The organism is Mycolicibacterium llatzerense, from assembly GCF_025331195.1.
GTDB classification, from domain to species: domain Bacteria; phylum Actinomycetota; class Actinomycetes; order Mycobacteriales; family Mycobacteriaceae; genus Mycobacterium; species Mycobacterium llatzerense.
Genome location: NZ_LXOV01000014.1, coordinates 383964 through 431651, shown reverse-complemented (window position 1 = coordinate 431651; position 47688 = coordinate 383964). Strand labels below are relative to the sequence as shown.

Annotated in this window: 53 protein-coding genes, 2 tRNA genes and 1 pseudogene (1 of these 56 cut by a window edge); 22 read left to right on the top strand and 34 right to left on the bottom strand. The window is 66.5% G+C overall.

Features of this window, described 5'->3' with window-relative positions:
• The 6 genes from A7G45_RS23075 to A7G45_RS23050 form a co-directional block, all read right to left on the bottom strand.
• The coding region (locus tag A7G45_RS23075; protein ID WP_260940480.1) for a hypothetical protein at nt 1–249 on the bottom strand (249 nt) is incomplete at its 3' end.
• The gene (locus tag A7G45_RS23070; protein ID WP_260940496.1) at nt 246–425 is read right to left on the bottom strand and encodes a helix-turn-helix domain-containing protein; all 180 of its coding nucleotides are present in this window, start codon (nt 423–425) and stop codon (nt 246–248) included. The genes A7G45_RS23075 and A7G45_RS23070, both read right to left, overlap by 4 nt.
• Nucleotides 425–955 carry a hypothetical protein gene (locus A7G45_RS23065; RefSeq protein WP_260940479.1) on the bottom strand — a complete coding sequence of 177 codons (531 nt, stop codon included), beginning with the start codon at nt 953–955 and terminating at the stop codon, nt 425–427. Before A7G45_RS23065 ends, A7G45_RS23070 begins: the two co-directional genes overlap by 1 nt.
• Nucleotides 956–958: 3 nt before the next feature.
• Complete coding sequence (locus tag A7G45_RS23060; protein ID WP_260940477.1) at nt 959–1822, bottom strand: hypothetical protein; 864 nt, start codon at nt 1820–1822, stop codon at nt 959–961.
• A gap of 7 nt (nt 1823–1829) precedes the next feature.
• The gene (locus A7G45_RS23055; protein ID WP_260940475.1) at nt 1830–2573 is read right to left on the bottom strand and encodes a hypothetical protein; all 744 of its coding nucleotides are present in this window, start codon (nt 2571–2573) and stop codon (nt 1830–1832) included.
• Nucleotides 2573–2857, bottom strand: coding sequence for a helix-turn-helix domain-containing protein (locus A7G45_RS23050; protein WP_226518945.1), 285 nt, complete (start codon nt 2855–2857; stop codon nt 2573–2575). Before A7G45_RS23050 ends, A7G45_RS23055 begins: the two co-directional genes overlap by 1 nt.
• Nucleotides 2858–3006: 149 nt before the next feature.
• Here A7G45_RS23050 and A7G45_RS23045 point away from each other — a divergent pair, with 149 nt between their 5' ends.
• On the top strand, nt 3007–3735 hold the full coding sequence (locus A7G45_RS23045) for a hypothetical protein (RefSeq protein ID WP_260940471.1): 729 nt from the start codon (nt 3007–3009) through the stop codon (nt 3733–3735).
• A 362-nt stretch (nt 3736–4097) separates the two neighbouring features.
• Nucleotides 4098–5393 (top strand): Rv2253/PknI dimerization domain-containing protein, encoded by a 1296-nt coding sequence (locus A7G45_RS23040; protein ID WP_260940469.1) that lies wholly within the window; start codon nt 4098–4100, stop codon nt 5391–5393.
• On the opposite strand, the pseudogene A7G45_RS23035 reads toward A7G45_RS23040, so the two are convergent.
• Nucleotides 5383–5658: pseudogene (locus tag A7G45_RS23035) on the bottom strand (tyrosine-type recombinase/integrase); the annotation flags it as partial. The gene A7G45_RS23040 and the pseudogene A7G45_RS23035 overlap by 11 nt on opposite strands.
• Nucleotides 5659–5806: 148 nt before the next feature.
• Nucleotides 5807–5883 (bottom strand) — tRNA-Ile (locus A7G45_RS23030).
• 88 nt (nt 5884–5971) lie between these two features.
• Between A7G45_RS23030 and A7G45_RS23025 the strand changes: the two genes are divergently transcribed.
• Both A7G45_RS23025 and A7G45_RS23020 read left to right on the top strand, forming a co-directional pair.
• Nucleotides 5972–7216 (top strand): phytanoyl-CoA dioxygenase family protein, encoded by a 1245-nt coding sequence (locus tag A7G45_RS23025; RefSeq protein WP_260940464.1) that lies wholly within the window; start codon nt 5972–5974, stop codon nt 7214–7216.
• 38 nt (nt 7217–7254) lie between these two features.
• Entirely contained in the window at nt 7255–8058 is an 804-nt protein-coding gene (locus A7G45_RS23020; RefSeq protein ID WP_260940463.1) for an acyl-CoA thioesterase, read from the top strand.
• 31 nt (nt 8059–8089) lie between these two features.
• On the opposite strand, the gene A7G45_RS23015 is transcribed toward A7G45_RS23020, so the two are convergent.
• Nucleotides 8090–9334, bottom strand: a complete 1245-nt coding sequence (locus A7G45_RS23015; protein WP_260940462.1) for an NADH:flavin oxidoreductase/NADH oxidase family protein — start codon at nt 9332–9334, stop codon at nt 8090–8092.
• A gap of 124 nt (nt 9335–9458) precedes the next feature.
• On the opposite strand from A7G45_RS23015, the gene A7G45_RS23010 reads away from it, so the two are divergent.
• Nucleotides 9459–10046: a TetR/AcrR family transcriptional regulator gene (locus tag A7G45_RS23010; protein ID WP_260940461.1), complete on the top strand. Its 588-nt coding sequence runs from the start codon at nt 9459–9461 to the stop codon at nt 10044–10046.
• Nucleotides 10047–10056: 10 nt separating this feature from the next.
• Here the strand turns inward: A7G45_RS23010 and A7G45_RS23005 are convergent, their stop codons facing one another.
• Nucleotides 10057–10899, bottom strand: coding sequence for a carboxymuconolactone decarboxylase family protein (locus A7G45_RS23005; RefSeq protein ID WP_377042184.1), 843 nt, complete (start codon nt 10897–10899; stop codon nt 10057–10059).
• Nucleotides 10900–10913: 14 nt separating this feature from the next.
• Between A7G45_RS23005 and A7G45_RS23000 the strand changes: the two genes are divergently transcribed.
• Nucleotides 10914–11939, top strand: a complete 1026-nt coding sequence (locus tag A7G45_RS23000; RefSeq protein ID WP_260940456.1) for a threonine aldolase family protein — start codon at nt 10914–10916, stop codon at nt 11937–11939.
• On the opposite strand, the gene A7G45_RS22995 is transcribed toward A7G45_RS23000, so the two are convergent.
• Together A7G45_RS22995 and A7G45_RS22990 are read right to left on the bottom strand one after the other, a co-directional pair.
• The gene (locus A7G45_RS22995; protein WP_260940454.1) at nt 11923–13293 is read right to left on the bottom strand and encodes a metallopeptidase TldD-related protein; all 1371 of its coding nucleotides are present in this window, start codon (nt 13291–13293) and stop codon (nt 11923–11925) included. The two genes, A7G45_RS23000 and A7G45_RS22995, sit on opposite strands and share 17 nt — an antisense overlap.
• Nucleotides 13293–14810 carry a TldD/PmbA family protein gene (locus A7G45_RS22990; RefSeq protein ID WP_260940452.1) on the bottom strand — a complete coding sequence of 506 codons (1518 nt, stop codon included), beginning with the start codon at nt 14808–14810 and terminating at the stop codon, nt 13293–13295. Before A7G45_RS22990 ends, A7G45_RS22995 begins: the two co-directional genes overlap by 1 nt.
• 38 nt (nt 14811–14848) lie before the next feature.
• Here A7G45_RS22990 and A7G45_RS22985 point away from each other — a divergent pair, with 38 nt between their 5' ends.
• The 3 genes from A7G45_RS22985 to A7G45_RS22975 are packed head-to-tail and all read left to right on the top strand — an operon-like array spanning nt 14849 to nt 17839.
• Complete coding sequence (locus A7G45_RS22985) at nt 14849–15721, top strand: carbohydrate ABC transporter permease (RefSeq protein WP_260940450.1); 873 nt, start codon at nt 14849–14851, stop codon at nt 15719–15721.
• Complete coding sequence (locus A7G45_RS22980) at nt 15708–16520, top strand: carbohydrate ABC transporter permease (RefSeq protein ID WP_260940448.1); 813 nt, start codon at nt 15708–15710, stop codon at nt 16518–16520. The genes A7G45_RS22985 and A7G45_RS22980 overlap by 14 nt, the downstream gene beginning before the upstream one ends.
• Nucleotides 16517–17839: an ABC transporter substrate-binding protein gene (locus A7G45_RS22975; protein WP_260940447.1), complete on the top strand. Its 1323-nt coding sequence runs from the start codon at nt 16517–16519 to the stop codon at nt 17837–17839. The genes A7G45_RS22980 and A7G45_RS22975 overlap by 4 nt, the downstream gene beginning before the upstream one ends.
• On the opposite strand, the gene A7G45_RS22970 is transcribed toward A7G45_RS22975, so the two are convergent.
• Both A7G45_RS22970 and A7G45_RS22965 read right to left on the bottom strand, forming a co-directional pair.
• Nucleotides 17836–18672 (bottom strand): CbiQ family ECF transporter T component, encoded by an 837-nt coding sequence (locus A7G45_RS22970; RefSeq protein WP_260940445.1) that lies wholly within the window; start codon nt 18670–18672, stop codon nt 17836–17838. The two genes, A7G45_RS22975 and A7G45_RS22970, sit on opposite strands and share 4 nt — an antisense overlap.
• Entirely contained in the window at nt 18669–20696 is a 2028-nt protein-coding gene (locus A7G45_RS22965) for an ATP-binding cassette domain-containing protein (RefSeq protein WP_260940443.1), read from the bottom strand. The genes A7G45_RS22970 and A7G45_RS22965 overlap by 4 nt, the downstream gene beginning before the upstream one ends.
• 99 nt (nt 20697–20795) lie before the next feature.
• Here A7G45_RS22965 and A7G45_RS22960 point away from each other — a divergent pair, with 99 nt between their 5' ends.
• Complete coding sequence (locus A7G45_RS22960) at nt 20796–21239, top strand: MarR family winged helix-turn-helix transcriptional regulator (RefSeq protein ID WP_260940441.1); 444 nt, start codon at nt 20796–20798, stop codon at nt 21237–21239.
• 81 nt (nt 21240–21320) lie between these two features.
• Here the strand turns inward: A7G45_RS22960 and A7G45_RS22955 are convergent, their stop codons facing one another.
• On the bottom strand, nt 21321–21824 hold the full coding sequence (locus tag A7G45_RS22955; RefSeq protein WP_260940439.1) for an LppP/LprE family lipoprotein: 504 nt from the start codon (nt 21822–21824) through the stop codon (nt 21321–21323).
• Nucleotides 21825–21966: 142 nt separating this feature from the next.
• Here A7G45_RS22955 and A7G45_RS22950 point away from each other — a divergent pair, with 142 nt between their 5' ends.
• The 3 genes from A7G45_RS22950 to A7G45_RS22940 all read left to right on the top strand — a co-directional run bounded on the left by A7G45_RS22950 (nt 21967) and on the right by A7G45_RS22940 (nt 24405).
• Nucleotides 21967–23391 (top strand): cellulase family glycosylhydrolase, encoded by a 1425-nt coding sequence (locus A7G45_RS22950; RefSeq protein WP_260940437.1) that lies wholly within the window; start codon nt 21967–21969, stop codon nt 23389–23391.
• 116 nt (nt 23392–23507) lie between these two features.
• Complete coding sequence (locus A7G45_RS22945) at nt 23508–23900, top strand: hypothetical protein (protein WP_260940435.1); 393 nt, start codon at nt 23508–23510, stop codon at nt 23898–23900.
• A 31-nt stretch (nt 23901–23931) separates the two neighbouring features.
• Nucleotides 23932–24405, top strand: a complete 474-nt coding sequence (locus A7G45_RS22940) for a GNAT family N-acetyltransferase (RefSeq protein ID WP_260940433.1) — start codon at nt 23932–23934, stop codon at nt 24403–24405.
• Between the two features lie 13 nt (nt 24406–24418).
• Here A7G45_RS22940 and A7G45_RS22935 read toward each other — a convergent pair whose 3' ends face one another.
• The 3 genes from A7G45_RS22935 to A7G45_RS22925 all read right to left on the bottom strand — a co-directional run bounded on the left by A7G45_RS22935 (nt 24419) and on the right by A7G45_RS22925 (nt 25405).
• Nucleotides 24419–24928 carry a PRC-barrel domain-containing protein gene (locus A7G45_RS22935; protein WP_260940432.1) on the bottom strand — a complete coding sequence of 170 codons (510 nt, stop codon included), beginning with the start codon at nt 24926–24928 and terminating at the stop codon, nt 24419–24421.
• Entirely contained in the window at nt 24921–25145 is a 225-nt protein-coding gene (locus A7G45_RS22930; protein WP_260940431.1) for a hypothetical protein, read from the bottom strand. The genes A7G45_RS22935 and A7G45_RS22930 overlap by 8 nt, the downstream gene beginning before the upstream one ends.
• A gap of 187 nt (nt 25146–25332) precedes the next feature.
• Nucleotides 25333–25405 (bottom strand) — tRNA-Asn (locus A7G45_RS22925).
• Between the two features lie 158 nt (nt 25406–25563).
• Here A7G45_RS22925 and A7G45_RS22920 point away from each other — a divergent pair.
• Complete coding sequence (locus A7G45_RS22920; protein WP_071286920.1) at nt 25564–25806, top strand: hypothetical protein; 243 nt, start codon at nt 25564–25566, stop codon at nt 25804–25806.
• Nucleotides 25807–25844: 38 nt separating this feature from the next.
• Here the strand turns inward: A7G45_RS22920 and A7G45_RS22915 are convergent, their stop codons facing one another.
• The 3 genes from A7G45_RS22915 to A7G45_RS22905 form a co-directional block, all read right to left on the bottom strand.
• Nucleotides 25845–26126: a DUF7155 family protein gene (locus A7G45_RS22915; RefSeq protein ID WP_260940430.1), complete on the bottom strand. Its 282-nt coding sequence runs from the start codon at nt 26124–26126 to the stop codon at nt 25845–25847.
• 78 nt (nt 26127–26204) lie between these two features.
• Complete coding sequence (gene dnaG, locus A7G45_RS22910; RefSeq protein ID WP_260940429.1) at nt 26205–28094, bottom strand: DNA primase; 1890 nt, start codon at nt 28092–28094, stop codon at nt 26205–26207.
• Between the two features lie 74 nt (nt 28095–28168).
• On the bottom strand, nt 28169–29437 hold the full coding sequence (locus tag A7G45_RS22905) for a deoxyguanosinetriphosphate triphosphohydrolase (protein WP_260940428.1): 1269 nt from the start codon (nt 29435–29437) through the stop codon (nt 28169–28171).
• A 63-nt stretch (nt 29438–29500) separates the two neighbouring features.
• Here A7G45_RS22905 and A7G45_RS22900 point away from each other — a divergent pair, with 63 nt between their 5' ends.
• Nucleotides 29501–31447, top strand: coding sequence for a TPM domain-containing protein (locus A7G45_RS22900; protein ID WP_260940427.1), 1947 nt, complete (start codon nt 29501–29503; stop codon nt 31445–31447).
• Here A7G45_RS22900 and A7G45_RS22895 read toward each other — a convergent pair.
• The 4 genes from A7G45_RS22895 to A7G45_RS22880 form a co-directional block, all read right to left on the bottom strand.
• The gene (locus tag A7G45_RS22895; protein ID WP_260940426.1) at nt 31444–32283 is read right to left on the bottom strand and encodes an SDR family oxidoreductase; all 840 of its coding nucleotides are present in this window, start codon (nt 32281–32283) and stop codon (nt 31444–31446) included. The two genes, A7G45_RS22900 and A7G45_RS22895, sit on opposite strands and share 4 nt — an antisense overlap.
• A gap of 68 nt (nt 32284–32351) precedes the next feature.
• Nucleotides 32352–32792 (bottom strand): hypothetical protein, encoded by a 441-nt coding sequence (locus A7G45_RS22890; RefSeq protein ID WP_260940425.1) that lies wholly within the window; start codon nt 32790–32792, stop codon nt 32352–32354.
• Entirely contained in the window at nt 32789–33319 is a 531-nt protein-coding gene (locus A7G45_RS22885) for an EspA/EspE family type VII secretion system effector (RefSeq protein ID WP_260940424.1), read from the bottom strand. Before A7G45_RS22885 ends, A7G45_RS22890 begins: the two co-directional genes overlap by 4 nt.
• A gap of 82 nt (nt 33320–33401) precedes the next feature.
• A complete protein-coding gene (locus tag A7G45_RS22880) occupies nt 33402–34787 on the bottom strand; it encodes a glycine--tRNA ligase (RefSeq protein ID WP_260940423.1) in 1386 nt (461 codons plus the stop codon).
• A 150-nt stretch (nt 34788–34937) separates the two neighbouring features.
• Here A7G45_RS22880 and A7G45_RS22875 point away from each other — a divergent pair, with 150 nt between their 5' ends.
• A complete protein-coding gene (locus tag A7G45_RS22875; protein ID WP_133761213.1) occupies nt 34938–35294 on the top strand; it encodes an ArsR/SmtB family transcription factor in 357 nt (118 codons plus the stop codon).
• A complete protein-coding gene (locus A7G45_RS22870) occupies nt 35291–35686 on the top strand; it encodes a Fur family transcriptional regulator (RefSeq protein ID WP_260940422.1) in 396 nt (131 codons plus the stop codon). Before A7G45_RS22875 ends, A7G45_RS22870 begins: the two co-directional genes overlap by 4 nt.
• Before the next feature lie 15 nt (nt 35687–35701).
• Here the strand turns inward: A7G45_RS22870 and A7G45_RS22865 are convergent, their stop codons facing one another.
• Genes A7G45_RS22865 through recO form a run of 4 tightly spaced genes read right to left on the bottom strand, consistent with a single transcriptional unit; the run spans nt 35702 to nt 38201 of the window.
• Entirely contained in the window at nt 35702–36091 is a 390-nt protein-coding gene (locus A7G45_RS22865; protein WP_260940421.1) for an NUDIX hydrolase, read from the bottom strand.
• On the bottom strand, nt 36088–36501 hold the full coding sequence (locus tag A7G45_RS22860; protein WP_043394112.1) for a hypothetical protein: 414 nt from the start codon (nt 36499–36501) through the stop codon (nt 36088–36090). The genes A7G45_RS22865 and A7G45_RS22860 overlap by 4 nt, the downstream gene beginning before the upstream one ends.
• 25 nt (nt 36502–36526) lie before the next feature.
• Nucleotides 36527–37411, bottom strand: coding sequence for a decaprenyl diphosphate synthase (locus A7G45_RS22855; RefSeq protein ID WP_260940420.1), 885 nt, complete (start codon nt 37409–37411; stop codon nt 36527–36529).
• Complete coding sequence (recO, locus tag A7G45_RS22850) at nt 37356–38201, bottom strand: DNA repair protein RecO (RefSeq protein ID WP_043394116.1); 846 nt, start codon at nt 38199–38201, stop codon at nt 37356–37358. Before recO ends, A7G45_RS22855 begins: the two co-directional genes overlap by 56 nt.
• A 79-nt stretch (nt 38202–38280) precedes the next feature.
• Here recO and A7G45_RS22845 point away from each other — a divergent pair, with 79 nt between their 5' ends.
• Nucleotides 38281–39714 carry an amidase gene (locus tag A7G45_RS22845; RefSeq protein WP_260940419.1) on the top strand — a complete coding sequence of 478 codons (1434 nt, stop codon included), beginning with the start codon at nt 38281–38283 and terminating at the stop codon, nt 39712–39714.
• Here A7G45_RS22845 and era read toward each other — a convergent pair.
• The 5 genes from era to A7G45_RS22820 form a co-directional block, all read right to left on the bottom strand.
• Nucleotides 39711–40628 (bottom strand): GTPase Era, encoded by a 918-nt coding sequence (gene era, locus A7G45_RS22840; RefSeq protein ID WP_260940494.1) that lies wholly within the window; start codon nt 40626–40628, stop codon nt 39711–39713. The two genes, A7G45_RS22845 and era, sit on opposite strands and share 4 nt — an antisense overlap.
• Nucleotides 40618–41967, bottom strand: a complete 1350-nt coding sequence (locus tag A7G45_RS22835; RefSeq protein ID WP_260940418.1) for a hemolysin family protein — start codon at nt 41965–41967, stop codon at nt 40618–40620. Before A7G45_RS22835 ends, era begins: the two co-directional genes overlap by 11 nt.
• On the bottom strand, nt 41964–42500 hold the full coding sequence (gene ybeY, locus A7G45_RS22830) for an rRNA maturation RNase YbeY (protein WP_043394124.1): 537 nt from the start codon (nt 42498–42500) through the stop codon (nt 41964–41966). Before ybeY ends, A7G45_RS22835 begins: the two co-directional genes overlap by 4 nt.
• A gap of 4 nt (nt 42501–42504) precedes the next feature.
• On the bottom strand, nt 42505–43566 hold the full coding sequence (locus A7G45_RS22825; protein WP_260940417.1) for a PhoH family protein: 1062 nt from the start codon (nt 43564–43566) through the stop codon (nt 42505–42507).
• A gap of 150 nt (nt 43567–43716) precedes the next feature.
• Complete coding sequence (locus tag A7G45_RS22820; protein ID WP_043394126.1) at nt 43717–43932, bottom strand: hypothetical protein; 216 nt, start codon at nt 43930–43932, stop codon at nt 43717–43719.
• Nucleotides 43933–44209: 277 nt separating this feature from the next.
• Between A7G45_RS22820 and A7G45_RS22815 the strand changes: the two genes are divergently transcribed.
• The 4 genes in view from A7G45_RS22815 to A7G45_RS22800 are tightly spaced (at most 44 nt apart) and all read left to right on the top strand, a layout consistent with a single transcriptional unit that may run on beyond the window.
• Entirely contained in the window at nt 44210–45811 is a 1602-nt protein-coding gene (locus A7G45_RS22815) for an EspA/EspE family type VII secretion system effector (RefSeq protein ID WP_260940416.1), read from the top strand.
• 21 nt (nt 45812–45832) lie between these two features.
• Complete coding sequence (locus A7G45_RS22810) at nt 45833–46147, top strand: ESX-1 secretion-associated protein (protein ID WP_043394130.1); 315 nt, start codon at nt 45833–45835, stop codon at nt 46145–46147.
• 3 nt (nt 46148–46150) lie between these two features.
• Nucleotides 46151–46732 (top strand): hypothetical protein, encoded by a 582-nt coding sequence (locus tag A7G45_RS22805; protein WP_260940415.1) that lies wholly within the window; start codon nt 46151–46153, stop codon nt 46730–46732.
• 44 nt (nt 46733–46776) lie between these two features.
• Nucleotides 46777–47688, top strand: partial view of an EspA/EspE family type VII secretion system effector gene (locus tag A7G45_RS22800; RefSeq protein ID WP_260940414.1) — the 5' portion only. The gene runs 630 nt beyond the window's last position; only the first 912 of its 1542 coding nucleotides appear in the window; its start codon is at nt 46777–46779; its stop codon lies beyond the right edge, outside the window.

The window sequence follows — 47688 nt, the reverse complement described above, 5'->3', positions numbered from 1 at the left end:
AACTCCCCGCACAATCGACTGGGCAACCGGCCGCCGATAATTCCCGGCCGCTTCCATCGCCTCGGCTTCCAATTCCTCGACACGACACTTCAACTCAGCGATCTCCTCGTCCTTCACCGCCAACTCATGGACAAGACGCTCACGATCAGCAACCCACTGATCCGCCTGCGCATTCGCATCGAAGAACACCGACGGCCCGCGCTCAGGAAGGGCCAGACGCCGAATCCACGGCACCACAGAGCCGTTCATGCTGACTTCCGCTCGAGGCTGTCGATGTAGCGGTCCAGGTCCTCGCGTCGGAACTTGTTCTTCCCGCCCTCAAACACCGAGATCAACTTCCCGCCACGACGCAGATCATCAACATGGCGCGGACTGGTTGACAGGTACTCGGCCGCAGCGTCTCGGTCGTAGAGGCCCCTGATCATCACGCTGCCTTCTCCTCTGATTCCAGCGCTGGCCAGGTGATCAAGCTCGAACGAATGACCTCCGCCGTTGCCCCAAAGTGCTCAATCAACTTGGCGCGCGACTTAGCCGACTTCTCGGACCTGTACTCGCGTTTAGTGCTGGGCCAGAAGAAATTTCGTCCATACTGCGCAACCCACTCTTCGTCCGGGTCCCAACCCTCGGGCTCCCAGTCTGGGTCGACGTCTCCGAACGTCTCGCCATCGTCGTCGTAATAGAAGAGCGCACCATCCGGGTACTTGGTGATGACGACGCGGTACAGGTAGTAGCCGCCGCTATGCAGTTGGCGATCGGGGTCAATTGATTGCAGCGACCTTGTCAACTCGCGGAGTTCCGGCAATGTCAGGACGGTGTCGACCCGGGAGCTGTCTGCGCCAACCCCGAGATATGCGAGCTCGAGCCCCGAGATCGACCCAAGAGACACGTCGACCTGGCGGCTGCCATCGCTGACGACGTTGACCGGTTCGGAGTAGTGCGCGAAGGTGTCGGACATTGGCTAGACCGCCTCGGGGAAGGTATCGCGAGTCCACGTGCCACCGGCTGGGCGCTGAAACTTGCTGAGCTTGCGACCTTCTCGCCACGCATTCCATGCAACGATGAAGAACGCGATGTAGTCGCGATCTGAGGTGTTGACCTTCTGTTCACGGATGCGCACAAGTCGCTCGCGAAGGGTCAGGATCGGATTGCCGGCGTCCAGGCCAACGCCAGTAGTCAGTCCCCGGGTAAAATCCCGCGCAGCCTCTCCATCGATCAGGTGGAGTTGGAACAGCACCGCGAGCGTCAGGCTGGGCCGGCACTTCACGCGCCGGATTCGGTCCACGCAAATCTGCTCCATCAGGGCGACTTCCGTGGGATGGTTCTCGGCCCACTCGATGACGTGTGGATTGCTGACCTTGTTGGCTACGCGATCGGTGAACAGGTGCCCTGCTGACCATTCGATGTAGACGCGAATCGCGCCGGCGATCACCTTCGAGGAGCCGCCGTTGATGATTCCGTCCAGTGAAAGCTGGTCGCTGGCAGAGCGTTTGCGGCCCTGGTCCATGGTGTCCTGCGCCTTGGTCGGCAGCCCGCGTACTACCAGGAAGGGAATGGCTGGAAAGTCGTCAGCCATCCGAGAGACTGCGGTGAGGCGGTGTTGACCATCGAGGAGAACGTCATCGATTGACCACTTGACCGCCTCGCCGTTGTACTGCCACCGACCCGCGCGCATCTCGGCCATGAGGCGCTGGACGTGCAGCTCTGACAGGGGGCGGTTGCGGGTGTTCTTCGCGAGGACGCGGCGGGCCATCGCGGGATCGACGTAGATGATCGACTGCGTAGGCTTCTCGGGGCTGCGATCGCCGATGCGGTGAACGGTCATTGCGGTGTTACCCTTCTAATTGTTGAATGACGCCATCGATGGCGTCGCGGACTCGGATCAGGTCGCTCAGATTGACGTCGGCGATCTGGTCCTTGTTCTTTTTGAATCGGTCGTTCTCGCTCAGGCTGACGACCCTTTTGACTGCGCGCTTCAGCTCGTAAGCCGCGGAGTCAAAAGACTTGGTGATCGGCTTCTCCGGCGACTTCCGTTGCGGCGCTTGATCAATTTGCTCTTCGGGGAAGCAGGTTTCGCACCCGTATCCGTCGCAATTCCGGCAGACAATCTCGGCGTCGATAACCGACTCAGGCTGTAGCGCATCCGGTTTCGGTTGCGGAAGGCAGCGTTCGCGGCCATCTTGACCAAGCGTCTTACGGTCGGGATCAACCCTTACATTTGTAAGAGTTCGATCACGCGACACAGTTGCGTTACTGACATCGAGCGCGTCGGCGATAGCCTCGCCGGACATGCCAGCTCCGGTCAGCTCGGCCACAACCATCCGGCGCTTCGGCGCCGGCAGTCTCAGCCCGCCGAGTTCGCATTCGCACCACTCGGCCCACGAGCCGTACGCCAGTGCGATCCATACACGACCTCGGAATGCGAGCACCACGTCATCGACGGGAAAGTCATTCACCCAACGGCGGATGCGACTGGTTACTACTTCGGCTTCATCGGCGGTGAGATCGTCACATTCGCCGGCGCCGTCAAACTCGACCGTCAAGTCGCCGTCAGCAAGGGCGAGTTCGGCGGACACTAGGCCACCACAGATTCCGTGATTACTGGGCGAGCGAGAAGCGTGCGGTGATCTTCAATCGCAAGGTGGTCAAGCAGCTTGCGATAGAACTCAACACTCACGCGCTTCGAGGTGCCGTTCTCAATCTTGGTGATGTAAGAGCGGTCGCAACCAAGCGCGGCAGCCGAGTCGGCCACCTTGATTCCCGTACGTTCGCGGATCACCCGAGCGGCAAATCCGTTGATCTCGACCGAGCTAGGCGCCGATCTTTGGGGAGATTTGGGCATGTCGGCAAAGCTAGTCACTTCTAGTCACCATGTCAAGCATGAACTAGCCACTTCTACATATTTCTATCCTGAGCTGCGGAATCACATCGCGTGAAGATGATGGGTGTTCGATAATCACAACGACGTAAGTGACTAGGCGTCCCTAGATGTTCCTAGGTGTGACTGGCATGCTTCTGGCCATGGCCTACACGGAAGAAGAGCGGCGACGGATCGCCGAGGTTGTTAAGAGTGCGCGGATTACGCGAAACCTTGACAAGGAGCCGGCCGCGCGCAGCGCCAAGATCAACTCGATCACCTGGAAGCGGGTGGAGGATGCCGAGAGTGTCAGGGACGCGTCACTGGGCAAAATTCTCTCGTCGCTAGGGCTTCCGTCGGCCGACGAACTTCTTGGGCAACAAGTCATCTATGGCGTCCCCCGAATAGAAGCCAACGAGGAACAGCCTCAGTCGCCGACCCTGCCGGTCATTGACGGGGAGCCCACCATCGTCCATGCGACACGACTACTTTGGCAGCGAATCGTCGCCCTCGCCGAATCGCCAGACGGCGACCTACAGCGTCAGGACAAGGCGGACAGAGTGGTGATCGTCGCGGCCGACGTGATCGCCGACGTTCTTCTCGGACTCAACGCGGGTACGCCGGCAAAGCCGCTAATCGAAGAGATGTTCACCCGAGCCACCCTGGCGGCCCAGCGCCGCCAGGCACGCACTACTACAGAAGGAGGTCAAGATGGCCTGGAAAGCACATCGCAATCGGATGCATCGCCGGAGGAAGACGAAGGCGAGAAGAACCCTGACGAGTTAGCGGACGAGGGTGAGTCTGCGTCCGCCAGGCTCGGGGCGGCCGTCGAGGTGGGGCGGCCCAAACTCCAAGTCGAAGACGTCTCGGAGGACGCGTAGGAATGCTGCGGACCACTGCATGTGTGGGTGTTGCTCGAAGCGGAGCGCCACGTCGTTTCGTAGCTGTTCAAGGTCTGGAGGGTCCATCCGTACCGCGTTCAGTGAAGGTATCGGATGGCGGCATTAGGGCGTGCGGAATCCATTGTGTTCCTACAGGTTTCGGCGTTATGAAGGCTTCCCCGGCCTGCCCGGTAATTTACGTACCAGTCAGATATATTGCCAGCGTTTCCACAGTCGTTATGTAACCGTTATGCAGGTTGCTAGTGCCCAGATCACCCACTGAACAACCGGCCCCAAACGTTCAGCCCAACAATTCAGGAAACCGCCAGTCGGTGACCCTGGCGACAATTAGGATCACCGTCATGTCCAGCAACCCGGGGGATGCTGAGTCAGTCGACCACAATGCGCCGACGCAGGCCGGACCGACTCAGCTCGCCAGCGCCGAGTCCGAGTCTAGTTACGCATGGTCGCTCACCGACCCCATGCCAGTACGGACACCGCTACTAACCCCGGGGCGCATCACTGCCGTGGCGGTTGTTGCGAGCCTAGTGGTCGTCGTCGCGGTCGCCGCCTATGCCGGATACGCAATGGGTAATCGATCGTCGAGCACAGGGAGTGCACCCAGTGTGTCGATCGCCCCTCCGGCAATCCCAAGTGCGCCGAAACCGCCGCCACTCGATGGGGTCTACCGCATCACCTACGACGCCGCGAAGCAACGGACCAACGGGACCGCATCGTCAGGGCCACAGGGCGCCGACACCTACTGGGCATTCCGATCGCAGTGCGACGGAAACGTGTGCCTAGCCAGCGCAACGCCGTTAGACCGGAACAATCACGACGTGGCGCGCACGCCGACTGAGATTGTCAACCTGCAGTACGTGGACGCGCGCTGGCGATCCGATTCGTACGAGGATCAGGTACCACAGAACGAATGTCTGCTAGCGGGCGGACGCGTTGGCCCCGGCAGCCATACATACAGCAGCTATTGGTCCATCGAGCCTGTCAGCGAGAACGAACTGCGCGGCTCTCAAATCGGCTACGCCATGACGAACGAATGCGGCTTCCGTGGAAGCGTGAGCGACCTTCCTATGACAATGGCTCGCGTCAGCGATACACCACCAGCGGTGCACCTGCCAGAGCCAACCCCAGTCAATGCGGTAACCCCAGACGCGAGCATGCACCTTGGGGAGCTGGATGGTCTTTACCGATTCGCGATTGACAACACTCATCAGACGATCAACGGCCGGTCGACAACTAACCCGGCCGCCGATCGGGTAGAGGTCTGGGCGCTGAAATCAGCGTGCACAACCACTAAGTGCGCAGTGGTGGCAGCCCAGGTGTCGCCCGACAACCCACAGCAGAACACCGGACAGGCGATGCTTCTCGAGCTAATAGACGGACAGTGGACGATGCCCACACTGTCTCCACAGCCGCCTGCGCAGTGCCGCAAGGGACCGGGCGCAGATGTCATGGCGATGAAGTGGTCATTCGCCAAAAATCCTGACGGATCCCTGGTTGGCGTGGCCACGGGCGAGATTGTCACAGACCAGTGTGGTCATAGCGGGTGGGTTTATCAGTCGCCCATAACCGGTATCCGGACTGGCGACATACCTCCGACTGTCGCCATCGCTGACCCGGCGTCCTTCGTTAGCCGGTGATCGCCTTCCGTGTCTGCGTACCGATGGCGGCGTCGAGTGCCATAGCTGCGGCTTGGGCGTTGCGTCGGTCGAGGTGCCCGTACCGATCGACGGTTGTCTTGATGGATTCGTGGCCGAGCTGCTGCTGAATCACCGGCAGCGGCACGCCAGCCTGGATCATCCAGGACGCGCAGGTGTGCCGTAAGTCGTGCACGCGCGGCGACTTCCGCAACCCGTTCTTCTGGGCCAGTTCTCGGGCGGGTTGCCAAGACTTCGTATGCAGTGAGGGGCGACGGGAACGACGTGTCGTGCCTCGTTCGACTCACTCGGTGAGGTGTACACGTTCGTCATGCCTGGTGTACACAGGTTCAAAATTATGTCGATGTGTGTACAGCGGTGTGTGCAGGAAGGAAAACCTAAAACACACGCTGACCTGGTAGGGCGGGCGGGGCTCGAACCCGCGACCAAGGGATTATGAGTCCCCGGCTCTAACCAACTGAGCTACCGCCCCATCGCGAAGATCGCGGCCACCATGGTCGCATGTCGCCGCGGGCCGACGCTCCATGGGCTGATAATCGACGTCAGAGGGAAGGGACGGCATGGCGACCGACGAGTTGGGCACCGGGCTGCCGTGGGTCGATGCCATCGCAGCGTCGTTTCCGCAGCATTCGTTCGGCGCGTTCCACACCCGCGATCTACCCGCTCTCAGCGCCCGACACGGCGCCCTCGTCGTCGACGACCTCGCCGGTGTCCCACCGCTCGCGTTCCAACTCCCGGACGGCACGGCGTTCACCTGGCGCGCGACGCCAACCGGAGTGGAAACCAGCGCAGGCGACACCAACGCCGCCACCCTGGTCGAGCTCGACGAGACCACGTTCTCGGCGTTCCTGCACCGACTGCTGTCAGCGTCCGGCGCCGTCCGCACCGGCCGGGCGCGCATGATTCGCGGCACGCTGCCGGACTGGCAGCGCTGGGAGCCCGCCATCCAGACCCTGCTGAGCGGTACCCCGATCTACACCGCCGCGGTGCGGGACACGCTTATCGACCGGGACGGCCGGCCGCTCGATCTGAACCAAACCTTCACCGCCGAGGACGACATCGAAGACCTGCGCCACTTCTTCAACGTCGCCGGCTACCTGCACATCCGCGGCGTCTACAGCCCTGACGAAATCGCCGCCTGGGGCGCGGAAGTCGAGAAAGTCCGAGCCATGAGTACGCCGGGCGACCCGTTCTCGTGGTGGTCGCTGAACTCCAGCGGATCCGAAATCGTCACGCGCATCAACTATCTGGGCCGCTACTCCGACGTCCTGCAAGCGCTGTGTACGGAACCGCGAACCACCGCGTACGCCCGGCTGGCGGGCGCCGACCTCCGGGTCTGCGACGACCGGCTCGACGGCCCAATGGTTTTCATCAAGAACTCCGATGTCGTCAAAGGTGACGGCGATCTGGGCTGGCACGTCGATGACGGCATCGGCGGACACCCCGTCATGTGTCCGCTCATCCAGGCGGGCATCCAGCTCGATCAGGCCAACGCGGCCAACGGCCAGTTGATGGTGCTGGCCGGGTCGCACCGCTACACCAAACACTGGCTCCAGTGGGGGCACGAGGGCGACCTCCCCGTCGTCAAGCTCGACACCGAACCCGGCGATCTCACACTGCATTACGGCGACATCATGCACAGCACTCCCCCGCCGACCGCGCCGGATGCCGGGCGCAGGGTCCTGTACTACAAGTTCGCCGAAGAGAAGACCTTCGGATGGATTCCGGCGGGCTGCCACTACAACGACGCGCTCTTCCGCGCCGACGCCGCCGGCAAGGTGTCCAGCCGCGCTGCCACCCACTGACGGCGGGCACGCGACCGACGCCAGGCATCATGTTGAGCGTGACCAGTTCTCACTCGTTCGACCAAGCCCTGGACCTGCAGCCCGTCGATGACACGCGCATGCGCGGCAGCACCCACCCGGACTGGGCGAACATGGTCGGCCCGTTCGGCGGCGTCACCGCCGCGACACTGTTGCATGCGGTCGAGCTACGGCCCGATCGCATCGGTGAACCGCTGGCCCTCACCGTCAACTACGCGGCGCCCATCGCCGACGGCGAGTTCGACATCGCACTGAAGCCCGCCCGCACCAACCGGACCAACCAGCACTGGATCGCCGAACTCAGCCAAGACGGCGACATCAAGACCACGGCGACCATGGTCTTCGGTGTCCGTCGCGACACGTGGTCGGACGACGAGTCCCGGATGCCGAGCGTGCCGGGACCCGAGGGACTCGCCATCAGCGGCCCGCCCCTGCCGTGGGTCAGCCAGTACGACATGCGCTTCGTCGAAAACCCTTTTCCGGCAGAGGATGCCCAGCCCAGCGAGTCGTCGAGGACGACGCTATGGGTGCGGGACGCGAACCAACGTGGCCTCGACTTCGCCGCCCTCGCTGCGATGTCCGACATCTTCTATCCGCGAGTTTTCCTGCGGCGCGGCGGCTTCTTCCCGGCCGGCACCATCTCGCTGACCACGTACTTCCACGCCAACGGACACGAGCTCGAGAACATCGGCGGTGACTACGTCTTGGGCAGCGCCCACGCAAACCGCTTCTCGGACGGCTACTTCGACCAGAGCGCCCACGTGTGGACCCGCGACGGTGCGCTGCTGGCCAGCACCCATCAGATCGTCTACTTCAAGGGCTGACGCGCGAACAGCGTCACCGCGAGACCGTCCCTCAGGCTCCGCGTTTGCGCCCGAAGGACGCGCGCCCGTTACGTCGCACCATCGCCACGGTCGTCGCGATACGGCCACGCTTGACGTCAGGCTGCAGACCGGCACCGAGGCGGTGTAGTTGATCGGTGTGCCAGCTGAGATCGAGCAGCCCGTCCATCGACTTGAGATCGACGACTCGCCCGACCACGGGCGGCATGCCGTACCGAATGGTGTGCGAGGTAAGAGCTTCCGTGTGACCAGCCAGGATTTGTTGGGCAGCGTCGGTGGTGGTCGCGGTGGGCCGTCCGAGACCGATGACGTCGCATTCGCCGTTGGAGACGGCATCGTGCATCGCGGAGCGCGACCGGAATCCACCGGTAACGGCCAGCGGCACATCACCGATCAACTCGCGCACAGTGCGGGCGTACTCGAGGAAGTAGGCCTCGCGGGCCCGAGTGCTCTCCGCGGCGGCGCCCATCATGGCGGGTTGTTCGTAGCTCCCGCCACTGATCTCGATGAGGTCCAGCCCTTCCGAGGCGACCGCCGCCAGCACGCCGCGGGATTCGTCTTCGCTGAATCCGCCACGCTGGAAGTCCGCTGAATTGAGTTTGAGCGCAACGGCAAAACTGGGCGAGACCCGGCTGCGGATGCGGCGGATGATCTCGACCAGGAAGCGCATCCGCCGCTGGGGGTCACCACCCCACTCATCGTCGCGCTGATTCGACAACGGCGACAGGAACTGTGCGACGAGATAGCCATGCGCGCCGTGAATCTCGACGCCGTCGAAACCTGCTGTCTCGCAGACCGCAGCGGTCGTCGCGAAGCGGTCGATGATGTCCTCGATCTCGCCGGAGGTCAGCTCGCGTGGGGTTGACGCGCCGGGAAAGTTGAGCGGAACCGCACTGGGCGCAACGGGAACATGTCCGAGTGCGAGCGGATTGGATTGACGCCCAGGGTGATTGATCTGCACGAAGATGGGGACACCGGCGTCCTTGGTCGTCTTGGCCCAGCGCGACAGCGCGTCGAGGTCGCGCTCGTCCTCGATGACGACGTTGCCCGGTTCGCCCAGCTGCGTGCGGTCGACCATCACGTTGCCGGTGACGATCAAGCCGTAGCCGCCACTGCCCCACGCGGTGTACAGCCGTTCGAGACGCTCATCGGGCGCGTTGCGCTTGGTGCCGAGCGCTTCGCTCAAGGCGGCCTTCATGATTCGGTTCGGCAGCACCAGACCGCAAGGCAGGGTCAACGGGTCGTGCAACGCGGTCACGGACTGGTCCTCTCGTCGGCCATCAGATGTTCGGAGGCAAGCGAAATCATCGGGCACGCGGTCGCAGTATATCGATCGGTATACCGACCGCGACGCTAGTACACCGAATGGTATATTTCAAGGCGTGCGGGTACGCGAACGTCTCATCGCGGCGACAGCGTCGCTGATGCGGTGCCATGGCGTCGCAGGGACGGGCATCGCCGGAATCGTCGACACCAGCGGCATCACCCGACGCTCGATCTACGTCAACTTTCCGGGCGGCAAGGCCGAACTTATCGCTGCCGCAACGCGTTCGGCGGGCGATGAGTTGGCGGCGATATTGCGCGACAACATGTCGGAGCCTGATCCGGTCGCCGCCTTCGCCAAGATTTGGGCCGAGCATCTCATCGAGACGAATTTCGAGGGCGGCTGCGCGATCGTCGCGGCAGCGACGAGCCGGGACGAAGCACCCGAGGCGGCCGACGCCGCTGCCGAGGTTTTTGAGGACTGGGTCCAACTGATCGCCGCGCGACTTACCGGCGAGGGCATCAAACCCCAAGTCGCGCAATCGCTGTCAACCACGATTGTCGCCGCGATGGAAGGCGCAGTGGTGATGGCACGCGCCGCGCAGTCGACGACCCCGTTGGACTTGGTCTCGCAGCACATCAGCGAACTCGTCGCCGCGCACCTCCCCGCGCCCCGGCGTGCACCGCGAAAGCGGTCAGCGGTCTAGAGGCACTGCCTCAGGAGAACACCGGCTGACCGTCAGCTCCCAGCAGATACCGCTCGGTGCCTTCGGCGACCCGGGGTGCGTCGCCGCCCAGCGCCACGGCGACCTTGTTGATGGCGTTGCGCATGACGTCGAGCGTGATCTCGGTGGCCTCGGCGTCGGAGAAGTGCGCCCGCACGTCGGCGGCCACCTCGGCCGGAATCCGCGACGGCGTCCAGACCAGGGCGTCGACATAGCGCAGCGCCGCCTTCTGCCGCTCGTCGAGCAGCGTCGACGATTCGTACAGTTCGATCTCGGAGTACAGGGACTCGTTGCCGCCGGCGTCCAGCGCGGTGCCCTCGCGCAGCGACTTACACAGCCGGCAGTTGTGGGCGGCCGCTCCGCGCAGCCGCACCACCTCGGTCATCACCGGATCGAGCTCGCGTCGCGCCCCGACCGAGCTGGCGAACCGGTTCAGCAGCAGGTCCACCGGATCGGTGGCGTGGTCCCAGCCGTCGGGGTCGGCTACCGGCGGCAACCCCAAAGCGGCGAATCCGGCCCGCACCCGCGGCACGAAATCGGCAATGAACATCAGCGCCACGATGCGAAAACTATTGGTGCCCAGCGCTGCAGTGAGCTGTCCTCGCTGGGCCACAGAAACCACGGACACATCGGTGCTGAACTGCTCGGCGAAATCGGCCACCAGCGGCTCGGCGTCAGACACCGGCCCGAACACCTCTTCATAGGGCAACGCCGCCAGGCCCAAGGTCTCGGCACACGTCTGCCGCATCACCGCATTGAGCCGGCGATCAGCGGGTGGCGACAATGCGATCAGGGCCGTCAGTAGATCCTCCACGCTCTGGATTATTGCCGTGATGAGACCATCGACGCATGGGTTCGACCGTCTCGGCCGCATTCGCCTCCGACAACGCTGCTGGCGCACACCCCCGGGTGATCGAGGCCATCATCGACGCCAACCAAGGCTCGGTGAGCTCGTACGGCACCGACCCCAGCACGGAACGTGCAGCGCAGGCCCTCAGAGCAGCCTTCGAGGCCCCCGACGCCTACGTGCTGTTCGCGCTGACGGGTACCGCGGCCAACGTCATCGCGCTGGCCTCCGCGGTACAGCCGTGGCAGGAGATTCTGTGCAGCGACATCGCGCACTCGTTGCTCGACGAAGCCGGCGGACCCGTGCGACTGTCCGGCGCACAGCTGACTCCCCTGCCCAGTGATGACGGGCTGATCGCGCCGCGGGAACTCGATCGGCACATCGCCCGCCGCGGGCCGGTGCACCACTCTCAGCCGCGCATCGTCACCATCACCCAGTCGACCGAGAACGGCCGCGTCTGGTCACCCGCCGCACTAGCGGACTTCATCGACTACGCCCACCGGCACGACCTGCTGGTCCACGTGGACGGCTCGCGCATCGCCAATGCCATTGCCGCGCTGGACGTCCATCCGCGCGACGCCATCGGGGACGCCGACATCGTCACCGTCGGCGGCACCAAGAACGGCATGCTGTTCGGCGACGCCGTGCTGGTTCGTCGGCCCGAACAGTTCCCCGGAATTCGGTTCGTCCAGAAGCAGATCGGTCACCTGGCCAGCAAGCACCGCTTCATCTCAGCCCAGTTCGAGGCGATGCTGCGCGACGACCTCTGGTTGCACAGCGCGGCCCACGCCAACCGGATGGCCGCGACCTTGAGCGCCGGGATGACGGAGGCGGGGCTGCAACTGGCCGCACCGACCGAGACCAACGAAGTGTTCGTCATTCTGGACGCCCCAACCACGGCGCGCGTCCGGGAACAGTTCGCCGTCCATGCTCCGGATCCGCTGCGACCAATTGTTCGGTTCGTCTGCTCCTGGGCGACCAGTGACGAGGACGTCGCCGCGGCGCTGAAAGTTATTGCGCCTGACTGACCGACGACATGTGGAAGTCCGGAATCCGCAGCGACGGCATCTGGGCGCGGGTGGCCCAGTCGCCCCATTCGCGGGGCAGCGTCGTCTCGCTGACGCCGGCCTCGGTGGCGCGGCGCAGCAGGTCCAGCGGGCTCTCGTTGAACCGGAAATTGTTGACCGCGCCCGTCACCTCGCCGTCCTCGATGAGGTAGACGCCGTCGCGCGTCAGGCCCGTCAGCAGCAGGACCGTCGGGTCGACCTCCCGCATGTACCACAGCGTGGTCAGCAGCAGGCCGCGCTCAGTGCTGCCGATCATCTCGGCCAGGCTCACGGTGCCGCCGGTCATGAGCAGGTTGTCGGCGGGCACTGCCACCGGCGCGTCGAATTCCGCTGCGGCAGAGCGTGGATAGGCCAGTGCGTTCACGACGCCGTCGCGAATCCAGTCGACGCGGCCGATGTCCAGGCCGTTGTCGAACACCGATACCCGCTCCGACGAACTCGACGCCGCCACGAACGGCAGGCATTCCAGTCCGGGCGCAACAGGATCCGAGTACAGCGTCAGCCCGAGATCGGTGAGCTTCTCCCCCACCCGGGTGCCGCCCGGCGCCGACAGCGCGGTGCGCCCTTCCTGGGCGCCGCGGCCGTCCATGCTCCAGCCGAGGTAGATCATCATGTCCGCGACGGTCGACGGCGGCATCAGCGTCTCGTACCGGCCGGCCGGCAACTCCACGGTCTTCGTTGCCCAACCCAGCCGCAGGCACAGGTCGTCGAGCATGGAATCGATTGGCACATCGACGAAATCGGCGGTGCTGACCCCGGCCCAGGCGCTGGCTCCGCCACGTTTGGCGTTGACCTCGACCGAGCCGGTCGGCTGCGTGAAGCGCCGCCGGATACCGCCCGAGGTAGCCAGATAGGTGGTGTCGAGCTCATGCCGGGCGAACCCGTACAGCGCGTCGCTGCGGTGGAAGCCGTCGACGAGACGCGCACCCACGTTCCCGAACACCGAGGCACCGGTCAGCGGCGACGGCGCCTCCCAGTCGTCCGACACCTCCTGGCCGGCCAGCGCCGGCGCGCTGTCGCGGGCCTCCGGCGCCGCCTGTGCGGCATCCTGCGACGCCGCCACCAGACCGGCGATGGTCGCCGGATCGACTTCGCTGGACTTCACCGCGCCGACCCGGGACTTATCCCCTTGCCGGACAATCGAAATGACGGTGGTATCCCGGCTCACCGACTCGCCGTTGGTGGTCATGGTGTTGCGGGCCCAGCGCAGCGACGCGGTGGATCGGTCGGTCACCAGGACGATGGTCTCGTCGGCTCGACCCCGGCGGGCGGCCTCGGCCAGCACCAGGTCGACAACCTGCGGTGCACTGATCATCAACGCCCCGATTCAGTTCGCGTGTTGAGCACATTGATTCCCCGGAACAGGGCGGACGGGCAGCCGTGGCTGACGGCGGCCACCTGGCCGGGTTGCGCCTTGCCACAGTTGAACGCCCCGCCAAGGCGCCAGGTCGATTCTCCGCCAACGGCTTCCATCGAACCCCAGAAGTCGGTGGTGGTGGCCTGGTAGGCGACGTCGCGCACCTGCCCGTCCAGCTTGCCGTCGCGAATCTTGAAGAACCGCTGCCCGGTGAACTGGAAGTTGTACCGCTGCATGTCAATTGACCACGACTTGTCGCCGACGATGTAGATGCCGTTCTCGACGCGGCCGATCAGGTCGTCGGTGCTCAGATCGTCGGGCCCGGCCTGCAACGATACGTTGGCCATCCGCTGGATGGGCACGTGATGTGGCGAGTCCGCGTAGGAGCAGCCGTTGGACCGGGCCACCCCCAGTTTCGGCGCGAACACCCGGTCCAGCTGGTAGCCGACGAAGACGCCGTCGCGCACCAGGTCCCAACTCTGCGCGCGGACGCCTTCGTCGTCGAATCCGATGGTGGCGAGCCCGTGTTCGACGGTGCGGTCGGCGGTGACGTTCATGATCGGCGACCCGTACTGCATGGTGCCCAGCTTGTCCGGGGTGGCGAACGAGGTACCGGCGTAGGCCGCTTCATAACCGATGGCGCGGTCGTATTCGGTGGCGTGGCCGATGGATTCGTGGATGGTCAGCCACAGGTTCGTCGGGTCGATCACCAGGTCGGTCGGACCAGCGGTCACACTCGGCGCCTTGACCTTCTCGGCCAACAGCGTCGGCAGCTCGGCCAATTCGGTTGTCCAGTCCCACACCTCGTCACCGGCGACGGCTTCCCAGCCGCGGGCGGTCGGCGGCGCCAGGGTGCGCATGCTCTCGAACGATCCGGCGGCGCTGTCTACGGCGACGGCCTCGAGCATCGGCTGCACCCGCACCCGCTGCTGGGTGATCGACGAGCCGAACACATCGGCGTAGAACACCTGCTCCTTGACTGCCTGCAGCCCCGCCGACACGTGGTCCACTCCGTCGGCCGCGAGCAACCGGCCCGAGTACTCACCCAGCAGCGCGATCTTGTCGGCCGCGGTCACCTCGAACGGGTCGACACCATACGGCGACACCCACGACACATCGGCGTACACCGGTTCCGGCGCCAACTCGATGCGTTCGGCGTTCAGCGGCGCCAACGCCACCGCGACCTGCACCGCGCGGCGCGCGGTCTCGGCCGCGACCTCAGGTTTCAGCTCAGCATGTGAGGCGAAACCCCAGGTGCCGTCCACAATCACCCGCACGGCGAGCCCGATCTCGCGGGTCACCACCGAGGTCTCCAGCTCGCCGTCGCGCAGCTGGATGTGTTCGGTGGTGATCCGGTGAACCCGGAGGTCGGCGTAGCTCGCACCAGCAGCCAGCGCGGCCGACACCGCGGCCTCGGCCAGCAAATGGCGCGGCAGGGCCAGGAAGTCGGCGTCAACCCGTCGCAGCGCAGTCACGGCTACACCGTAATGGCAGGACCGGCTTTAATGATCCGGTGGCACGCCGCAGGTTCCGGGACACCCTGACCGGGTACGCGCTGCTCGCCCCCAGCCTGTTCGGCGTGGTCATGTTTCTACTGCTGCCCATGCTGGTGGTCGGCTGGCTGAGCCTGCAGCGGTGGGACCTCTTGGGACCCATCCGATTTGTCGGGCTCGACAACTGGCAGGCCGTGCTGACCGATCCGACGTTCGGCCGCTCGATGGCAGTGACCTTCGGCTTCATCGCGCTGGTCGTGCCCGTTCAAACAGTGCTGGGTCTGGCGGCGGCCATGCTGCTGGCCCGCGGGTTGCCGGGCACCGGGTTCTTCCGCACGCTCTATGTCCTGCCGTGGATCTGCTCGCCGCTGGCGATCGCGGTGTTGTGGCGCTGGATTCTCAGCCCCACCGATGGCGCGGTCAGCACAGTGCTCGGGCATCGCATCGAATGGCTGACGGACCCGACGCTGGCGCTGCCGCTGGTTTCGGCGGTGACCGTATGGACCAACGTCGGCTACGTGACGCTGTTCTTCCTCGCGGGAATCCTGGCTATCCCCAATGATGTTCACGACGCGGCCCGGATCGACGGGGCGACGGCGTGGCAACGATTCCGTCGTATCACCCTGCCGATGCTGCGGCCAACGCTGTTCTTTGTCCTGGTGACGGGAATTGTGAGTGCGGCACAGGTTTTCGACACCGTGTACGCGCTGACCGGCGGCGGACCGGACGGCCGCACCAATCTCATCGCGCACCGCATCTACGCCGAGGCGTTCGGCTCGGCGGCGGTGGGCCGCGCCGCGGTGATGGCGTTGATCCTGTTCGTCCTGCTGCTCGGCATCACGTTGGTGCAGCACATCTACTTCCGTCGACGGGTCAGCTATGACCTCACGTAACGCGCTGATCTACCTGGTCCTGGTGGCCGGCGCCGCGATCACCCTGGTGCCGTTCGGCCTGGGTCTGCTGACCTCGTTCACCTCGGCCCGGCAGTTCAACACCGAGTCGCCGCTGTCGCTGCCGAACCCGCCGACGTTGGACAACTACACGGCCCTGAGCGACGCCGGCTTCGGCCGAGCCGCGCTGGTGACCACCCTGATGACCGCGGTGATCCTGTTGGGCCAGTTGGCCTTTTCCGTGACCGCCGCCTACGCCTTCGCCCGGCTCGAATTCCCGGGCCGGGACACCCTGTTCTGGCTGTACCTGGCGACGCTGATGGTGCCGGCAACGGTCACCGTCGTGCCGCTGTATCTGATGATGGCCGAAGCAGGGCTGCGCAATACGTTCTGGGCGTTGGTGCTGCCGTTCGTGTTCGGCTCGCCCTATGCGATTTTCCTACTGCGCGAGTACTTCCGGTCCATCCCGGCCGACCTGATCCGCGCAGCCCGCATCGACGGCGCCGGCACGCTCGATGTCATCGTGCACGTGGTGCTACCGGCCAGCCGGTCGATTCTCGTGACGCTGGGGCTGATCACCGTTGTCTCGCAATGGAACAGCTTCATGTGGCCGCTGGTGATCACCAGCGGCTCCTCGTGGCGGGTACTGACCGTCGCCACTGCCGGGCTGCAGTCGCAGTTCGACGCGCAGTGGACCGTGGTGCTCGCCGCGACGACCGTTGCGATCGTGCCGCTCATCCTGCTGTTCAGTGTGCTGGGCCGGCACATCGTGCGCTCCATCGTCGTCACCGGCTTGAAATGAAGTTCTCGACCCGGTTCGTGACCGCCCTGGCTGCCGCCATGGCGGTGCTGCTGGTGGCCGCCGTGCTCATGGGCCGGACGCCGGACACCGGGAAAACCGTTGTCACCGTGCGGCTGTGGGACGCGCAGGTCGCTGCCGCGTACCGGTCGTCATTCGCCGAGTTCACGCGCCGGCACCCGGACATCGAGGTCCGGGTCGACGTCGTCGCCTATGCGTCGTACTTCGATTCGCTGCGCACCGATGTCGCGGGCGGTGGTGCCGACGACATCTTCTGGCTGTCCAACGCGTACCTGGCCGGCTACGCCGACGCCGGCCGGCTACTGGACATCGGACAGCTGTTGAGCCCCGGCGCCGCCGGCGCGTGGGATGCCTCGGTGACGCAGCAGTTCACCCGCGGCAACAAGGTGTGGGCGGTGCCGCAGCTGACCGACGGCGGCATCGCGGTGTACTACAACGCCGACCTGCTGGCGACCGCCGGAATCGATCCGGCCGAGCTGGACGCGCTGCACTGGTCCCCCGACGCCGATGACACCCTGCGTCCGCTGCTGGCCCGTCTCACCCTGGACCGGCACGGAAACCAGGCCGGGGCACCGGGATTCGACGCCGGGCAGATACGGCAGTGGGGCTACAACGCGGCCAACGATCTGCAGGGGATCTACCTCAACTACATCGGCTCGGCCGGTGGCACTTTCAGCGACGGGGACCGCTTCGCCTTCGACAACCCCGGTGCACGACAGGCATTCGAGTATCTGGTCAACCTAATCAACACCGACCACGTCTCCCCGTCGGCCGCCGACACCAACGGCAACGGCGACTTCTCCCGCAACCAATTCCTGCAGGGCCGCATGGCGCTGTTCCAGTCGGGCACCTACAACCTGGCCGCCATCGCCGATCAGGCGCCCTTCCGCTGGGGTGTGGCGATGCTGCCCAGCGGACCGGCCGGCCGCGTCAGCGTCACCAACGGGATTGCCGCCGCGGCCAATTCGGCCACCCGTCACCCCGACGCGGTGCGTGCGGTGCTGGCCTGGATGGGCAGCGCCGACGGGAACGCATTCCTTGGCACGAGCGGCGCCGCCGTGCCCGCCGTGCTGGCGGCCCAACGGGTCTACTTCGACTACTGGGCGCAGCGCGGGATTGACGTTCTGCCCTTTTTTCAAGTCCTGAACGGCCCGCGCATCCCGGCCCCCGGCGGCGCGGGCTTCCCGGCCGGATTCCTGGCCATCAGACCGCTTTTCGACGAGATGTTCCTGGGCCGCGCCCCGGTCGCATCGACCTTGGCCGACGCGCAGAAGGCGGCCAACGCCGCAGCCGAACGCTAAAGCTTGCTGGTGGCCAGCGGGGTCCACACCTCGACGTACACCGACAGCGCACACATCGCGACCACCATCAGCAGCGCCACCGCATCGGACAGTCCGGGCCGTGCCGGACTCGCGACGATCTGGCCCACTCCACCACGCGCGGTGATGGCGTCGCCCATCTCGTCGCCGCGGCGCAGCGCCACTGTCACCGCGGCCGCCAGCAGGTCGACGATCTCGACGCGACGCTGCCGGCTGCGCTCGCGGCGGGTCTCCGGCTGCGCACGGGGACGCAACCGACGCGCCGCGAACAGCACGCGATATTCGTCGATCAGCATCGGGAACGCCCGCAGCGCCAAGGCCAACGTGACGGCCCACTCGTCGACGGGGATCCGCAGCCATTTCAGCGGACGGCCCAAAGTGGCCACCGCCGGAGCGATTTCGGCGACGTTGGTGGTCCAGGAGACCAGGCCGCCCAGACCCAGCAGCACGATGGACAACGCGGTGATCTGCAGGAACTTCAGCAAGCCACCCAGTCCCAGGTGCACCGACGCGATGTCGATGAACGGCTCGCCCCCGGCCAGGGCCGCCGTCCCACCGCCGAGCAACAGCAGCACCCACACCAGGCGCGGCACCGACGGCAGCACGCCGCGCGGGATGCGCGCCAGCCACACCGTCAGCATCACCAGCAGCGCGACCAGGCCGATCGGTATCCACCCGGGGTAGATCGTCAGGACGGCGCCGATCAGCGCCACCACAATGAGTTTGGTGCCGGCCCACAGTTCGTGCACCGGCGACGTGCCCGGTATGGGACGCAGCAGCACCATCGACCGGCGCTGGGCGGCTGGGGCGGTCATGATCGTCCTCCCGCGGTGATGGGCGCTTCAGCGAGTTCGCCGCGGTGCAGCCGCAGGATGCGCGGACAGAGCTCGTCGAGTCCGGCGAAGTCGTGCGAGATGACGACGACCGTCAGCCCGGTGGTCCGACGAAGCTCGGCGAGCAACGTGACCAGGCCACGCTGGCTCGCGGCGTCCAGCCCGGCCAGCGGCTCGTCCAGGATCAGGGCCCGGGGACGACGAGACAGCAACCCGGCCAACACCACTCGGCGCATCTGGCCGCCACTGAGCTGATCGATACGCCGGTCGGCCAGCTCGGGGTCCAGGCCGACCATCGCGAGTGCCTCGGTGATCCGGGCGGTGTCGCGCTTCGAAAATCCCGCAGCCGACGCGATTTCGGCGCCAACGCGGGACCGCATCAATTGCAGCCGCGCCGCCTGGAACGAAATCGCCACGGCGCCAACCTGATCGGACACGGGCTTGCCGTCGAGCAGACAGCTGCCGGTGGTCGGCACGGTGAGTCCGGCCAGAATCCAGGCCAGCGTGGACTTGCCGGAGCCGTTGAGCCCGTGGATCAGCACGCCCTCGCCCTCGTGGACGGTGAAGCTGATATCCCGCAACGCCGTTGATTCCCAGGGCGTTCCGCTGCCGTACTGGTGGCCGACTCCGCTGACCTCGAGCACCGCCGGGCCGTCGGGTTCGATGCCCGTCGACACGATCGGCACCGGTGCGGTCGCGACCATCTCGATGTTGTCGCTGGCGCCGTCCAGCCGGACCACCCGGTCAGCGGAGTCGGCTTCATCGTTGTAATGCGTGATGTGCACCAGCGAGGTTCGGTGGTGCCGTGTCAGATCCGACAGCACCGAGAGCAGCACATCGCGGCCCTCCTGGTCGACCATGCTGGTGACCTCGTCGGCGATCAGCAGCGCCGGCTCGCGGGCCAGTGCGGCCGCGACGGCCAGACGCTGCAGCTCGCCGCCGGACAGCCCGCCGGTGTCCCGGTCGGCCATGCCGCTCAAACCGACCTCACCCAGTAGCCGTTCGACGTCGATGGTCGTGCCCGACGGCAGGCCCCAGACCACGTCGTCGGCGACGCGGGTGCCGAGCACCTGACTTTCCGGGTGCTGCATGACCACCGCGGTGCCCCCGGCCTGGCCGAGGCCGACCGCACCCGGTCGGTCGATGCTGCCTGCGGTTGGTGCACGGCCCGCGAGCATGAGCATCAGCGTGGTCTTGCCCGACCCGTTGGCACCGGTGACGGCGACGTGCTCGCCCGCGTTGATGTCCATGCTCACTGGTCCGAGCGCATCACGATTGGTACCTGGGTACCGGAATCGAACATCGCGCAGGCGTGCCGGGACCGGTGCCACCGGTCCGGCGGATTCGGCGGTGTCGAGCTTGTGCACATCGGGAATGCCGAACAGTCGCTTCAAGACTCGCGACAGCGCCCACCAACCCAGCAGGGTGACGAACAGGATGTGCATGATCATCGAGAGCATCACCGGCACCGGCCAGTAGTGCAGGAACGCGGCGAAACTCGTGCGCAGATCCTCGGCAGCAGGCTCCCCGCCGGGCATCGCCCCGACGATGTTGGCGATGCCGTTGATGTTCGAGGTCATCGACGCGAAGATCAGCTCCCGCAGCCGTCCCACCAGCAGCAGGACACCGATGACGTACGCGCCGAACGCAGCTCCCGCGACCACCGACGCCCACAGGACCGTCCCGATTCCGCGGCCCGTGCGCTTGACGATGCCCGTCAGGCCGCCGATGTAGGCGCAGAACACCACCGTCATCAGGCCGCCCATGCCGGCGATGAGGAACGCGATGGTGCCGCCGGCGACGGTCGCGGCCACCAGCACCCGGAGTCGGTAGCGGTAAGCGAGCAGTCCCATCGGGACCGTGCCCAGCATGCCGAGGCCCGCGGCGAACGGTACGACGACGGCAATGATGGCGGTGGCCGCACTCAGCGCCGCCATCACGGCGGCCTGGGCGTACTCGCCCGGATTGAGGGGACCGGCTTTGTCTCGGATGCCGGCAACAGTCATTGCACAATTCTGCCAGCTGCGTAGACGAGTAAACTCGACGCTGATGTGACCGTTACCACTCGCGACGGTAGTTCGACTACATAGAGAATCTATGAAACCATGTTGAACATGGCAATTGCACCGGCGACAGACACGACCCTCGGCTCGGATCTCCTCGCCGTCGTTGCACGCATCAACCGCTTGGCCAACCAGCGCGTCCGGCTCCCGTTGCCGTTCGCCCAGGCCCGGCTGCTCTCCACCATCGAAGCCGAGGGCCGCGCCCGGATCTCCGATCTCGCCGGGCTCGACCACTGTTCACAACCGACGATGACGACCCAGGTCCGTCGGCTCGAAGACGCCGGACTGGTGTCCCGCACCGTCGACCCCCACGACGCCCGCGCCGTGCTCATCAGCATCACCCCGCAGGGCATCGCCACCCTGGCCCAGGTGCGCGCCGACCGCGGCAGCGCCATCGACCCGGTTCTGGACGCGCTCGACAGCTCCGATCGGGAAACGCTGGCCGCTGCCGTCGAGATCATGCGCGGCATGCTCGCCACGTACTGACCTCAGGTGTTGATTCCGCGCTGAGGGCGACCGCTACTCGGACTTTCCCGCCGCAGCCGCAGGGTCAACGGTGGACGCCGGCTACTTCGGTCCGGGGATCGGATCCAGTGCCTTGAGCGCACCACCGTCGACGGTGAATCGCGTGCTACCGATGCCCGTCGGCATTCCCGGCTGATCCTTGGCCTGCTCCCACTGGTACTGAACCGTCACGCTGTCCGGCGCGCTCGCGGTCACCGTGATGTACGGCCGCGCGTTGGGTGTCGGCGTGCCGATCATCGTGTTCTTGTTGAAGAACACGACCTGCTGCGGGCTGTCCGGCGTCGAGTTGTTCTGGCCGACCTGCACCCAGTACAACGCACAATTCGCGGTGTGGCCGCTGCTCATCTGGGTCCACTTGCCCGACGGCGGTGCCGGCAGCGCGAAGATCGATGCGGTCACGACGTTCTGGGCCGGTCCGTCGGCGGGCGTGCACTTGTCGGCCTGTGGGGCGGAGTCCGGGCCTTTCGGGCTCCAACCACACCCGGCGGTGAGCAGGGCCGAGGCCGAGAGCAGGACGAACGCTGACGTATAGCCGATGGACCGCATCGGCCCAGCCTACGTCCAAGCGCACCAAGCATTTTGAAGTCAGCATGGTTTGCCCATCCACGAGGCGGGGAACTCTACCTCTGTCTTTGACATCCGGTTGGGGTAGCCGGATGCGAATTGGATTGTGACAAGGGGTAATCCGATGCGGCATAGACAAAAGAAGGGTCAACTCAGGCGGTCGGTGATCAAGACCGGTGTGACACTGGCAATCTCGGCGGCACTGCCTGTCGGGGTTGCAGGTCTGCTCGTGACGAGCATGGGCACCGGCCCCGAACCGGTGCCTTATTCGCTGTCCGCCGCGATCAGCGATTCCAACACGACAATCGGATTCGCCGATTCGGACATCATCGGCATGTCCACCGCCGACATCGACAAGACGCTCGACGAAATGCAGTCGCTGGGTGTTCAGAACGTCCGAATCCTGATCCCGTGGAACAACGTCGAACCGGTACAGGGCTATTGGAACTGGAGCACCGTCGACGCCCTGGTGAACGCCGCAGCCGACCGCAACATGGGCATTCTCGGCGTGCTCAATTCGACCCCGGCCTGGGCGGTGCCGGCCGGCGATCCAGCCGTGGCGACGCCACCGGCCTCCGACGCCCAGTACGCGGCGTTCGCCAGTGCGGTCGCCCAGCGCTACGCCGGCAAGGTGTCCGCCTACGAGGTGTGGAACGAACCCAACGCCGCGACGTTCTGGTATCCCTCACCCGATCCCGCTGCGTACACGAAGTTGCTGCAGGCGGCGTATCCGGCGATCAAGGCCGCTGATCCGAACGCCACGGTGATCGGGGGCGTGGTCGGTTGGGTCACCGACACCCCGGGCCTGGCCATCAACGCGGCCTCGTACATCCAGCGCATGTACGACAACGGAGCCCAAGGCTATTTCGACGCGCTGTCGTTCCATCCGTACCAATACCAAGTTCCGTTCGGAAACGGCACCCCGTATGGACCGCTGGCGCCCATCAACCAGCTCGCGACGATCCATCAGGAGATGGTCGCGGCCGGCGATGGCAGCAAGCAGATCTGGGCCACCGAATACGGGGAACCGACCTCGGTCGTCGACAACACCACACAGGCGGGGTTCATCTCCAACTTCCTGAATTCGTGGAGCAGCTTCAACTACACCGGGCCGATGTTCATCTACACCACCCGCGATCGCAACACCGGAAGCACCAGCGACCAGGACACTCTCGGTGTGTTCCAAACGAATTGGACGCCCAAGCCCGCCGCGAACGTCATCGCTCAATGGACCGCGACCCATCCGCAGACCGCGCCCGCAGACCCGCCGAGGACGTTGGCTCCGGTCACCAGCGCCGTCACCAGCACTGCGACTGATGCCGCCGCGACCACCAAAACCGCTGCCGCACAGACATTGTCGATGGCCCAGGCAACTGTGATGACGCTGGCCGGCATGCCGGCCACCACTGCCACGACGGCACCGACGACGGCGTCGACCACAACGCAGGACTCGACAGCCAAGGCGCCTACGACGAAGGCAGGGCCGAAGGCCGCGCCGACCAAATCCGGGTCCGTGAAGTCCGGACCGTCACCGAAGTCGAAGAAATAGCCTGTCCGACCGCGCCGGGTAGAGCAGCCTGCCGGGCGCGGCCGGGCACCCCGACCGCTTCCACCGCACCGATAGCTGAGCGTTTCGCCGCAGGTGCGCACGGGTACTCATTCGCCATGTCGATCATGGTCGGTGGTGGACCACCGGAGTACGACGGTGATTTGCTCGGCGGTGCGCCGGGGCTGTACGGCACCGGGGCCTTGCCTGCCTCGGGCACCAAAGCTCAACGCCGTGTGCTCGCCCTCGCCGTCGGTGTCCTCGTCGGACTGCAACGACGACGTTGGCAAGACGCCGCCGTGGAATTGATCGCGGTCGCCCATGACTTCGACATGTCGCCCTATGTACTGGCCGAGGCATTGGTCGAGCTGTCGGGCGGCCATTCCCTGCGGCTGGCGGGTAGCTCGCGCCCCGACGCGGTTCGCGTCGCGCAGAAGTATTGGGGCCACCTGCTGAATCCCGCTCCGGGGGCCTCGGACGACCAGGACCCCGACCACGCGCTGGTTTGGTGAGGCCACCGAAGCCCTCATTATTCTTCAGAGCGTGACCGCAACTCAAAGCTTCGCGCTCCGCGCGTGCCACGGCCCCGCCGAATGGCCTGCACTGGTGCGCATCTGGCGTAGTGCAGTGGAAGCGACGCACGACTTCCTGACCGCCGACGACATCGACTTCTACGAACGCCGGCTCGCCGAGGACTACTTGAAGATGGTCGACGTGACAGTGGCGGACTCCGACGGCGTGCCCGTCGGGTTCTCGGGCGTCGCCGGCGGGAACCTCGAGATGTTGTTCATCGACCACCAGCATCGTGGCCGGGGCGCGGGATCGGTTCTGCTGGCCGACGCGATGGCCAAGAACCCGGGCCTGCTGGTCGATGTGAACGAACAGAACCCGCAAGCCGTCGGTTTCTACCACCGCCACGGCTTCGTCACCCTGAGCCGTTCGGAGACCGACGGCGACGGGCGGCTGTTTCCGATCCTGCATCTCGGACCCGCCGAGTCTGCCGCGCAACGCGGCTAGGTAGCACCGACAGTCACTGACCTGGAGTCTGCGGCTCGGCCGTGCGTGCGGACGTGTTGGCGGCAGTGCCCCCGATTCCGGCTGCCGCGACCGCGGCTTCCCGGAGGTGCTTCCCCGGCGCCGACGACTGCTGCGGCGCCGATTCGAGTCCGGTCGCGTGCTCCGCAGGCATCCCGTAATGCCGGAGCAGCGTGGCCACCTCCGGCGCGGTGATGCGATCGCCGTCGGCTACCGGCGGGGCGTTCCCGACGATGTTCTTGGCGACGGCAACCCGAACCGATCCGTCACCGCCTCGTGCGCCGCCCAACGGCACGAACGACTCTGAGCTACCGAACCACCCGCTGCGAACAGACGCCCATTTCGGGTGCCCGGTACGCCGATCGACGTACACGCGATGAATCTTGCCGATCTTGTCTCCCGCGAGGTCGTAAACGGTCGCGCCGACAAACCGGGCCACCTCATCCGACATCGAGCTGTTCCCCTGTTCTTCTACCCGCGCTGTCCCGCGCGGGAACTCAGCCATGGTGCAGATGGCGGTGGTGCTCGTTGAGCAACATGCCCGACAGCAACCACACGGCACCGAACGTCGCAGCGGCCAAGGAGACGATCATCGCCACTGCGCCGAACGTCAGATATCCGGCCACCATCGCGACGGCACCGGCAACCAGGGCCACGAAGCTGACGGCGATGGTCACCAGACCCGGCACCATGGCGCCGACCGGGGTAGGTGATTCATTCATGTACTGCGGATACCCGAATGCCAGACGACCAAAACGCTGGGCGCCGGTGCGCCTCTGCCGAGCGTGGGGCTTGCCGAGGCGACACGCCGCAAAAGCCACGGCAGGCCACACGCTCGGCATAGGGCGCGAAGCGGGGACCCCGCCCCAGAAAGCAAAATGACCAGCACTTTCGTGCTGGTCATGCTTGCTCCCCCGATTGGACTCGAACCAATAACCGCCCGATTAACAGTCGGGAGCTCTGCCAATTGAGCTACAGGGGATTGTGCTCAGGCCCCGGGCGCGTGTCCCTGAACCGAGGCATGACTCTAGCGCATGACTGCGCGGATCTTTGAATCGGCTGGTAGCCGCCGGTCGGGCCAGACGCATCGGCGATCGTGAGGCAGGATGGAGCCAAGCACCGTCATCAGGGAGGGGTCCAGTGATCCGAGCCGTCGCCGTCATGGCCGTTGGCTATGTTCTGGGAGCCAAGGCAGGCCGTCGCCGTTACGAGCAGATCGCCGGCACCTATCGCGCCATCACCGAGAGCCCGAAGACCAAGGCGATGCTGGATGCCGGCCGGCGCAAGCTGGCCGACAAGGTGTCACCGGACCCGAACATGGTGCGATTGACGGCGATCGACACTCAGACCACGGTGCTGCATCCGGAGTCGATTCACGACTGACCCGACTGGTCGTCGTGCGGTTATCGGTTCGAGAACCGTCAGCCGAGCGGCTGGTGCCAGGTCTGGCCGGGCAGCAGCGGACCGCTGCTGACACCGCCGTTGGGACCCCAGACGCCCCACGGCGTGCCCACGTTCACGGGCTGACCGTTGGACCGGCCCATGCAGTTGCCGTCTTCTTTGTTGCCGAACCAGGCGAGGCAGCCGCCGTCAGCCGTCGACTGTGACGCCGGAGCGCTGCTCAGCGCGACGATGACCGGGGCTGCCACTGCGGTGGCCACGAGCGCTGCTGCGGCGAAAAGCCGGGTTGCTCCGATGGTCATGGTGGGCCTCTCCCCTTTGGTCGGTTCTGCCCCACCATATCGCGCACGGTGGTTCTGCGCGTTACACCAGCTAAAGCGTCAGCTGACGTCGTCGCCGCTGGCCTGCTGCAGTAGGCTGCGTCGGTACTGCTCCATGGCGACGAGGTCGCCGAACAATGCGTGGTACTCGGTGCTCTGCTCCACCGGCGACATGCGCTGCAGTTTCGACTTCAACTCGGCAATCTCGCGGCCGACCCAGACTTCCTGCAACCGGGCCAGCACGCTCGCGATGTACCGCGGCAGCCTGTCCTCTTCGACCTGGAACGCCTCGACCGACAGTTCGTTGATCAGGCTCGCCGCCGCCGGGTCGGCCGCCCGGATCGCCTCGATCCACTCCGCGCCGCCCAGACCGGACGCCGTGCCGCCTGCGGCGGTGATCGCCTGCCGGACCGCGGCATAAGCGGGATGGGTGAAGCTGTCGACCGGCAGTCCGTCGAATACCGGGCCGGCCAGCGCCGGGTGCTGCAGCGCCGACTTGAGTGCTTCACGCTGTGGCCACAACGTCGGGTCTTTGGGGTTCGGACGCCCCACGGCCGGGACCGGGGCTGCCGGTGCCGACGGGCGACGGGCGTCGCGCTTCGACGTCGCGGGACCCGCCTTGGCGGACTCGCGGACTCGCGAAATCACCTGCGCCACATCGTCCCAACCGACCCAGCCGGCCAACTGACGGGCGTACTCGTCACGCAGGGTGGGGTCTTTGATGCGGGCGGCCAGCGGCACACAGCGGCGCAGCGCCGCCACCCGGCCCTCGGCGCTGTCCAGGTCGTGCTCTTCGAGCGCGGTGCGAATCACGAACTCGAACAACGGCGTTCGGCGCGCCACCAGATCCCGCAGGGCACTGTCGCCGGACTTGAGCCGCAGATCGCAGGGGTCCATGCCGTCGGAGGCCACCGCGACGAACGACTGTCCGGTCAGATTCTGTTCGCCCTCAAAGGCTTTCACGGCCGCGGCGCGGCCGGCGGCGTCACCGTCGAACACGTAGATCAGCTCGCCGCGAAAGAAGTTGTCGTCCATCATCAGTCGCCGCAGCATCGACAGGTGCTCGTCGCCGAAGGCGGTACCGCAGGACGCGACCGCGGTCGTCACCCCGGCCAGGTGCATGGCCATGACGTCGGTGTAGCCCTCGACGACGACGGCCTGGTGTCCCTTGGCGATGTCACGCTTGGCCAGGTCGAGCCCGAACAGCACGTTGGATTTCTTGTACAGCACCGTTTCCGGCGTGTTGACGTACTTGGCTTCCATCTGGTCGTCGTCGAACAGGCGGCGGGCACCGAACCCGATCACCTCACTCGTCGCGCCCCGGATGGGCCACAGCAGCCGGCGGTGGAACCGGTCCATCGGGCCGCGGCGACCTTCCCGAGACAGCCCGGCGGCCTCCAGCTCTTTGAAGGTGAATCCCTTGCGCAGCAAATGTTTTGTCAGGGTGTCCCAGCCCGACGGTGCGAAACCGCAGCCGAAACGCTTGGCCGCGTCGGCGTCGAAGTTCCGCTCGATCAGGTACTGGCGGGCGGCGGCGGCTTCGGCCGACTGCAGCGCCTCGGCGTAGAACTCCTGCGCGGCGGTGTTGGCGGCGAGCAGACGGCTGCGGCTGCCCTTGTCCCGCTGCACATTGGTGGTCGATGACCCCTCGTAGCTGATGGGGTAGTTCAGCCGGTCCGCAAGCAGTTCGACGGCCTCGACAAAGGTGACGTGCTCGACCTTCTGCACGAACGCGTAGACGTCGCCGCCCTCACCGCAACCGAAGCAATGGAACTGGCCGTGGTTGGGCCGCACGTGGAACGACGGTGACTTCTCGTCGTGGAACGGGCACAGACCCTTCATCGAGTCGGCCCCCGCGCGCCGCAGCTGCACATGCTCGCCGACGACGTCCTCGATGCGGGTGCGTTCACGAATGGCCGCGATATCGCGATCAGGAATCCGGCCGGCCACGCGCCCAGTGTAGGCGGCGCTTTTCCGGAGGTTGACCGGGTTTCGCCTCGCTACGGTGACGGACTTGGACAGCCCTAGTCCAGGGGCCGCGGCGACCGGGCTTCGTGGACGCGTTCGAGCCGGGTCTCGGTGTACGACGCGATCTGGTCGACGACCACCCGCAACCGGGCACCGTCGTCGTCCGCGAGAGCGAACTCGGCGGCGAACTGCGGGTCGAGGCTCGCCGGGGCCTGGCCCCACAGCGACAGCGCCACCTCGCCGACCATGGTGCGCTGATCGGCCTGAATCTGCAGGTGCTGGTGATCGGACATGATGAACTGCAGGGCCAGCATCTTGAGCACCGCCACCTCGGCACGGACCAGGGCCGGCACCGCGAGCTCGGCATCGAAACGGCGCATCGTCGCGCGCCCCGCCTGCAACTTGGTCTCGGTGACCGCGGCGTTGGCGAACCGGCCGACCAGTTCACTGGTGAGCCGCTTGAGCGCCACCGACGTCGCGACAGAACCGTCGTACTTGCCGACGGCGGTGACCACCGGCAGCTCCGACAACCGCGCGGCGGCCGCCAGCATGTCGTCGTGCGTCACCGTCGGATGAGACCGCGCGCCCAGTCGGGCCAGGGTGTCGGCCGCGTCCGCGTCGGCGAGGACGCGCAGGTCGATACGGCCGGAGATGATGCCGTCCTCGACATCGTGCACGGAGTACGCGACATCGTCGGCCCAGTCCATGACCTGCGCTTCCAGGCACAGCCGCTCGGCGGGCGCGCCCTCACGCACCCAGGCGGCGGCGGCCGCGTCGTCGTCGTAGAAACCGAACTTGACGCGGTCCTCGCGGAACCACGGGTACTTGATCACGGCGTCCAGCGCGGCCCGGGTCAGGTTCAGCCCGGCCGAACGTCCTTCGCTGTCAAGCGCTTTCGGTTCGAGCCGGGTCAGGATCCGGAAATTCTGGGCGTTGCCCTCGAACCCGCCGAACGGTTTGGCGATCTCGTCGAGCGCGCGTTCGCCGTTGTGGCCGTAGGGCGGATGGCCGATGTCATGGGCCAGCCCAGCGAGGTCGACCAGGTCGGGGTCGCAGCCCAGGCCCACCGCCATGTGGCGCCCGATCTGGGCCACTTCGAGCGAATGGGTGAGCCGGGTCCGTGGCGTCTCCCCCTGCCGGGGCCCGACCACCTGGGTCTTGTCGGCCAGTCGGCGCAGCGCGGCGCTGTGCAGCACCCGCGCCCGGTCACGCGAGAAATCCGTGCGGTGTCCGGCATCGGTGCCGGGCAGCGTGGCGCTCTTGACGCCTTCCTCGACCAGCCGCTGCCGGTCGAAGTCGCTGTATCCCTCACCTGCGATGCCCACAGCCGAAGTCTGCCAGCCCGGGTGCGCCGAATTACCACATACCCTGTCACTACATTGGGCGGCATGCGCATTGTGCGACTGCTCTGGCTGATGATCTCGGTCCTGATCGTGGGGACGCTGCTGGCCCCGACCACCACCGCCGAGCCGCCGATGCGGCTGCCGGACTACGTCACCGATGAGGCCGGCGTGCTGAACTCGCAGCAGCGCACCGAGGTCTCGGGCGCGGTGCAGCGGCTGTACGACAAGCGCGGCACGCGGCTGTGGGTGGTCTACGTCGACACCTTCGCCGGGGCGAATCCCCGCGAGTGGGCGGAAAACAGCTGGCGCCAAAGCTTTCTGGGCGACCACGACGCCATCTTTGCCGTCGCGATCAAGGACCGCGCCTATGCGCTCCTGGTCCCGGAGGCCGCGACGGGTGACGTCGACGTCGACCGCCTGCGCCGGGATGTCGTCGAAGCCAAGCTGCACGACGGCGACTGGGCGGGCGCGGCCGTCGCTGCCGCCGACGGGCTTCGGGCGCCGGGTGCACCGTTCAACTGGGTCGGGTTGGTGGTTGCGCTGGCGGTGATCGGCGTCGCGCTGGGCGGACTCATCTGGTGGGTCCGGCGTCGTCGCCGGCAGCGTCGGCAAGCCGATCTGAACGCCGCGCAGCAGGTCGATGCCACCGACGCCGCTGCCCTCGCGAAGATGTCGCTCGAGACCTTGGAGGACCTGTCCAAGTCGATCCTCGTCGAGGTCGACAACGCGGTGCGCACCAGTGACAACGAGCTGTCCCTGGCCGTCGGCGAGTTCGGCGAGCGCGACACCGCGCCATTTACCACCGCGGTGCAGAACGCGAAAACCGCCATGGCACAGGCGTTCAGCGTGCGCCAGATCCTCGACGACGACGTGCCCGAAACCCCGCAGCAGCAGCGCGACCTGCTGACCCAGGTGGTCGTCGCGGCCGCCCGCGCCGACAAGGAACTGGAGAACCAGCGCGCCGCCTTCCATCAGATGCGCGATCTGGTCATCAACGCACCGACCCGGTTGGACGCACTGACCCAGCAGATGGTCGTCCTGACGGCGCGCGTCGAGCCGGCCCAGCAGACCCTGACCGGGTTGCACAGCAAGTTCACCCCATCGGCGCTGGCGTCGGTCGCCGGCAACGTGGACGGCGCCAAACAGCGCCTGGCGTTCGCGGACCAGAACATCACCGCCGCGCGCGGGCTGGTCAGCAAGGCCGGCGACAGCCAGGCCGCCCTGGTCAACGCGATCCACGGCGCGGAGTCGGCGCTGGGCCAGACGCAGCGCATGCTGGATGCGATCGACAGCGCCGCGGACGACATCACGCACGCAATCAGCGCCCTGCCCGCCGCGATCACCGACATCCAGCACGGGATCGCCGCCGCGGAGGCGGTCCCACCCGGAGCGCGCTACACGGAACTGACGGCAGCGCGTACCGCTGCGGTGCAAGCGGTTTCGAACGCGCAGGCGTCGGGCGCGGCCGATCCGTTCGGCGCGTTCACCCAATTGACCGCCGCCGACGCCCAGTTGGACAAGCTGCTGGCGATCATCGCCGACGAGGCCGCCGCCCGGCAACGGCTACAGCAGTCGTTCGATCAGGCCCTGCAGGCCGCGACCTCCCAGGTGCGCGGAGTGTCGGATTTCATCGACACGCACCGCGGGAGCGTCGGCCCCGAAGCTCGCACCCGGCTGGCCGAGGCGCAGCGCCGAATCGAATCCGCCCAACAGACGTCGCGCACCGACCTGCCCGCCGGCATCGAGCAGGCCAACTCCGCAGCTGATCTGCTCAAGCAAGCCCAGCAGCTGGCCGCGAACGATGTCGCCGCCGCGCGGCAGTCCTACACCGGCACGAGCACCGGCGCGGACCTGGGCGGCATCATCATCGGCGGCATCCTGTCCGGCATGATTCGCGGCGGCAGCAGCGGTGGCAGCAGTGGCGGTGGTTGGAGCTCAACGACTTTCGGCGGCTCCGGGGGCGGCTTCTCCGGCGGTGGCGGCCGGTTCTAGCCCTGCGGGGCGGCGAGGCGCGCACGCTCGCGGATCGAGGCGACCACGCCGCCGTCGTTGAGGATGTCGGTGCCGGTGAGGTAACCGGCCTGGTCGCTGGCGCAGAACGCGAACAGCGCCGCCATCTCTTCGGCTTTGCCCCAGCGCGGGACCGCGGCGTTCGTCAGCATCGCGCCCGCACCGGCGTCCGCCTCGAGCAGCCCCATCTCGGTGTCGACCGAACCCGGCGACACCGAGACGATGCGCAACCCCTTGGCGTTGAAGCGCTCGGCCTGCGAGCTGCTGTACCACTTGACGAAGTTCTTGCTCACCCCGTAGGCCATGCCCGAACGCAGTTCCTCGGGCGCGAACGCGCAGGCCGCCGCCATCTCGGCCAGGAACGCGTCCTCGTCGGTGAGTGCCAGCGGGAATTTCGTGGTCGGGATGATCTCGTCGGGCAACAGGTGTGCCGCCATCGACGCCACGTTGACGATCGCCGCGCCCTCTTTCGCGACCCGGTAGAAGACCTCGTTGACGTTGACAGTGCCGACGGCGTTGGTGCGCGTCACATAGTCCGCCGCCCCCATGCTGGGGCTCACGCCGGCAGCGTGGATCACCGATGCGATGAGGCCGAGACCTGTTGCGGTAACGAACAACTGGTCCACCGCGGCCCGGTCGGTGACATCGGCGTTGACGATGGTCGCGGCGATGCCGAGGTCGGCCAACTCGGCGGCGGCCTTGTCGAGGCGATCCTGACGGACGTCGGCGAGCACCACCGCGTGATCCCGCCCGACCACCTTGGCCGTCGCTGTACCCATGCCGCCGGCACCGCCGGTGATCACCGAAACCCGAGTCATACCGGCACGCTATACCGGAAGCCCAACGGGACGCGGACCGGTGCTCACAAACCGCTCAGCAGAATGGCTCAGGTCGTGTACAGCGACAGGTGGACGTACACCTCGTCGGGCCCGCGTTGGTCGACGACGACCTCGCGGTTGACCAGCCCGTGATCCTTGGTGGTGACCTTGTCCTGCAGGAAAAGCGGCGTGGGAGCACTCGCCAGCGACGGCCCCGCGAGCGCCGTCATCGTCTTGGGAATCTGGGACGGTCGCGGCGCCGCCGGGAACTGGCCCAGAAAGTCGTGAAGTTGGCTGTCGGTCATCCGCAGCGCCACGCGATAGCGGGTGTCGCGGCCCGAATCGTTGACAGTGGCGAGGACCGCTGCGCCCTGCGGCAACGTCACATCGCCGAATGCCGCGGCCAGCTCAGCGGGAACCGGCACCTTCTGCTCTCGGTTCTCGGTCGAGCATGCGGACAGCGCACACAGCAGCAGGACTGCGGTCAACGCCCGCAGGTATCGGGTCATGGGTGTTTGTCGTTCGGATCATCGGCCTCGCCGCCGCGCCCGGCGACGTCGTCGTAGGCCGTGCCGATCTCGCGGATGCGCGCCGCGATGGCGTCCAGATCCGTGTTCGACCGACTGATGATTGCGGTGATCTCAGCCGTCCCCTTGGCCACCACGGGAAGCAGCGCACGGTCACCCGCCGCGGTGGACGGGACGCTGGCCGCGGCGTCGATCACCCATTGTTTGACGGAATCGAGATCGCGACGACCTGCCGTCACCACGGCCGCGGACCGATCGACCTCGGCACCGAGGCGCCGGTCGAGTGCGGCCAGCCTGCCGATGGTCCCGGCATGCTCCCGATTGCGGCCGTCGTACGCCTCGGCCGCGGCGCCCGTCCACTCTCCACCGGGCGCCACTGACAAGACCGTGCTGCGCAGTTCGTGGAACTGCGCACTCCTGTCGAACTCGGAGCCGCCAACCGGCGTGTCAGACCCGAACGTCGCGCGCGCGTCGCCCCAAGTCGAAAGAAATGCGCCGAGAACCGTCACTGTCGCCCCCTCCAGCGTCCCTTGGCCCTTGGCTCACAAGCCTATTCGAGCCCGCGGCAGGTCCCCGGCGGCAATTTCTCCGTCAGCAGCCCTTGAGGCGCACCGCGAGGTAGTCGCTGACGGCGTCGATGGCGACGCGCTCCTGGGTCATGGCGTCACGCTCGCGGATGGTCACGGCGTGGTCCTCGAGCGTGTCGAAGTCGACCGTGATGCAGTACGGCGTGCCTATCTCGTCCTGGCGACGGTAGCGGCGGCCGATGGCGCCGGCGTCGTCGAACTCGACGTTCCAGTTCTTGCGCAGCTCGGCGGCCAGGTCGCGGGCCTTCGGCGACAGGTCGGCGTTGCGCGACAGCGGCAGCACCGCGGCCTTGACCGGCGCGAGGCGCGGATCGAGCTTGAGCACCGTGCGCTTGTCGACGCCGCCCTTGGCGTTGGGGGCCTCGTCCTCGTGGTACGAGTCGACCAGGAACGCCATCAGCGACCTGGTCAGGCCGGCTGCGGGCTCGATGACGTACGGCACGAAGCGGGTGTCGGTGCCCTGGTCGTAGAACGACAGGTCGACGCCCGAGTGCTCGCCGTGCGTGCTCAGGTCGAAGTTGGTGCGGTTGGCGATGCCCTCGAGCTCACCCCACGGGTTGCCGGCGAAGCCGAACTTGTACTCGATGTCGGTGGTGCCGGCGCTGTAGTGCGACAGCTTCTCCAGCGGGTGTTCGTACAGCCGCAGGTTGTCCGGGTTGATGCCCAGGTCGGTGTACCACTGGAAGCGGGTCTCGATCCAGTACTTGTGCCACTCCGGCGCGGTCGAGGGCTCGACGAAGAACTCCATCTCCATCTGCTCGAACTCACGGGTGCGGAAGATGAAGTTGCCCGGCGTGATCTCGTTGCGGAAGCTCTTGCCGATCTGGCCGATGCCGAACGGCGGCTTCTTGCGCGCGGTGGTCACCACGTTGGCGAAGTTCACGAAGATGCCCTGCGCGGTCTCCGGGCGCAGGTAGTGCATGCCTTCTTCGGACTCGATGGGGCCGAGGTACGTCTTGAGCATCATGTTGAAGTCACGCGGCTCGGTCCACTGGCCCTTGGTGCCACAGTCCGGGCAGACGATCTCGTCCATCGAGACGGCGTCAGGATCGTCCAGGCCCTTCTTCAGGGCGTAGGCCTCCTGCATGTGGTCCTGGCGGTGCCGCTTGTGGCAGTTCAGGCACTCGACCAGCGGGTCGTTGAACACCGCGACGTGGCCCGAGGCCACCCACACCTGGCGCGGCAGGATGATCGCGCTGTCCAGGCCGACGACGTCGTCGCGGGAGGTGACGACGGACTTCCACCACTGGCGCTTGATGTTCTCCTTGAGCTCGACACCCAATGGCCCGTAATCCCACGCAGACTTTGTGCCGCCGTAGATTTCGCCGGACTGGAAGACCAGACCACGGCGTTTGGCCAGGTTGGCAACGGTGTCGATGATGGACGCCACGATGTTCGAGCACTCCTCGAGTCAGCTGGGATGCAACCCGTCCAGCCTAAAGGCCCCACTCACCGGTGAATGTCGCACCCACCTTTGACATGCGTATGCGCGCATGGAAAGCTAAATGAAAACTATTTCCAATAGCTTGGGAGTTACCGGGTGCCACCCACCACCACGCATGACGAGCTCGACCACCAGCACAGCGGTGCGCCGTTCCCGTCGTCCCCACCGCGGGAGACGCTCGACGCCGCCGGCGACCTGCTGCGCGCCCTGGCCGCCCCCATCCGCATCGCGATCGTGATGCAACTGCGGGAGTCGCAGCGCTGCGTGCACGAACTCGTCGACGCCCTGGGCGTGGCGCAGCCGCTGGTCAGCCAGCACCTGCGCATCCTCAAGTCGGCGGGGGTCGTCGCCGGCGAACGCGCCGGCCGCGAGGTGATGTACCGCCTGGTCGACCATCACCTCGCGCACATCGTGGTCGACGCCATCGCCCACGTCGAGGAGGACCGGCCGTGACCGCCCCCACCCGGTCCACCAAACAGCGCACCGCGATCGCCGCGCTGCTCACCAACGTCGAAGAGTTCCGCTCCGCGCAGGAGCTGCACGACGAACTGCGCCGCCGCGGCGAGGGCATCGGTCTGACGACCGTCTACCGCACCCTGCAGTCGATGGCCGCGGCCGGACAGGTCGACAGCCTGCGCAACGACAGCGGTGAGGCGCTGTACCGACGCTGCTCGCAGGCCCATCACCATCACCATCTGGTGTGCCGGCAATGCGGTGCGACGGTCGAGGTGGCCGGCAGCGAGGTCGAGGCCTGGGCCACCGAAACTGCTGCGGCCCATGGCTTTTCCGACGTCAGCCACACCCTGGAGATCTTCGGCATTTGCGGTCGGTGCACGCCGGCCTGACCGGGTGCGCGCCGGTCAGCTGATCCGGACGAAGTCCAGCACGATGTCGCGGGTCAGCGGCGCCAACTCGACGTCGCCGGGATCGTGCGGATCGATCCAGGCCATCTCCTCGATCTCGGCGGCAGCCTGCGGTACGCCGTCGAGCTTCACGAAGAACAAGTCAGCCGCGACACTGTGCCCAGGCTCGTTGGCCGCGATCGCGGTGTGGTGACCCAACTCCCGCACGTCGGTCACCCCCACCCCGAGCTCTTCACGGACCTCGCGGACCAGCGCGTCGACCGGCGCCTCCCCCGGCTCGAACTTGCCGCCGGGCTGCATGAACGCCGTCGTCCCGCGTTTACGGACCAGCAGCAGCCGCCCGTGCTCGTCGACCACCACCGCGGCGACGATCCGGATGACGGTCATGACGCCAGGTCGGCCCGCACGTCGACACCGGTGGACAACACCAGCAGGACCAGCGTGGACAACGCGTCGTCGCTGAGACCAGCGGCCGGAAAGTTGTAGCGCAGCATGACGTCGCCGACCTTCTTGGCACCGTTGCTCCGCGGGTCGCCGGCCCGCTCGACCAATACCACCGAGCCGAGCATGGTGCGTCCCGCGTGATCGGACACCCGGTCACGAATCTTGTTGTCCAGCTTGATATCCCACGCCAGCGGCTGGGTCAGCGAGATCAGTTCCAGGCCCTCGCTGATGTTCACCACCCGCAGTGAGGCCACCGTCCCGTCGTGCCCGACGGTCAGGGCGCCGTCGTTCTCCTCGACGATGGTGACCGTATCGGCCAACACAGAAGCCAAGCGCTGCAACAAGTTCGACATCAGGCCCTCCCACTCAGGTTCATCATCAGGCTCTGCCGAAGCGTCGGTTGCGACTGACGTATTCCTCGCACGCGGCCCACAGGTCGCGACGGTCGTAGTCCGGCCAGAGCTTGTCCTGGAAGACGTACTCCGCGTACGCCGCCTGCCACAGCATGAAGTTGCTGGCGCGCTGCTCGCCCGAGGTGCGGATGAACAGGTCGACGTCAGGAATGTCGGGGCGGTGCAGGTGCTTGGCGACCGACGCCTCCGTGATCCGGCTCGGGTTGATCTTGCCCGCGGCCGCCTGCTCGGCGAGTTCGCGTGCGGCTTCGACGATCTCGGTGCGCCCGCCGTAGTTCACGCAGTAGTTGACGGTGATGACGTCGTTGCCGACCGTCATCTGCTCGGCGATGTCGAACTCCTTGATCACGCTGCTCCACATGCGCGGCCGGGACCCGACCCAGCGCATGTTGACGCCCATCGCGTTGAGGTTCTCCCGGCGACGGCGCACCACCTCGCGGTTGAAGCCCATCAGGAAGCGCACCTCTTCGGTGCTGCGCTTCCAGTTCTCGGTGGAGAACGCGTACACCGACAGGTGCTTGATGCCCAGTTCGATGGCTCCGCAGGTGATGTCGATCAGCACCGCCTCACCCATCTTGTGGCCTTCGGTCCGCCCGAGCCCGCGCTGGGTGGCCCACCGGCCGTTGCCGTCCATCACGACGGCGACGTGGTTGGGCACCTGGTCTGCGGGAATCTGCGGGGCCACGGCCTTGGACGGGTGTTGCGGCGGCCGGGCGAAGCGGCCATTGGACCTCGGTGGGAGCTCCGGAAAGACCACCGGCCAGGTCGAGACGTCCGGGAAAATCGGATAGTCGTCAGGCGCCTGCGGCAGCTGCGGATAGCTGGTCTTGCGCGCCCGGTTGAGTGCCATGGGCAATATCCTGCCTGAGGAGGGTTACTCGCTGTTCAATGAGTGCGGTATCAGGGCGGTAGACGCGCTCGACCAGAGGCAATGTCCGCAGCTGACGCTCCAGATGCCACTGCAGGTGCGCGGCCACCAAGCCGCTGGCCTGGGTGCGATGCCCCGCCGGTGAGTCCTGCGCAAACTCCCAGTCGCCGTCGTGCAGCGCGGCCATCAGATCCAGCACACCCTGAGGTGGGGTGACCGATCCCGACGGCCGGCAGTGCACACACACGCTGCCGCCGGCCGCGACGTGGAACGCCCGGTGCGGACCGGGTGCGGCGCAGCGGGCGCATTCGGTGATGGCCGGCGCCCAGCCGGCGATCCCCATGGCCCTCAGCAGATAGGCGTCGAGCACCAGTTCACGGGGCCTGCTGCCGTCGGCGACGGCCCGCAGCGCACCGACGGTGAGCCGCTGCAGCGCCGGCATCGGGTTGCGTTCCTCACCGGACAGCCGTTCCGCGGTCTCCAGGATGGCGCAGCCGGAGGTGTAGCGACCGTAGTCGTTGACGATGTCGGTGGCGAACGCGTCGATCGACACCACCTGGGTGACGATGTCGAGGTTGCGGCCGGGATGCAGCTGCACGTCGATGTGGGCGAACGGCTCCAGCCGCGAGCCGAACTTGCTGCGGGTCCGGCGCACGCCCTTGGCCACCGCGCGGACCAGCCCGTGGTCGCGGGTGAGCAGCGTCACGATCCGGTCGGCCTCGCCGAGCTTGTGCTGGCGCAGCACGACCGCTCGATCCCGGTACAACCGCATCGGGAGATTGTCCCATCGCGGACCGACAACTTCAGTTAGGCAGCGCCGGGCGAGTGCCCAATCTATTCTCGGAATCGCCATGGCCAGCCTTCCGAAACCATCCACTCCGCCCCGATTCCCGACCCTGACCCAGCAGTTGTACCGGCTCGCGAGCGGCGCGGTGACGTCCCAGCAGATCGTGCAGCAGTCGCTCGATGCCATCGCCGCCAGCCAGCTCGAGCTGAACGCGTTCCGGGTGGTCTTCACCGAACAGGCACTGGCCGACGCCGCCGAAGCAGACCTAAAACGCGCTGCCGGACAACACCTTCCACTCCTGGGTGTACCCATCGCGATAAAGGACGACGTCGACGTCGCGGGAGTGCCCACCCGGTTCGGCACCGACGGCACGGTGCGTCCGGCCACCGCGGACGCCGAAGTGGTGCGCCGGCTGAAGGCGGCCGGCGCCGTGATCGTCGGCAAGACCAACACCTGCGAGCTGGGCCAATGGCCGTTCACCAGCGGCCCCGGTTTCGGGCACACCCGCAACCCCTGGTCGCGCGGGCACACCCCGGGTGGGTCGTCGGGCGGCAGCGCCGCGGCCGTCGCGGCCGGATTGGTCACCGCCGCAATCGGATCCGACGGTGCGGGCAGCGTCCGCATCCCCGCCGCCTGGACCCACCTGGTCGGCATCAAGCCGCAGCGCGGACGAATCTCCACCTGGCCGCTGCCGGAGGCCTTCAACGGCATCACGGTCAACGGGGTGCTGGCCCGCACGGTGGCCGACGCCGCGCTGCTGCTCGATGCGGTCTCCGGCAATGCCGACGGTGATCTGCACAAGCCGCCGCCCATCGAGGCGGCCGAGGCCGTCGGGCGGGCGCCGGGTCCCCTGCGCGTCGCGCTGTCGACCAAGTTTCCGTTCACCCTGTTCCCGGCCCGGCTGCATCCGGAGATCCGGGCCGCGCTGAACAACGTTGCGGGACAACTGGAAGAACTCGGACACACGGTCCGGCCGGACGACCCGGAATACGGGCTGCAACTGTCCATGGACTTCCTGGCCCGCTCCACCTCCGGACTTGCCGAATGGCGCGACCGCGTCGGACCCGGGGTCGCTCTGGACCGTCGCACCCGCAGCAACATCCGGACCGGTTGGCTGCTGTCGGAGCACGCGCTCCGGGAGGCACGGCGGCGGGAAAAGTCCCTTCAGCGCCGGATCGGCTGGATTTTCAACCTCTTCGACGTGGTGCTGGCACCGACCACCGCGCTGCCACCGCCGCTGATCGACGCCTTCGACCGGCTCGGCAGCACGGCCACCGACCGCGCCATCATCGCGGCCTGCCCGGTGTGCTGGCCCTGGAATGCGCTCGGTTGGCCGTCGATCAACATCCCGGCCGGCTTCACCGCCGACGGGCTGCCCATCGGCGTGCAGCTGATGGGTCCGGAGGGCAGCGAACCGCTGTTGATCTCCCTGGCCGCCAGCCTCGAAGCGATCAGCGGCTGGGCCACCAAGCAACCCGACAATTGGTGGGCCAGCTAGAAGCCGAGCTTGCCAAGCTGTTTCGGGTCGCGCTGCCAGTTCTTGGCGATCTTCACCCGCAGGTTCAGATACACCTTCGTGCCGAGCAGCTTCTCGATCTGGGTGCGCGCCGCGGTGCCGACCTCACGCAGTCGCGAGCCGCCCTTGCCGATCACGATGCCCTTCTGGCTGTCGCGCTCGACATAGATGATGGCGTGGATGTCGCACATCTCGCCCTGCTCGGGGGTGCGGCCTTCGCGCTCGGTGAACTCGTCGATGACCACCGCCAGCGAGTGCGGCAGCTCGTCGCGGACGCCTTCCAACGCGGCCTCGCGGATGAGCTCGGCGATGAGCACTTCTTCGGGTTCGTCGGTGAGTTCGCCGTCCGGGTAGAAGGCAGGACCCGGCGGCAGCTTGTTCGCCAGCACGTCGATCAGCACGTCGACCTGTTCTCCGGCCACCGCGGAAACCGGGACGATCTCGGCGGTGCCCTCGGTGAGCTCGCTGACCGCCATCAGCTGCGCTGCCACCTTGTCGCGCGGCACCTTGTCGGTCTTGGTGACGACCACCAGCAACGTGGTTCGCGGTGCGACAGTGCGGATCTGCTGATAGATCCAGCGGTCGCCGGGCCCGATGGCCTCGTCTGCCGGGATGCACAGGCAGATGATGTCGACCTCGGAGTAGGTGTCCTTGACCAGTTCGTTGAGTCGCTGGCCGAGCAGCGTGCGCGGCCGGTGCAGGCCCGGCGTGTCCACCAGGATGATCTGGAAGTTCTCGCGGTGCACGATGCCGCGGATGGTGTGCCGGGTGGTCTGCGGCCGATTCGACGTGATCGCGACCTTGGTGCCGACGAGCGCGTTGGTCAGCGTCGACTTGCCCGTGTTCGGCCGGCCGACCAAACAGACGAAGCCGGAATGGAATTCGTCACTCATCAGGTTCTCCTTCTTCAACAGCATCGGGCGCGGCGGACCGTTTCGGCTCGACCGGCTTCACCAGCACGGTGCCGACGCGGACCCGGCCACGATGGTCGCGCCCGCCCTCGGCCCGCAACTGGAGGTAACGGATGTCCTGCGAGCGATGCAACGGAAAGGACACCCGCACCTTGACCCCTGGCAGTGGCACGCGCCCCAGCTCATGCGCGAGCAACCCACCGACGGTGTCCACATCCAGGTCGTCATCGACCTCGAAGCCGTACAGTTCGGCCAGATCTTCCAACGGGAGGCGGGCGGACACCCGAAACTTGTTGTTGCCCAATTCCTCTACCGGCAGCACTTCATCGGTGTCGTACTCGTCGGCGATCTCGCCGACGATCTCCTCGAGCACGTCCTCGATGGACACCAGACCGGCGATCGCGCCGTATTCGTCGACCAGCAGCGCCATGTGGTTGCGGGTGCGCTGCATCTCGTTGAGCAGCTCATCGAGCGGCTTGGAGTCCGGCACGAACACCGCGGGACGCATCACTTCGGCGACCTTGGTCCCGCGACCGCCGTTGGTGGAGTTGTACGTCCGCTCCACCAGGTCTTTGAGGTAGACGACGCCGACGACGTCGTCGACGTTCTCCCCGATCACCGGGATGCGGGAGTGCCCGCTGCGCACCGCCAGCGAGGTTGCCTGGCCGGCCGACTTGTCGCTTTCGATCCACACCATCTCGGTGCGGGGCACCATGACCTCGCGCGCGGGGGTGTCACCAAGTTCGAAGACGGACTTGATCATTCGCCGTTCCTCGGCGGCCACGACGCCACGCTGCTGCGCGAGATCGACGACCTCGAGCAGCTCGATTTCCGACGCGAAGGGTCCGTTGCGGAAGCCCCGGCCCGGAGTCAGGGCGTTACCGATGAGCACCAGCAGTCGGCTGATGGGGGTCAGCAGCGCCGAAATGAACTGCAGCGGAAGCGCCGACAGCAGTGAGATGGAATAGGCGTTCTGCCGCCCCACGGTGCGCGGGCCGACGCCGATACCCACGAAGCTGACGACCACCATGATGGCCGCGGCGGATACCAGCGCCCAACCCCGCGTCATCAGATCGTCGAGGTAGTCCACCAACAGGACGGTGGCCGACGCCTCGCAGATAACCCGCAGCAGCACAACGAGATTGACGTACTGCGGCCGGTCCCGGATGATCTTCGCCAGCCGCACCGCGCCGGGGCGCTCATCGCGGATCAGCTCATCGACGCGCGCGATGGAGACGGTGTTGATGGCGGCATCGATCGCCGCGAACAGCCCGCCGATGACGACGAGCACGATGGCGCCGATCAGCGGCGTCAATCCGGTCACGGCTCGTCGAAGTACCGCGACTTGTCGAGCAGCCTGCGGTCTTTCTCGGTCTGCCGATCCTGGTGGTAGGCGTGCACCTGGTCGGCAACCCACTCTTCGAGCAGCTGGCGCTGCAGGTCGAACATCTCTTTTTCTTCGTCGGGCTCGGCGTGGTCGTAGCCCAGCAGGTGCAGCACGCCGTGCACGGTCAGCAGCGCCAGCTCGTGGCCCAGCGAATGTCCGGCGGCCTCAGCCTGATTCGCGGCGAACTCTGGACACAGCACGATGTCGCCGAGCATCGAGGGCCCCGGCTCGGGCGCATCCGGACGACCGCCGGGCTCGAGCTCGTCCATCGGAAAGCTCATCACATCGGTGGGGCCGGGCAGGTCCATCCAGCGCATGTGCAGATCGGCCATAGCCGACTGGTCCACCAGGACCATCGAGAGTTCAGCGGCCGGGTTCACGTCCATCTTGGAGATGACGAACCGCGCCACACTGATCAGCTCGTCTTCGGATACGTCGATCCCCGACTCGTTGGAAACCTCGACCGTCACTCCGTCACCGCCTCGTCCGGCCGGTGGATCGGCGGTGTGAACGGTTGGCCAGACCGTGCTCGCTCACTTTGGCTTCCGCTGCTTCATACGCGTCGACGATTTCCGCAACCAGCTTGTGCCGCACCACATCCGCACTGGTGAGTTCGGCGATGTGAATGTCGTCGATGCCGTCGAGCACCTCGACGGCCGTCCGCAGCCCCGACCTCGATCCGCCCGGCAGATCGACCTGAGTGACGTCACCGGTCACGACGATCTTGGACCCAAAACCCAAGCGGGTCAGGAACATCTTCATCTGTTCGGCGGTGGTGTTCTGCGCCTCGTCGAGGATGATGAAGGCGTCATTCAACGTCCTCCCCCTCATATATGCCAGCGGCGCAACCTCGATCACCCCGGCTGCCATCAGCTTCGGGATCATCTCCGCGTCCATCATGTCGTGCAGCGCGTCGTACAGCGGCCGCAGATACGGGTCGATCTTCTCGTTCAGGGTGCCCGGCAGGAAGCCGAGGCGCTCCCCCGCTTCGACGGCGGGCCGCGTCAGGATGATCCGGCTGACCTGCTTGGTCTGTAGAGCGCTGACGGCCTTGGCCATTGCCAGATAGGTCTTGCCGGTACCGGCGGGGCCGATGCCGAAGACGACGGTGTGAGCGTCGATCGCGTCGACGTAGCGCTTCTGGTTGAGCGTCTTGGGCCGAATCGTCTTGCCGCGCCGCGACAGGATGTCCAGCGTGAGTACCTGCGCGGGCGACTCGGTGTCGGCACCGTCGAGCATGCCCACGCTGCGGCGCACGACGTCCGGGGTCAGCGACTGCCCGCCTGCGGCGATCGCGATCAGCTCACTGACGACGCGCTCGGCCATCGCCACTTCAGCGGGCCGGCCGGATATCGACAGCGAATTGCCGCGGACGTGGATGTCGGCCGCCAGCAGGTTCTCCAGGGCACGCAGATTCTCGTCGGCTGAGCCGAGCAGGCCCACCACAAGATCAGGCGGAACAGTGATGCTGCTTCGAACCGACGGGTCGAGCTCCGAGGAGCGCGACGAGGCGGCGTTCGTATCGCGGGGCGTCACGTGGTTTTCGATGCCTGCTTTCTTGGGTCGAGCTGAGAAGCACATTCTACCGCCGGGCCGATGGCACGCCCAATGAGTTGGCTGGTCACGCAACCGCGGGCGGTACCTTTCCGGTACCGCCCGCGGGGCCTGAGTAGTTGTGGTCGCCGATTACCGACTCTGGTGGACGTTGGTGTCGACCTTGGGCGACTTGGCGCCCTGGTGGACGTCATCCAGCCAGTTCAGGTGATCAACTCCCGTCGGCACCATCGTTGCCTGCACTCCTGTCGGTGCCGGGCCGGTGGCTGCAACGGCGGGAACGGCGAACCCCATGGCACCGGCGACCAATCCGCCGGCGATAACTGCTGCAATTCCGAAATTCTTCATGGTGAGTTCCCCTTCACGTCTTCTGTCCGTCTTTGTCGCCTTGCGGCCTGTGCCGCTGTGACATTTATGTAAACAGGCAGGTCAAGGGATTAATTCCGCTGGCAGGAAATTGTTGTTTCCTGGCAGGAATTGCTGTGCCCCAGGCCACACGATCCGGCCCGTCCCGTCGCGCCGCGGAGTTCCGAATTAGCGCAATGGAGGGGCTGGGGCCGCTGTTAGGCTCGAATTCACCGGCGAGGGTCCGCTGGTGCGATGAGGAATCGGGGAGGGTTTCTGCATGAGTCGGCGTAGCCATGGCGGTGGCAATCACGGCGGATCGCATAATCCGCCGTCGCCGAGCCACCGGCGGGGCGACGACCACAACGGCCACAACCGACGGGGCGACGATCACGACGGCGGCGACAAGCCGAGCCTCGGCGAGAAGATCAACGACATCCTCGACAAGGCCAACGATGTCCTCGACACCGCCACCGACATCGCGGACAACGTCAAGAAGCTGATGGAAGGCGACCCGATGGGCGTCGTCGGGCTGCTCAGCGACGCGGGCGACGTCGCCAAGATGCTGATGCCCGAGGCCGCGGCGACCCCCATCATCGAGGGCGGACTGTTCGCGTTGGACCTCGCAGGACTCGGCTTCGGCATCGGCGATCCCGACGTCGGCGAATCATTCTCCGACGGCGCCGAGCTCTTCCAGGCCGCGGGCGACGGACTCAGCGGCGCCTATCCCAACGCGTGGCACGGCACCGGCTCGTCTGCGTACTCCAACCGGAACGCCGAGCAGATCGGCAGCGCCGAACAGTTGCTGCAGGCCGATAATCTCGTCGTCGAAATCCTGAGCGCCGAAGCCGATCAGGTGGTCGCCGGCCGCGAGCAGATGGACAACATAGCTACCGGCCTCGGCGCGATGATCCCCGTCTGCCTGGCGCTGGAGGCGACGGTCATCGGCGCCCCCGAGTCGCTGGCGCTACAGGCCGCGTCCGTCGCCGTCGCCGCAGCGGCCTCCGCCCTGGTCATGAACAACATGATGGCTCAATCATCAAGCAACGCATCGAAACTGAGCCAGGCGACGAGCATGTACCAGAGCGCGTCGCACGCCCCACCGCTGAGCACCATGCCGCCGCCGGCGAAAAAGCCGGGCGACGGACCAGATTTCGGCAACAGCGATCCCAATGCGCCCGGCAACCCGAACCAGCCGGGAAATCCGCCGGGAACGAATTCGCCGTACGGCCCGCCGACGGGCAATCCACCCAGTTCCGGCAATCCGACCGGTACAGGCACCGGAACGGGCACGGGCTCCGGCGGCGGCGGCAATGGATCCGGCGGCGGTTCGGGCTCCGGTGGTGGTTCGGGCTCCGGTGGTGGCGGCGGTACGCCGAGCATGCCAAAGATGCCTGAAATGCCCACGGCCCCAGCGGCATCGGGTGCGGGCACCGGCGCGGGTGCCGGCATGGGCGGTATGCCGTCCCTGCCGCAGATGGGCGGCGGCTCCGGCAGCGGAGGCGGCGGTCTCCTCGGTACTCTCGCCGGCCTCGCAGGACAGGCCGCGCAAACCGCGACGCAGGCCGCTCAGGCTGCGCAGCAGGGCAAGCAGGATTCGAACGCGCAGGATCCCAACGCGCTCGGCGAGGACAAAGACGGAGACGGCAAGCCGGACGATCCGGCCGCCGACCCCAATGCCCAACCCGCGGAAGAGAATCCGCCGGGCGCCGCAGCCGGGACCGACTCCCCCGCGGGACGTGCGCCCATCCAGGTGTCGTTCGACGACGGCACCCATCACGTCGAGGTGGCCGTCGATCCCGACACCGCCAAAGGCCCTGTCCACGTGAGCCTCGACCCGGCGAATCCCACTGCGCCACCGCGCATCACGACCGAAATCTAGTTCTTAGCAAAGGAGCAACACATGAGCAGCAAGCTCAGCGTCGAGACCTCAGAATTGCGAGAGCTCTCCACCAAACAAGACGACGCTGCCGCCACGTTCAGCGCAGCGGGCAACACCACGTCGTACGTCGAGGTCAAGGTGCTCGCGACCCACGGGCCGCTGTGCATGTCGACGCAATCAGCCCTGAGCGCCGCGAACAACGCACGCAAGGCCGCCTGCGAGCAGATGATGAACAAGTCGCGCGACCTGGCCTCGAAGCTGACCACGGCCGCATCGCAATACGACCAGACGGATGCGCAGGAAGGCTCCAACCTCGGCAAGCAGATGCAGATCTGATCGATGTCAGACCATTCTTGGGACGACCACGACGACGAGCATCTCGCCGAACCCGAGGACTCGCTCGACTTTTTCGCCACCGACAGCAGTGACGACGCAGACCCGGACGACTCGGGCCTGGATCTGTTCGCGGCGTCGTACGACGAAGCACCCGGCGCGGCAGCTGAGACCGACTCGTACACGGCCGCGATGGAGCAAGCAGTCCCCTCGGTAGCGGACGCCGACGAAGATCAGGGTGACGAAGGTCCGCGCGTGGTGGTGTTCGCGGTGTCCGATCCCGCGGGCAACGTCACTGCCGAAGCGTCCATCGCCGGATCGATCCAGCGGATCAAACTGGCCCCGAAGGCCGCTTCCGTGACCGAGGCCGAGCTCGCCCGCAGCATCCTGGCGACCGCGAAGCTCGCCAACATGAAGGGCCGCGCGGTGCAACGCGCCCTCATGGAAGGCGTCCTCGCGGCCGAGGGCCTGGACGCGGAACGTGTCGAGACCATCATCGAGGCCAACGCGCCCGACCTGCCGACGCCGCGACAGGCCGACGCCGCGGTCGCCGAGGCCGAGGCGGCATACCTCCGCGGTGAGCATTGATCGTCGATGCAGCGGCCATGGACGAATACGGTTGGGTGGCTTAGATGTTCGGTGGACTCACTGACTTCCTGACCGACGTCGGACGCGGCGCGGCAAACGTCGTGAGCGGCGTCGACCACGTCGTCGATGAGGCCGGCCACGCTTTCGCCGAGGGCGTACAGACCTACACCCACACCCTCGGTGAGGTCGGCGAGAGTGTCCTCAACGGCGGCGAGAACCTGGTCGAAGGTCTGGTCGACGGGGTCAAAGACATCGTCGGAGCCGAACTCGGACTCCTCGGTGACGTCAACACCGCGATCATGGACGGTGTCATGGCGGTCGGCGGACTGGTCGCCGACGCGGCCGACATGGCCGGCAAGTTGTTCCAGATGGCCTCGTTCGAGACGCCGATCATTGCGCGTGGCCTGCAGGACCTCGAGAAGATGTCCAAGCAGCTGGGTACCGGCAAACCCGAAAGCGGCGAATCATTCACCACGGGTGCTCACGAATTGCAGTTAGCGATGACAACGCTCGACGGTGCAGTACCGGGGGACAGTTGGTCCGGCAGCGGCGCCGACGCCTACTCGGCCAAGAACAAGACCCAGGTCCAGCAGACCAAGGCTGTCGCCCAGACTGACGGCGCCGTCGCGAAAATCCTTGCCCGAGAAGCGGGACAGCTCGCGACGGCCCGCAAGCAGCTGAACGCGATCTCGACGATGCTGTCCCTGGCCATCCCGGGCGCAGTGATGTCGCTGCACATGGGCGACATCGTGGGCTGGCAGGTCAAACAGATCACCGCGGTGAATATCGCGATGGCCGCTGCCGGCCAGGTCATGAGCACGATGACGGCCAACGCCGCCACCAACGCAGCCGAAATGACCGCGGCCGCAAACGGTTATCAGGCCGCGGCGACCGCCACCACCGCACAAGCGCCGACGCCCCCGAACCCGGGTAAACCGCAGACCCCGCCCCAGGGG

Excerpts from the sequence above, each read along its gene's own strand:
- A7G45_RS23070 (WP_260940496.1), bottom strand. The coding sequence starts at position 425 with ATGATCAGGGGCCTCTACGACCGAGACGCTGCGGCCGAGTACCTGTCA.
- A7G45_RS23065 (WP_260940479.1), bottom strand. The coding sequence starts at position 955 with ATGTCCGACACCTTCGCGCACTACTCCGAACCGGTCAACGTCGTCAGC.
- A7G45_RS23060 (WP_260940477.1), bottom strand. The coding sequence starts at position 1,822 with ATGACCGTTCACCGCATCGGCGATCGCAGCCCCGAGAAGCCTACGCAG.
- A7G45_RS23045 (WP_260940471.1), top strand. The coding sequence starts at position 3,007 with ATGCTTCTGGCCATGGCCTACACGGAAGAAGAGCGGCGACGGATCGCC.
- A7G45_RS23040 (WP_260940469.1), top strand. The coding sequence starts at position 4,098 with ATGTCCAGCAACCCGGGGGATGCTGAGTCAGTCGACCACAATGCGCCG.
- A7G45_RS23025 (WP_260940464.1), top strand. The coding sequence starts at position 5,972 with ATGGCGACCGACGAGTTGGGCACCGGGCTGCCGTGGGTCGATGCCATC.
- A7G45_RS23000 (WP_260940456.1), top strand. The coding sequence starts at position 10,914 with ATGGGTTCGACCGTCTCGGCCGCATTCGCCTCCGACAACGCTGCTGGC.
- A7G45_RS22995 (WP_260940454.1), bottom strand. The coding sequence starts at position 13,293 with ATGATCAGTGCACCGCAGGTTGTCGACCTGGTGCTGGCCGAGGCCGCC.
- A7G45_RS22980 (WP_260940448.1), top strand. The coding sequence starts at position 15,708 with ATGACCTCACGTAACGCGCTGATCTACCTGGTCCTGGTGGCCGGCGCC.
- A7G45_RS22975 (WP_260940447.1), top strand. The coding sequence starts at position 16,517 with ATGAAGTTCTCGACCCGGTTCGTGACCGCCCTGGCTGCCGCCATGGCG.
- A7G45_RS22970 (WP_260940445.1), bottom strand. The coding sequence starts at position 18,672 with ATGACCGCCCCAGCCGCCCAGCGCCGGTCGATGGTGCTGCTGCGTCCC.
- A7G45_RS22965 (WP_260940443.1), bottom strand. The coding sequence starts at position 20,696 with ATGACTGTTGCCGGCATCCGAGACAAAGCCGGTCCCCTCAATCCGGGC.
- A7G45_RS22960 (WP_260940441.1), top strand. The coding sequence starts at position 20,796 with ATGTTGAACATGGCAATTGCACCGGCGACAGACACGACCCTCGGCTCG.
- A7G45_RS22955 (WP_260940439.1), bottom strand. The coding sequence starts at position 21,824 with ATGCGGTCCATCGGCTATACGTCAGCGTTCGTCCTGCTCTCGGCCTCG.
- A7G45_RS22950 (WP_260940437.1), top strand. The coding sequence starts at position 21,967 with ATGCGGCATAGACAAAAGAAGGGTCAACTCAGGCGGTCGGTGATCAAG.
- A7G45_RS22945 (WP_260940435.1), top strand. The coding sequence starts at position 23,508 with ATGTCGATCATGGTCGGTGGTGGACCACCGGAGTACGACGGTGATTTG.
- A7G45_RS22935 (WP_260940432.1), bottom strand. The coding sequence starts at position 24,928 with ATGGCTGAGTTCCCGCGCGGGACAGCGCGGGTAGAAGAACAGGGGAAC.
- A7G45_RS22930 (WP_260940431.1), bottom strand. The coding sequence starts at position 25,145 with ATGAATGAATCACCTACCCCGGTCGGCGCCATGGTGCCGGGTCTGGTG.
- A7G45_RS22915 (WP_260940430.1), bottom strand. The coding sequence starts at position 26,126 with ATGACCATCGGAGCAACCCGGCTTTTCGCCGCAGCAGCGCTCGTGGCC.
- A7G45_RS22900 (WP_260940427.1), top strand. The coding sequence starts at position 29,501 with ATGCGCATTGTGCGACTGCTCTGGCTGATGATCTCGGTCCTGATCGTG.
- A7G45_RS22895 (WP_260940426.1), bottom strand. The coding sequence starts at position 32,283 with ATGACTCGGGTTTCGGTGATCACCGGCGGTGCCGGCGGCATGGGTACA.
- A7G45_RS22890 (WP_260940425.1), bottom strand. The coding sequence starts at position 32,792 with ATGACCCGATACCTGCGGGCGTTGACCGCAGTCCTGCTGCTGTGTGCG.
- A7G45_RS22865 (WP_260940421.1), bottom strand. The coding sequence starts at position 36,091 with ATGACCGTCATCCGGATCGTCGCCGCGGTGGTGGTCGACGAGCACGGG.
- A7G45_RS22860 (WP_043394112.1), bottom strand. The coding sequence starts at position 36,501 with ATGTCGAACTTGTTGCAGCGCTTGGCTTCTGTGTTGGCCGATACGGTC.
- A7G45_RS22855 (WP_260940420.1), bottom strand. The coding sequence starts at position 37,411 with ATGGCACTCAACCGGGCGCGCAAGACCAGCTATCCGCAGCTGCCGCAG.
- recO (WP_043394116.1), bottom strand. The coding sequence starts at position 38,201 with ATGCGGTTGTACCGGGATCGAGCGGTCGTGCTGCGCCAGCACAAGCTC.
- A7G45_RS22845 (WP_260940419.1), top strand. The coding sequence starts at position 38,281 with ATGGCCAGCCTTCCGAAACCATCCACTCCGCCCCGATTCCCGACCCTG.
- A7G45_RS22820 (WP_043394126.1), bottom strand. The coding sequence starts at position 43,932 with ATGAAGAATTTCGGAATTGCAGCAGTTATCGCCGGCGGATTGGTCGCC.
- A7G45_RS22815 (WP_260940416.1), top strand. The coding sequence starts at position 44,210 with ATGAGTCGGCGTAGCCATGGCGGTGGCAATCACGGCGGATCGCATAAT.
- A7G45_RS22810 (WP_043394130.1), top strand. The coding sequence starts at position 45,833 with ATGAGCAGCAAGCTCAGCGTCGAGACCTCAGAATTGCGAGAGCTCTCC.
- A7G45_RS22805 (WP_260940415.1), top strand. The coding sequence starts at position 46,151 with ATGTCAGACCATTCTTGGGACGACCACGACGACGAGCATCTCGCCGAA.